General features: G+C 73.6%; 53 protein-coding genes and 3 pseudogenes (1 of these 56 only partly in view). 32 read left to right on the top strand and 24 right to left on the bottom strand.

Translation table 11 applies throughout. From position 1 onward, the window contains the following. Nucleotides 1-156: 156 nt before the first annotated feature. Nucleotides 157-621 carry a glycine-rich domain-containing protein gene (locus ACZ6IM_RS07980; RefSeq protein WP_469555270.1) on the top strand — a complete coding sequence of 155 codons (465 nt, stop codon included), beginning with the start codon at nt 157-159 and terminating at the stop codon, nt 619-621. 22 nt (nt 622-643) lie between these two features. Continuing rightward, nucleotides 644-772: a hypothetical protein gene (locus ACZ6IM_RS07975; RefSeq protein ID WP_362760139.1), complete on the top strand. Its 129-nt coding sequence runs from the start codon at nt 644-646 to the stop codon at nt 770-772. A 49-nt stretch (nt 773-821) separates the two neighbouring features. On the opposite strand, the gene ACZ6IM_RS07970 is transcribed toward ACZ6IM_RS07975, so the two are convergent. From ACZ6IM_RS07970 to ACZ6IM_RS07960, 3 genes are all read right to left on the bottom strand, one after another. Further along, nucleotides 822-1,055 (bottom strand): helix-turn-helix domain-containing protein, encoded by a 234-nt coding sequence (locus tag ACZ6IM_RS07970; protein WP_469554953.1) that lies wholly within the window; start codon nt 1,053-1,055, stop codon nt 822-824. A 613-nt stretch (nt 1,056-1,668) separates the two neighbouring features. Then, complete coding sequence (locus ACZ6IM_RS07965) at nt 1,669-2,544, bottom strand: undecaprenyl-diphosphate phosphatase (RefSeq protein WP_469554950.1); 876 nt, start codon at nt 2,542-2,544, stop codon at nt 1,669-1,671. A 230-nt stretch (nt 2,545-2,774) separates the two neighbouring features. Beyond that, nucleotides 2,775-3,551, bottom strand: a complete 777-nt coding sequence (locus ACZ6IM_RS07960) for a TVP38/TMEM64 family protein (protein ID WP_469554948.1) — start codon at nt 3,549-3,551, stop codon at nt 2,775-2,777. A gap of 49 nt (nt 3,552-3,600) precedes the next feature. Here ACZ6IM_RS07960 and ACZ6IM_RS07955 point away from each other — a divergent pair, with 49 nt between their 5' ends. From ACZ6IM_RS07955 to ACZ6IM_RS07945, 3 genes are all read left to right on the top strand, one after another. Then, nucleotides 3,601-4,323, top strand: coding sequence for a DNA alkylation repair protein (locus tag ACZ6IM_RS07955; RefSeq protein WP_469554945.1), 723 nt, complete (start codon nt 3,601-3,603; stop codon nt 4,321-4,323). Between the two features lie 274 nt (nt 4,324-4,597). Next, entirely contained in the window at nt 4,598-5,788 is a 1,191-nt protein-coding gene (gene tuf, locus ACZ6IM_RS07950; RefSeq protein WP_052838963.1) for an elongation factor Tu, read from the top strand. Between the two features lie 46 nt (nt 5,789-5,834). Beyond that, the gene (locus tag ACZ6IM_RS07945) at nt 5,835-6,680 is read left to right on the top strand and encodes a spermidine synthase (RefSeq protein ID WP_052838964.1); all 846 of its coding nucleotides are present in this window, start codon (nt 5,835-5,837) and stop codon (nt 6,678-6,680) included. Nucleotides 6,681-6,710: 30 nt separating this feature from the next. Here ACZ6IM_RS07945 and ACZ6IM_RS07940 read toward each other — a convergent pair whose 3' ends face one another. After that, nucleotides 6,711-7,736, bottom strand: a complete 1,026-nt coding sequence (locus ACZ6IM_RS07940; protein ID WP_052838965.1) for a DUF8017 domain-containing protein — start codon at nt 7,734-7,736, stop codon at nt 6,711-6,713. Nucleotides 7,737-7,812: 76 nt separating this feature from the next. Further along, nucleotides 7,813-8,757 (bottom strand): DUF8017 domain-containing protein, encoded by a 945-nt coding sequence (locus ACZ6IM_RS07935; RefSeq protein ID WP_052838966.1) that lies wholly within the window; start codon nt 8,755-8,757, stop codon nt 7,813-7,815. 84 nt (nt 8,758-8,841) lie between these two features. Between ACZ6IM_RS07935 and ACZ6IM_RS07930 the strand changes: the two genes are divergently transcribed. Both ACZ6IM_RS07930 and ACZ6IM_RS07925 read left to right on the top strand, forming a co-directional pair. Next, nucleotides 8,842-9,279 carry a DUF4442 domain-containing protein gene (locus ACZ6IM_RS07930; protein ID WP_052838967.1) on the top strand — a complete coding sequence of 146 codons (438 nt, stop codon included), beginning with the start codon at nt 8,842-8,844 and terminating at the stop codon, nt 9,277-9,279. A gap of 81 nt (nt 9,280-9,360) precedes the next feature. Continuing rightward, nucleotides 9,361-9,996 (top strand): DedA family protein, encoded by a 636-nt coding sequence (locus tag ACZ6IM_RS07925; protein WP_052838968.1) that lies wholly within the window; start codon nt 9,361-9,363, stop codon nt 9,994-9,996. Between the two features lie 97 nt (nt 9,997-10,093). Here ACZ6IM_RS07925 and ACZ6IM_RS07920 read toward each other — a convergent pair whose 3' ends face one another. After that, nucleotides 10,094-10,621: a gamma carbonic anhydrase family protein gene (locus ACZ6IM_RS07920; RefSeq protein ID WP_052838969.1), complete on the bottom strand. Its 528-nt coding sequence runs from the start codon at nt 10,619-10,621 to the stop codon at nt 10,094-10,096. A 107-nt stretch (nt 10,622-10,728) separates the two neighbouring features. On the opposite strand from ACZ6IM_RS07920, the gene ACZ6IM_RS07915 reads away from it, so the two are divergent. Further along, nucleotides 10,729-11,535, top strand: coding sequence for an acyltransferase (locus ACZ6IM_RS07915; RefSeq protein WP_052838970.1), 807 nt, complete (start codon nt 10,729-10,731; stop codon nt 11,533-11,535). A gap of 29 nt (nt 11,536-11,564) precedes the next feature. On the opposite strand, the gene ACZ6IM_RS07910 is transcribed toward ACZ6IM_RS07915, so the two are convergent. After that, nucleotides 11,565-12,422 carry an EamA family transporter gene (locus ACZ6IM_RS07910; RefSeq protein WP_052838971.1) on the bottom strand — a complete coding sequence of 286 codons (858 nt, stop codon included), beginning with the start codon at nt 12,420-12,422 and terminating at the stop codon, nt 11,565-11,567. Nucleotides 12,423-12,541: 119 nt separating this feature from the next. Here ACZ6IM_RS07910 and ACZ6IM_RS07905 point away from each other — a divergent pair, with 119 nt between their 5' ends. Both ACZ6IM_RS07905 and ACZ6IM_RS07900 read left to right on the top strand, forming a co-directional pair. After that, the gene (locus ACZ6IM_RS07905; RefSeq protein ID WP_052838972.1) at nt 12,542-13,114 is read left to right on the top strand and encodes a helix-turn-helix domain-containing protein; all 573 of its coding nucleotides are present in this window, start codon (nt 12,542-12,544) and stop codon (nt 13,112-13,114) included. Between the two features lie 43 nt (nt 13,115-13,157). Continuing rightward, entirely contained in the window at nt 13,158-13,715 is a 558-nt protein-coding gene (locus ACZ6IM_RS07900; RefSeq protein WP_052838973.1) for a YbaK/EbsC family protein, read from the top strand. Nucleotides 13,716-13,719: 4 nt separating this feature from the next. Here the strand turns inward: ACZ6IM_RS07900 and ACZ6IM_RS07895 are convergent. Continuing rightward, nucleotides 13,720-14,136: pseudogene (locus tag ACZ6IM_RS07895) on the bottom strand (cation diffusion facilitator family transporter); the annotation flags it as partial. A gap of 9 nt (nt 14,137-14,145) precedes the next feature. On the opposite strand from ACZ6IM_RS07895, the pseudogene ACZ6IM_RS07890 reads away from it, so the two are divergent. Together ACZ6IM_RS07890 and ACZ6IM_RS07885 are read left to right on the top strand one after the other, a co-directional pair. Beyond that, nucleotides 14,146-14,532: pseudogene (locus tag ACZ6IM_RS07890) on the top strand (AAA family ATPase); the annotation flags it as partial. 41 nt (nt 14,533-14,573) lie between these two features. Beyond that, nucleotides 14,574-15,872 (top strand): annotated as a pseudogene (locus tag ACZ6IM_RS07885) (vWA domain-containing protein); the annotation flags it as partial. Nucleotides 15,873-15,910: 38 nt separating this feature from the next. Here the strand turns inward: ACZ6IM_RS07885 and ACZ6IM_RS07880 are convergent. Next, a complete protein-coding gene (locus ACZ6IM_RS07880; RefSeq protein WP_469555268.1) occupies nt 15,911-16,318 on the bottom strand; it encodes a CoA-binding protein in 408 nt (135 codons plus the stop codon). A 157-nt stretch (nt 16,319-16,475) separates the two neighbouring features. Here ACZ6IM_RS07880 and ACZ6IM_RS07875 point away from each other — a divergent pair, with 157 nt between their 5' ends. The 4 genes from ACZ6IM_RS07875 (at nt 16,476) to ACZ6IM_RS07860 (ending at nt 22,163) form a co-directional block, all read left to right on the top strand. After that, nucleotides 16,476-17,210: a hypothetical protein gene (locus ACZ6IM_RS07875; RefSeq protein ID WP_469555265.1), complete on the top strand. Its 735-nt coding sequence runs from the start codon at nt 16,476-16,478 to the stop codon at nt 17,208-17,210. Between the two features lie 64 nt (nt 17,211-17,274). Next, the gene (locus tag ACZ6IM_RS07870; protein WP_469554937.1) at nt 17,275-17,901 is read left to right on the top strand and encodes a YigZ family protein; all 627 of its coding nucleotides are present in this window, start codon (nt 17,275-17,277) and stop codon (nt 17,899-17,901) included. A 105-nt stretch (nt 17,902-18,006) separates the two neighbouring features. After that, nucleotides 18,007-19,170: an exonuclease SbcCD subunit D gene (locus ACZ6IM_RS07865; RefSeq protein WP_052838975.1), complete on the top strand. Its 1,164-nt coding sequence runs from the start codon at nt 18,007-18,009 to the stop codon at nt 19,168-19,170. Beyond that, complete coding sequence (locus tag ACZ6IM_RS07860) at nt 19,167-22,163, top strand: AAA family ATPase (RefSeq protein ID WP_469554935.1); 2,997 nt, start codon at nt 19,167-19,169, stop codon at nt 22,161-22,163. Before ACZ6IM_RS07865 ends, ACZ6IM_RS07860 begins: the two co-directional genes overlap by 4 nt. A 30-nt stretch (nt 22,164-22,193) precedes the next feature. Here ACZ6IM_RS07860 and ACZ6IM_RS07855 read toward each other — a convergent pair whose 3' ends face one another. After that, the gene (locus ACZ6IM_RS07855; RefSeq protein WP_052838977.1) at nt 22,194-22,640 is read right to left on the bottom strand and encodes an Lrp/AsnC family transcriptional regulator; all 447 of its coding nucleotides are present in this window, start codon (nt 22,638-22,640) and stop codon (nt 22,194-22,196) included. 122 nt (nt 22,641-22,762) lie between these two features. Between ACZ6IM_RS07855 and ACZ6IM_RS07850 the strand changes: the two genes are divergently transcribed. Genes ACZ6IM_RS07850 through ACZ6IM_RS07840 form a run of 3 tightly spaced genes read left to right on the top strand, consistent with a single transcriptional unit; the run spans nt 22,763 to nt 24,693 of the window. Next, on the top strand, nt 22,763-23,254 hold the full coding sequence (locus ACZ6IM_RS07850) for a rhodanese-like domain-containing protein (protein ID WP_469554932.1): 492 nt from the start codon (nt 22,763-22,765) through the stop codon (nt 23,252-23,254). 21 nt (nt 23,255-23,275) lie between these two features. Beyond that, on the top strand, nt 23,276-23,794 hold the full coding sequence (locus ACZ6IM_RS07845) for an immunity 21 family protein (RefSeq protein ID WP_052838979.1): 519 nt from the start codon (nt 23,276-23,278) through the stop codon (nt 23,792-23,794). Between the two features lie 53 nt (nt 23,795-23,847). Then, nucleotides 23,848-24,693, top strand: a complete 846-nt coding sequence (locus ACZ6IM_RS07840) for an SDR family oxidoreductase (protein WP_469554929.1) — start codon at nt 23,848-23,850, stop codon at nt 24,691-24,693. A 22-nt stretch (nt 24,694-24,715) separates the two neighbouring features. On the opposite strand, the gene ACZ6IM_RS07835 is transcribed toward ACZ6IM_RS07840, so the two are convergent. Both ACZ6IM_RS07835 and ACZ6IM_RS07830 read right to left on the bottom strand, forming a co-directional pair. Continuing rightward, the gene (locus ACZ6IM_RS07835) at nt 24,716-26,404 is read right to left on the bottom strand and encodes a DUF885 domain-containing protein (protein WP_052838981.1); all 1,689 of its coding nucleotides are present in this window, start codon (nt 26,402-26,404) and stop codon (nt 24,716-24,718) included. A gap of 32 nt (nt 26,405-26,436) precedes the next feature. Then, nucleotides 26,437-26,991 (bottom strand): Lrp/AsnC family transcriptional regulator, encoded by a 555-nt coding sequence (locus ACZ6IM_RS07830; protein ID WP_469554926.1) that lies wholly within the window; start codon nt 26,989-26,991, stop codon nt 26,437-26,439. A gap of 59 nt (nt 26,992-27,050) precedes the next feature. Here ACZ6IM_RS07830 and ACZ6IM_RS07825 point away from each other — a divergent pair, with 59 nt between their 5' ends. Continuing rightward, on the top strand, nt 27,051-28,274 hold the full coding sequence (locus tag ACZ6IM_RS07825; protein ID WP_052838983.1) for a trans-sulfuration enzyme family protein: 1,224 nt from the start codon (nt 27,051-27,053) through the stop codon (nt 28,272-28,274). 24 nt (nt 28,275-28,298) lie between these two features. Here the strand turns inward: ACZ6IM_RS07825 and ACZ6IM_RS07820 are convergent, their stop codons facing one another. The 3 genes from ACZ6IM_RS07820 to pdxR all read right to left on the bottom strand — a co-directional run bounded on the left by ACZ6IM_RS07820 (nt 28,299) and on the right by pdxR (nt 33,170). Then, nucleotides 28,299-29,657 (bottom strand): GNAT family N-acetyltransferase, encoded by a 1,359-nt coding sequence (locus tag ACZ6IM_RS07820; protein ID WP_052838984.1) that lies wholly within the window; start codon nt 29,655-29,657, stop codon nt 28,299-28,301. 332 nt (nt 29,658-29,989) lie between these two features. Further along, complete coding sequence (locus ACZ6IM_RS07815; protein WP_052838985.1) at nt 29,990-31,576, bottom strand: alkaline phosphatase D family protein; 1,587 nt, start codon at nt 31,574-31,576, stop codon at nt 29,990-29,992. Between the two features lie 160 nt (nt 31,577-31,736). Next, nucleotides 31,737-33,170 carry a MocR-like pyridoxine biosynthesis transcription factor PdxR gene (gene pdxR / locus ACZ6IM_RS07810; protein ID WP_469554920.1) on the bottom strand — a complete coding sequence of 478 codons (1,434 nt, stop codon included), beginning with the start codon at nt 33,168-33,170 and terminating at the stop codon, nt 31,737-31,739. Between the two features lie 150 nt (nt 33,171-33,320). Between pdxR and ACZ6IM_RS07805 the strand changes: the two genes are divergently transcribed. The 9 genes from ACZ6IM_RS07805 to ACZ6IM_RS07765 all read left to right on the top strand — a co-directional run bounded on the left by ACZ6IM_RS07805 (nt 33,321) and on the right by ACZ6IM_RS07765 (nt 42,588). After that, complete coding sequence (locus tag ACZ6IM_RS07805; RefSeq protein ID WP_052838987.1) at nt 33,321-33,836, top strand: hypothetical protein; 516 nt, start codon at nt 33,321-33,323, stop codon at nt 33,834-33,836. Continuing rightward, the gene (locus ACZ6IM_RS07800; RefSeq protein ID WP_469554918.1) at nt 33,820-34,782 is read left to right on the top strand and encodes a bifunctional lysylphosphatidylglycerol flippase/synthetase MprF; all 963 of its coding nucleotides are present in this window, start codon (nt 33,820-33,822) and stop codon (nt 34,780-34,782) included. The genes ACZ6IM_RS07805 and ACZ6IM_RS07800 overlap by 17 nt, the downstream gene beginning before the upstream one ends. An 85-nt stretch (nt 34,783-34,867) precedes the next feature. Next, complete coding sequence (locus ACZ6IM_RS07795; RefSeq protein ID WP_052838989.1) at nt 34,868-36,001, top strand: acyl-CoA dehydrogenase family protein; 1,134 nt, start codon at nt 34,868-34,870, stop codon at nt 35,999-36,001. Nucleotides 36,002-36,418: 417 nt separating this feature from the next. Then, nucleotides 36,419-37,546 (top strand): SDR family oxidoreductase, encoded by a 1,128-nt coding sequence (locus tag ACZ6IM_RS07790; protein WP_052838990.1) that lies wholly within the window; start codon nt 36,419-36,421, stop codon nt 37,544-37,546. After that, on the top strand, nt 37,546-38,889 hold the full coding sequence (locus ACZ6IM_RS07785) for an aspartate aminotransferase family protein (protein ID WP_469554914.1): 1,344 nt from the start codon (nt 37,546-37,548) through the stop codon (nt 38,887-38,889). Before ACZ6IM_RS07790 ends, ACZ6IM_RS07785 begins: the two co-directional genes overlap by 1 nt. Before the next feature lie 52 nt (nt 38,890-38,941). After that, nucleotides 38,942-39,409, top strand: a complete 468-nt coding sequence (locus ACZ6IM_RS07780) for an aromatase/cyclase (RefSeq protein ID WP_469554912.1) — start codon at nt 38,942-38,944, stop codon at nt 39,407-39,409. After that, entirely contained in the window at nt 39,381-39,968 is a 588-nt protein-coding gene (locus ACZ6IM_RS07775; RefSeq protein WP_469554910.1) for a flavin reductase family protein, read from the top strand. Before ACZ6IM_RS07780 ends, ACZ6IM_RS07775 begins: the two co-directional genes overlap by 29 nt. Then, nucleotides 39,965-41,287: an NAD(P)/FAD-dependent oxidoreductase gene (locus tag ACZ6IM_RS07770; RefSeq protein WP_469554907.1), complete on the top strand. Its 1,323-nt coding sequence runs from the start codon at nt 39,965-39,967 to the stop codon at nt 41,285-41,287. Before ACZ6IM_RS07775 ends, ACZ6IM_RS07770 begins: the two co-directional genes overlap by 4 nt. A gap of 56 nt (nt 41,288-41,343) precedes the next feature. Next, nucleotides 41,344-42,588: a wax ester/triacylglycerol synthase domain-containing protein gene (locus tag ACZ6IM_RS07765; protein WP_469554903.1), complete on the top strand. Its 1,245-nt coding sequence runs from the start codon at nt 41,344-41,346 to the stop codon at nt 42,586-42,588. A 72-nt stretch (nt 42,589-42,660) separates the two neighbouring features. Here ACZ6IM_RS07765 and ACZ6IM_RS07760 read toward each other — a convergent pair whose 3' ends face one another. From ACZ6IM_RS07760 to ACZ6IM_RS07735, 6 genes are all read right to left on the bottom strand, one after another. After that, nucleotides 42,661-43,557 (bottom strand): SAM-dependent methyltransferase, encoded by an 897-nt coding sequence (locus ACZ6IM_RS07760; protein WP_469554901.1) that lies wholly within the window; start codon nt 43,555-43,557, stop codon nt 42,661-42,663. Nucleotides 43,558-43,616: 59 nt separating this feature from the next. Then, the gene (locus tag ACZ6IM_RS07755) at nt 43,617-45,170 is read right to left on the bottom strand and encodes an ABC1 kinase family protein (RefSeq protein ID WP_052838994.1); all 1,554 of its coding nucleotides are present in this window, start codon (nt 45,168-45,170) and stop codon (nt 43,617-43,619) included. 87 nt (nt 45,171-45,257) lie between these two features. Next, complete coding sequence (locus tag ACZ6IM_RS07750; RefSeq protein WP_469554900.1) at nt 45,258-45,917, bottom strand: hypothetical protein; 660 nt, start codon at nt 45,915-45,917, stop codon at nt 45,258-45,260. A 53-nt stretch (nt 45,918-45,970) separates the two neighbouring features. Next, a complete protein-coding gene (locus tag ACZ6IM_RS07745; RefSeq protein ID WP_469554897.1) occupies nt 45,971-46,495 on the bottom strand; it encodes an RNA polymerase sigma factor in 525 nt (174 codons plus the stop codon). A gap of 150 nt (nt 46,496-46,645) precedes the next feature. Beyond that, nucleotides 46,646-48,403 carry a tryptophan 7-halogenase gene (locus ACZ6IM_RS07740; protein WP_052838997.1) on the bottom strand — a complete coding sequence of 586 codons (1,758 nt, stop codon included), beginning with the start codon at nt 48,401-48,403 and terminating at the stop codon, nt 46,646-46,648. Between the two features lie 49 nt (nt 48,404-48,452). Further along, nucleotides 48,453-49,109, bottom strand: a complete 657-nt coding sequence (locus ACZ6IM_RS07735; RefSeq protein ID WP_469554893.1) for an HD domain-containing protein — start codon at nt 49,107-49,109, stop codon at nt 48,453-48,455. 252 nt (nt 49,110-49,361) lie between these two features. On the opposite strand from ACZ6IM_RS07735, the gene ACZ6IM_RS07730 reads away from it, so the two are divergent. Continuing rightward, the gene (locus ACZ6IM_RS07730; protein WP_052838999.1) at nt 49,362-50,231 is read left to right on the top strand and encodes an alpha/beta fold hydrolase; all 870 of its coding nucleotides are present in this window, start codon (nt 49,362-49,364) and stop codon (nt 50,229-50,231) included. Here the strand turns inward: ACZ6IM_RS07730 and ACZ6IM_RS07725 are convergent. Further along, nucleotides 50,183-51,061 (bottom strand): alpha/beta fold hydrolase, encoded by an 879-nt coding sequence (locus tag ACZ6IM_RS07725; RefSeq protein WP_052839000.1) that lies wholly within the window; start codon nt 51,059-51,061, stop codon nt 50,183-50,185. The genes ACZ6IM_RS07730 and ACZ6IM_RS07725 overlap by 49 nt on opposite strands. Nucleotides 51,062-51,214: 153 nt before the next feature. On the opposite strand from ACZ6IM_RS07725, the gene ACZ6IM_RS07720 reads away from it, so the two are divergent. Then, on the top strand, nt 51,215-52,102 hold the full coding sequence (locus ACZ6IM_RS07720) for an RNA polymerase sigma-70 factor (RefSeq protein ID WP_469554890.1): 888 nt from the start codon (nt 51,215-51,217) through the stop codon (nt 52,100-52,102). Nucleotides 52,103-52,241: 139 nt separating this feature from the next. Next, a complete protein-coding gene (locus ACZ6IM_RS07715; protein ID WP_052839002.1) occupies nt 52,242-53,003 on the top strand; it encodes a GntR family transcriptional regulator in 762 nt (253 codons plus the stop codon). A 70-nt stretch (nt 53,004-53,073) separates the two neighbouring features. Here the strand turns inward: ACZ6IM_RS07715 and ACZ6IM_RS07710 are convergent, their stop codons facing one another. After that, complete coding sequence (locus ACZ6IM_RS07710) at nt 53,074-54,228, bottom strand: ROK family transcriptional regulator (RefSeq protein ID WP_052839003.1); 1,155 nt, start codon at nt 54,226-54,228, stop codon at nt 53,074-53,076. A 101-nt stretch (nt 54,229-54,329) separates the two neighbouring features. Further along, a protein-coding gene (locus ACZ6IM_RS07705) for a response regulator transcription factor (RefSeq protein WP_052839004.1) crosses the window boundary here: on the bottom strand, nt 54,330-54,408 show its final stretch. Its footprint extends 584 nt past the window's final position; the window shows 79 of its 663 coding nt (coding positions 585-663); its start codon lies beyond the right edge, outside the window; the stop codon is at nt 54,330-54,332.

Genomic DNA, 54,408 nt, shown 5'->3' with positions numbered 1-54,408 from the left:
CCTCACTCAGACTCCCGCCCAGACCGGGTTGACCGGGCAAGGTGCTCCGGTCTGGGCGGGCCATCCCCATCCGGAACGACCGAAGGAGACATGACCGTGACCATACCTCCGGGCCCCACACCGCCGCCCGCCCTGGAGCTGCCCGCCCTGGTGCGGATGCTCATCACCGACCAGCAGTTCGCCAGCGTCCGCGGCACCGTCATGGACGCCAACCCGGACATGGACGAGACGATGGCCGGCCGGATCGTCGACGAGGGCCTGAAGTTCGTCGCGGCCTGCGCGACCCACCCGGGTCTCGGCCTGGCGCCGTCGCGGATCGTCGACGAGGGCTGGCACGCCCTGATCCTGCACACCCAGATGTACGCCAGCCTGTGCGAGCGGCTCGGCGGCGAGGGCACGTTCGTGCACCACTCCCCGGGCTACGACCCCACCAGCTACGACCCGCCGATCCTGGACCGGACCCGCGAGACGATTGCGACGCTCGGCTGGGAGGCGGACCCGGAGCTGTGGGGGCCGCCGTCCGACGAGACCCTCGTTTCCGTGGCGGCGAAGTGCCAGCACGCCCCGGAGTGCACCATCGTCGTCACGCCCAAGCCGAAGCCGAAGCCCGGGGCGGCGTAGCCTGCCCTCGAAGGGAGGCACCGTGTCCGAATGGATCGACCCGCGGTACGCGGAGCTGGTGGCGGCGTGGAAGCGCTCGCAGCAGCCCGCCTCGCGTGACCCGAAGGAGCAGCGGCCTGTCCGGGGATTCGTGATCCCGCCCAAGCCGTGACCGCCTAGTACCGCGGCCCGCCTCTGCCACCCCGTCGGAGGCGGGCCGCTCAGCGAACGAGGTCCGCCAGGGGCACGCCGAGGGCGTCAGCGATCCGGAACAGGTTGTCGAGGAGCGGACTGGCGTGGGCCTGCTCGATCCGGTTGATGGATTGCCGGTCGAGGCCGGCTAACTCGGCGAGCATCTCCTGGGTGAGTTTCTGGTCGCGCCGGGCGTTGCGGATGCGGTCTCCGACGAGGCGGCGCCGGGCGAGGACCCAGTCGGGCGGCGGAGCAGATGGCACCCGTGCAACGCTTCCGCCGAATCGATCTTGAGTCTGTATAGCCGACCGTACATTTTCTGATCTACGGTGGGCACACGAACAGCAGGTCAGGCGGGGAATCTCTCGCCACAGCTGAACAGAGCGTGAGCATCCCGCGCCCCGTGTGAAGCGTCAGCAGGCGCATGCCTACTGCACGCGGTTGCCTCGGGATCCGATCGTCGCGAGGGTGGGAGACCGCCCTCGCGCGCTCGACGCGGACCCGCTGAGATGGCCCGTGTCGACATGGCCGCCCACCCGCCTCGCACCCCCTTGGGGCGGGTGGGTGGTCCCCAGGTAAAGGGAAAGCAATCTCACTCGAACGAGTGAACGATTATGGCGTGACTATTGCATGATGCACGCGTTATACAGAGTGGCCAGGGCGGGGGATCAGGGACCCCCTGAGTGGACCCCCGTCCTGGTCTCGCAGCGAAGGCCCCCACGGACACCGTGGGGGCCTTCGTCTGTCCCGGCGGGAGAGTGGGAGACGACTGGGAGACGATCATGGCCGAACATCTCGAACCATCTACAACCACGCCTCAGATCCTCTAGAAAACTCTAGGGGAAACCAGCGGCAAATAGAGGCCAGACCGGCGCCTCAGTGCGCCGACTCAGCCGCATGAGGACTCAGCACACCCACGCTGACCAGCACAATAATCACGATGCCGAGCACGATGCGATACCAGACGAACGGCATGAAGCTCTTGGTGGAGATGAACTTCATGAACCACGCGATGACCGCGTAGCCGGTGCCGAAGGCGATGACCGTGGCGAAGAGCGTCGGTCCCCAGGAGACGTGGTCGCTCTCCATCGCGTCCTTCAGCTCGAACACGCCGGACGCCAGCACCGCCGGGATCGCGAGCAGGAACGAGTACCGCGCGGCGGCCTCGCGCCGGTAGCCCATGAAGAGTCCGCCGCTGATGGTGGCGCCGGAGCGGGAGACGCCGGGGATGAGGGCCGCCGCCTGGCACAGGCCGTAGATCAGGCCGTCCCGCACGCCCAGGTTCTCCAGCTCCTTGCGCTGCTGCGGCGCGCGGTGCCGGCCGCCCTTCTCGTCCCGGGCGGCCATCCGGTCGGCGACGCCGATGACGACGCCGACGACGATCAGCATCGTCGCGGTGATCCGCAGATCGCGGAACGGGCCCTCGATCTGGTCCTTCAGCGTCAGGCCGAGCACACCGATCGGGATCGAGCCCACGATGACCAGCCAGCCCATGCGCGCGTCGGGGTCGTGGCGCATCGACTTGTCGGTGAGCGAGCGCGTCCACGCCGCGATGATCCGCCCGATGTCCTTGCGGAAGTAGATGAGCACCGCGGCCTCGGTGCCGATCTGCGTGATCGCCGTGAAGGCCGCGCCCGGGTCGTGCCAGCCGGAGAACGCGGCGGTCAGCCGCAGGTGGGCGCTGGAGGACACGGGAAGGAACTCGGTCAGCCCCTGGACGAGTCCGAGGACAAGGGATTCAAACCAAGACATGGAGTTACGTCAGTCCAAGCGGCGATCGAGGAACGGCGAGAAACGGTCGGCGGACACGCCCAACCGTCGCGTGCGCTGATCGGGGCCTGGCGTGCCGAGGGGCAGCGTAGCGCCCCGAAATGAACCCCGGACGACGGGGGTGAGCAGGCCTGCGCGCCACCTCGGGTCCGCCACCGTCCAGCCGGGGACCCGCGGATGGGCGGCCCGGTCCCCGAGACGGGGACGCGCCGTCAGTGCCCGCGCAGCCGGTGCCGCTTGCGCCAGGCCACCACCGCACCCGCGAGTCCCGGCAGGGCGATGCAGGCCAGCGCGATCAGGAAGGCGGGAGAGGTCGGGGTCGAGGCGCGGGCGCCCGCGACGACGTACGCGGCGGTGTTGGGGATCGAACCGAGCGCCGTCGCCAGCAGGAAGGGCAGCAGGCGCATCCGGGACACGGCCGCGCAGTAGTTGGCGGCGGCGAACGGCACCCCGGGGAACAGCCGCGCCGCCAGCATCGAGCGGAAGCCGTGCCGGCTGAGCTGCCCGTCCGCGGCCTTGAGCCACTTGCCCCGCAGCAGCGGGCGCAGCGCCTCCTGGCCGAGGACCCGGCCGAGACAGAAGGCGATCCCGGCGCCGAGCACCGTCCCCGCCAGCGCGGAGGCCAGCCCCAGCTGCGAGCCGAACAGGGCGCCGGCCGCCAGGTTGAGCAGCGGGCGCGGTACGAAGGCGACCGTGCACAGCCCGTACGCCACCGCGTACGCCAGGGCCGCCGCCGCGCCCCCGAGCTGCGGCGGCCAGCCGTTCGTCAGCAACCGCTGCGGCTGGAACAGCACCACCGCCGTCGCGGCCGAGGCCAGCAGGGCGACGAGCAGGGAGAGCCGCGACCACGGTGACAGCAGCACTCTCGTCACACGCGCGGCGAGGCCGGTCGGCGCGGCCGGTCCGGTGGCGGTGACGACGGCGAGTTCGGCGGCGGTCCGGGGAGAGACCGTGGCGGTGCCCCCAGAGCGGGTGGTGGCATCGAGCATCCGGTGACACTAACCGACAAATGTGTGTGATCGCCGTATGGTGCGTCTCATGAGCGTCACAGCCCGGCCGGTTCCGGTCGCGCCGCGCAGCGCCCTCGCCGACACGGTACTGGAGCGGCTCACCGTCGAGTACCCCGCCGCGGCCGACCCCGAACGGGCCGCCGGGCAGCGGGCGTACATGAGGGACGTGGCCCCGTTCCTGGGCCTGACCTCGCCCGTTCGCCGCTCCCTGTCCCGCACGGTGCTGGCCGGCGTGCCCCGCCCGGACGAGGCGGACTGCACCGCGGTCGCGCTGCGCTGCTGGCGGCTGCCCGAGCGGGAGTACCACTACTTCGCCGTCGACTACCTGCGCCGGTATGTGACGCACTGCTCGTCGGATTTCCTGGCCGTGGCCCGGTATCTGCTCACCACGGCACCCTGGTGGGACACCGTCGACCTGCTCGCCGCGCACGTCGTCGGGGGCCTGGTCGCCGCCGACCGCGGCCTCATCGCCGACATGGACGCCTGGATCGAGGACGAGGACCTCTGGCTGGTCCGCGCGGCGCTCCTGCACCAGCTGCGCCACAAGGAACGCACCGACACCGACCGGCTCTTCGGCTACTGCCTGCGCCGGTCCGGCCACGGCGACTTCTTCGTCCGCAAGGCCGTCGGCTGGTGCCTGCGCGAGTACGCCAAGACCGATGCGGACGCCGTGCGCGCCTTCGTGGCCGAGCACCGGACCCGCCTCGCACCACTGTCCGCCCGGGAGGCGCTGCGGACCGTCGGGCCCTAGCGGGAGGCAGCACGCCACTCGAACTTCCGTTCCCTCAAAAACCATTCGACGTGGGACGAAGCGTCGGCAATGATCGGGGTCATGTTCCGGTACGCCTTCCACCTCGCAGCATCCGCGGTCGCGGATGCCCCGAAGGCTGCCGTCGCCCACCTCACCGCCGCAGTCGACGGCGCCCGAAGCTGACCCTCCCCGGATCGTCCGGCGGACCCCGCAGGGGGAGGGTCGGCCGGCCCCAGGGGTCCCCACCACCGCCACGAGGCTTCGAGGTAGCGCCATGTCCAAGACGGCGTACATCCGCACCAAACCGCATCTGAACATCGGCACGATGGGCCATGTCGACCACGGCAAGACCACCCTGACCGCCGCCATCACCAAGGTCCTCGCCGAGCGCGGGGCCGACGGCACCACCCGGTACGTCTCCTTCGACCGCATCGACCGCGCCCCGGAGGAGGCGGCGCGCGGCATCACCATCAACATCGCGCACGTCGAGTACGAGACCGACACCCGGCACTACGCGCACGTCGACATGCCCGGCCACGCCGACTACGTCAAGAACATGGTCACCGGCGCCGCGCAGCTCGACGGGGCGATCCTCGTCGTCTCCGCGCTGGACGGGATCATGCCGCAGACCGCCGAACACGTGCTGCTCGCCCGGCAGGTGGGCGTCGACCACATCGTGGTCGCGCTCAACAAGGCCGACGCCGTCGACGACGGCGAGGACGCGGTGCTCACCGACCTCGTCGAGCTGGAGGTCCGCGAACTGCTCAGCGCGCACGGCTACGGCGGCGACGCGGTGCCCGTCGTACGGGTCTCGGGGCTGAAGGCCCTGGAGGGCGACCCGAGGTGGACGGCGTCCGTCGAGGCGCTGCTCGACGCCGTGGACACCTATGTGCCCATGCCCGAGCGGTACCTGGACGCGCCCTTCCTGCTGCCGGTGGAGAACGTGCTCACCATCACCGGCCGCGGCACCGTCGTGACAGGCGCCGTGGAGCGCGGCACCGTGCGCGTCGGCGACCGGGTCGAAGTGCTCGGGGCGTCCGTCGAGACGGTCGTCACCGGCCTGGAGACCTTCGGCAGGCCGATGGAGGAGGCGCAGGCCGGGGACAACGTGGCGCTCCTGCTGCGCGGGGTCGCCCGGGACGCAGTGCGCCGCGGTCACGTGGTCGCCGCGACCGGCAGCGTCGTGCCCGCGCGGCGCTTCACGGCACGGGTGTACGTGCTGTCGACGCGCGAGGGCGGGCGCTCGACGCCGCTGACCACCGGCTACCGGCCGCAGTTCTACATCCGGACCGCCGACGTGGTCGGCGACGTGGACCTCGGCGAAGCCGCCGTCGCCCGGCCCGGGGACACCGTCACCATGACGGTCGAACTGGGGCGGGAGGTGCCGCTGGAGACGGGGCTCGGCTTCGCGATCCGCGAAGGGGGCCGCACCGTGGGGGCGGGGACCGTGACCGCCGTCGAGTGAGGCCGGTGCCCGGCGGGGTGCGGCCGGTGCCGGGCACAATGGGCAGGTGAACGAAGCCATACCCGTCAGCCGCGTCACCGACCACGGCACCGCCAAGCTCATGCCCGACGTCGACCGGGAACGGGCCTGGCTGCTCACCGTCGACGGGGCGCCGCAGTCGTACGTCGACCTGGACGAGCCGGCGCACCTGGAGTTCGAGTACACGCGCCGGCTCGGCCACGTCCTGGACACGGTCGCCGAGCCGGGGCGCGCGCTGGACGTCCTGCACCTGGGCGGCGGCGCGTTCACCCTGCCCCGGTACGTGGCCGCGACCCGGCCCGGCTCGCGGCAGGACGTGGTCGAGGCCGACCGGGGACTGCTCGACCTGGTCGCCGAGCACCTGCCGCTGCCACCGGGCGCGGGCGTCACCGCCCACGGCGCCGATGCCCGCGCCTGGCTCGCGGCCGCCCCCGCCCACTCGGCCGACGTGCTCGTCGCCGACGTCTTCGGCGGCTCACGGGTGCCCGCGCACCTGTCGTCCGTCGGCTACGTGCGCGAGACGGCCCGGGTCCTGCGCGCCGACGGCGTGTACGTGGCCAACCTGGCCGACGCGGCGCCGTTCGGCTTCCTGCGCGGCCAACTCGCCGGATTCGCCGCGTTCTTCACGGAGCTGGCGCTGATCGCCGAACCGGGCGTGCTGCGCGGGCGCCGCTTCGGCAACGCGGTGCTCGTCGCCGCGCACCGGCCGCTGGACACCGCGGCGCTGGCCCGGCGCACCGCCGCCGACGCCTTCCCGGCCAGGGTCGAGCACGGGCCCGCCCTGCGGGACTTCGTGGGCGACGCCCGTCCGGTGCGGGACGAGGACGCCGTACCGTCGCCCGAGCCGCCGGCCGGCGCGTTCGGCATCGGCTGAGCGGCGTACGGGCCCCGCGCCGCGGGCGCGCTACGACTCGGTCGGCGGTTCCTCGGTGAGGCGCACGGTGCTGAGGATCTTCTGGATCGTCGCCTCCGGCACCTCCTCCTTGACGCCCTTGGCGCCGTAGAGGTTCCAGGTGACGAAGTCGCCCGCGCTGTTCTTGAACGCGAAGGTGATCGCCTTGCCCTCGGTGTCGCACTTGCCCTTCTTGGGAGCGCCCTCCGAGTGCGCCGTGATGACACTCCCCTTGATGCCCGACGCGGTGGTGTACGCCTTCGGCTTGCCGTACTTCACGCTCTTCTTGTCCGGCTCGGTGAAACCGCCGTAGATCCACCACGGCACCCGCGTCTCGGCCGCCTGGTCGGTGGTCTTGGCGCCGCTCTCACCGCGGGTGCCCGTGGTGGCGAGGGCGGTGGTCTCCTTGCGGCCGTCCTTGTTCTCGTCGGTCGTGCACCACTCGGACTTCAGGTAGGCCGGAGCGGTGACCGTGGTGCGGTCGGTCTTCCCGTCCTCCTCCCACTCGAAGCCGACGCTGGTGTCGGTGCTGTCGATCTCCCAGTCCGCGGGCACGTCGAACATGGTGCCGAAGCGCGGGTTGGCGACGACCTTCCAGCCGTCGACGGTGGCCTTCGCGCCCTCGCCCCCGCGCGGGTTCTCGTCGGAGCCCGACGCGCTCGGGTCGGCGGTGGGGGACTCGGACTTCTCCACGGTCGGGCTCGCGGACGTCTTCTTGTCCTTGCCGTCGTCCGCCTGGTCGTCCTTGTCACCACCGAGCACCAGGAACCCGGTGACACCCGCGGCCACCACCACGGCGAGGGCCGCGACGACGGCGACCAGCTTCGTCCGGTTGCCGCCACCGCCGCCACCTCCGCCCGCCGCCGGCTGCGGAACGGTGGCCGGCTGCGGCGTGCTCCACTGCTGCTGCCCGTACGTGCCGGGCTGCTGCTGGTAGCCGGGCTGCTGATACGGATTCGGCTGCTGGTACCCCGGCTGCTGGTACGGATTGTTCTGCGGGTTCTGCTCGCCCCCGGGCGGCTGCTGTCCTGGCCACATGAGCAGTCACCCTAATGCCGCCCAGGACACGATTCGGTCACCGGGCCTTGTCAGGGACGTACCGAAACGGCGGAGTTCAGGACTCCGACGGGGTGTACTCCCTGACGGTGGCGAGGATTTCGCGGACGGTGGCGTCGGGCACCTCGTCGGCGACGTCCGCCGCGCCGAAGAACGACCACGAGACGAAGTCGCCGTCGGCGGACTCGAAGGCGAAGGTGGTCGCCTTGCCGTTCACGTCGCACTTGTCCTTCTTCGTCACCCCGGACGACCGGGAGGTGGCCACGCTGCCCTCGATGCCGGAGGCGGTGGTGAACGACGTCACCGGTTGGGTGGCGACCTTGTCCCGGTCCGGCTGGGTGAACGCCCCGTAGACCCAGGCCGCCGAGTCGGTCCGGGCGATCTCCTCGGTGCTCCGGGCGCCGTTGTTGCCGCGGGTACCCGCACTGGCCAGGGGCGTGTGGTCGACCGAGCCGTCCCGGTCGGCGTCCGACCCGCACCACTTCTCCTTCAGCACGGCGGGGGCCTTCATGGCGACCAGGGGCTTGTCTTCGGGGTCGTCGTCCTCGGCGACGTAGGTGACCCAGTCGCGCGACTGCGGCACCCAGGACGCCGGTACGTCGAAGGCGATGCCGTGGTCGGGGTCGGCCACCACGGTCCAGCCCTCGACGGTGGGCTTCGGGGAGCCGGCACCGCCGCGCGGGTCGTCGGCCGGGGAGGAGGCGGCAGAGGAGGAGGCGGGGCCGGGCCCGGCCTCGTCGTCCTCGCCGCCGCCCAGGAGGACGGCCCCGGTCACGGCGGCGGCGACCACCACGACCGCGGCGGCGACGACCGCCACCACCTTCGTACGGCCGCTGGCGGGCCCCCGGCCCGACGGGCCGCCGGACGTGACCGTGGGCGCGTTCCAGGGGGCGGGCTGCTGCTGTCCCGCGTACGGCGGCTGCTGCCGGTAGCCGGGCTGCCGGTACGGGTTGGGCTGCCGCGGATCCGGTCCGCCGCTGGACGACTGCTCTCCTGGCCACATGGGCGCCCAGCATACGGCGGTCTTACCGGGTGCCTGGCCCCGGTTACTACTCACGGGTAACCTGCCGCCATGAGCGCAGACCAGATGTCGATCGGCGAGTTGCTCGCCGCCACGGTGCCGATGGTCCGGACCCTGAACCTCGAGTACCTGGAGACCACCCCGGAGAAGGCCGTGCTGGCCCTCCCGGACCAGAGCGAGTACCGCAACCACGTCGGCGGACCGCACGCCGGAGCCATGTTCACGCTGGGCGAGTCGGCCAGCGGCGCGATCGTGCTGGCCGCCTTCGGGGACCAGCTCTCCCGGGCGGTGCCGCTGCCGGTCACCGCGGAGATCGCCTTCAAGAAGATCGCCCTCGGCCCGGTCACCGCCACCGCGACACTCGGCCGCCCCGCCGCGGAGGTCGTCGCCGAACTGGACGCCGGCAGCCGCCCCGAGTTCCCCGTGAGCGTCGCCATCCAGCGCGAGGACGGAGCCGTCACCGGTGAGATGACCGTCATATGGACCCTGCGGCCCAACGGCTGAGCCCCGCCGACCCGGTACGCTTCCCGGTGCGCCTCGACCGAGGCGCACCGGGAACAGGTATCCGAAGCGGAGGGTGGGGCGTTGCACGTCCAGGAATGGCTCGACACGGTGCCCGCGGCGGCCGTCTACGCCGTCGTCGCGCTGGTCATCGGTCTGGAGAGCCTGGGCATCCCGTTGCCCGGCGAGATCATCCTGGTGTCGGCGGCCCTGCTGTCGTCGCAGCACGGCGGGATCGACCCACTGGTCCTCGGCGCCTGCGCCAGCGCCGGCGCGGTGATCGGCGACTCCATCGGCTACGCCATCGGCCGCAAGGGCGGCCGGCCCCTGCTGGCCTGGCTGGGCGGGAAGTTCCCCAAGCACTTCAGCGAGGGGCACGTCGCCACCGCCGAGCGGTCCTTCCAGAAGTGGGGCATGTGGGCCGTGTTCTTCGGCCGCTTCGTCGCCCTGCTGCGGATCTTCGCGGGCCCGCTGGCCGGTGTGCTGCGGATGCCGTACTGGAAGTTCCTGATCGCCAACGTCCTCGGCGGCATCGTCTGGGCGGGCGGCACCACCGCCGTCATCTACTACGTCGGCGTCGTCGCGGAGGACTGGCTCAAGCGCTTCTCGTGGCTCGGCCTGGTGGTGGCGGTCCTGATCGGCGTCGCCTCGATGCTGATCGTCAAGCGCAGGGCGGGCAAGGCCCAGCCGGAGCCCGCGCCTGCCACCGCTGGTGAGTGAAGGCGCCCCGACGGGGGGGCGGGGCCGTGCCGATGTGCGGCTCCGCCGCGTGGGCGCGAGCAACCACGAACAACCCGCGGCCGGCCTCCCGCAGGAGCTAACCCACCGCTTCCCCATGCTGCCGGGCCAGCGCCGCGTACATCGTGCCGTTCAACGTGATCCCCTGACGCTCCTCCTCCGTCAGCTCCCGCTTCACCTTCGCCGGTACCCCCGCGACCAGCGACCCCGGCGGCACCCGCATCCCCTGCGGGACCAGCGCCTGCGCCGCGACCAGTGAACCGGCGCCGATCACCGCGCCGTTGAGGACCGTGGCACCCATGCCGACCAGGCAGTCGTCCTCGACGGTGGCGCCGTGCACCACGGCGTTGTGCCCGATGGAGACACGCTCGCCGACGGTGACCGGGAAACCGGGGTCGGCGTGGAGCGTGCAGTTGTCCTGGACGTTGCTGCTCGCGCCGACGGAGATCCGCTCGACGTCGCCGCGCAGCACCGCGCCGTACCAGACGCTCGCCCCGGCGTGCAGCGTCACGTCCCCGACGACCGAGGCCGTCGGCGCCACGAAGGCCTCCGCGTCCACCTTCGGGTCCTTGCCGCCGATGCCCGTGATCAGCGCCTTCTGCGTCATCTTCGCCTCCTGCTCCGGTGTTGTACGGCACCGTACGCCACCCGGTGGGGTGAAGATCACAGCACGGTGCGGACCTGTGCACGGCGCGCGCGGACTACCTTGAGCGGGTGCCCCACCGCAAGAACACGTTCTCGTCCTGGCGGAGCCGCCTCGCGCAGCGGGCCGTCCACGCGGGCTGGGCCTGGGTGCAGCGCACCGGTTCCGTCACCGCCGCTCACCCCGGGCGGTTCCGCTTCGGCGCGCTGGGCACGGGCACCCGGCTCGCCTTCCCGCTCGGCACGGTCTTCGGCGAGCCCTGGATCCACGTCGGCGCCCACTGCATCATCGGCGAGCAGGTCACGCTGACCGCCGGGCTCATGCCCGACCTCGACCTCGGGCCCGAGCCGATCCTGCGCATCGGCGACGGGGTCGTCATCGGCCGCGGCAGCCACGTCATCGCGGACACCGCCGTCACCATCGGCAGCGACTGCTACTTCGGCCCGTACGTCTACGTCACCTCCACCAACCACTCCTACGACGACCCGCACCAGCCCATCGGCAAGCAGTGGCCGCGGATGGACCCGGTGGAGATCGGCCCCGGCTGCTGGATCGGCACCGGCGCGGTGATCCTGCCCGGCGCGCGGATCGGGCGGAACGTGGTCGTGGCCGCCGGCGCGGTGGTCCGGGGCACGGTCCCCGACCACGCCGTGGTGGCGGGCGCCCCCGCCCGGGTCGTACGGCGCTGGACGCCCGCCGAGGGCTGGCAGCCGCCGCTGCGTACCCCGGCCCCGGTGCCGATTCCCGACGGGATCACGCCGGGGCAGCTGCGGGAGCTGTCGAAGCTGGACGACGAGGCGGTGGCCCGTCTCGCCGCGTTGGACGAGGACCCGCAGCGAGCGCCGGGCAGGCTCGCGGAACCGGCCGCGGAGGGCTGACCGGCCAGGGTCGGCGGGCGGATACGGCCTCAGCCCGTCGCCAGCAGCAGTGTGCCCACCAGCGCCAGGCCCGCGCCCGCCGCCTGCACGGCACGCAGCCGTTCGCTCAGGAACCCCCGCGCGGCCAGCGCGGTCACCACCGGGTACAGGGAGGCCAGCACGGCGGCGACCGTGACCGGTCCGTGCTGGGCGGCGATCGAGTACGTGCCGTTGGCCGCGACGTCGGCGAGGCCGACGAAGGCCAGCGCGGGCAGCGCGCCCAGGGGCAGGCCCGGCTCGGCCAGCGCGGGGGCGCCGCGCCGCACGGACACCCACAGCGCCAGCCCGCCCGCGGCCACGTTGGTGACACGCTGCACGAACAGGGCGAGGAAGAGACCGGTGAGCGTGGTCGACGCCTCGGCGATGAGGGCCATCACCGCGCCGAAGCCGAACGCGGCGACGAGCGTGAGGGCGACGGCCCGCCGCTGCACGGGCGCACCCCGCAACTGGGGACCCCCGGCGAGCACGACCCCGGCGACGGCGACCAGGATGCCCGCGAACTGGGGCACTCCGGGCCGCTCGCCCAGGACGAGGCCCACGGTCACCGGGACGGCCACGCCGAGCGAGCCCAGCGGTGAGACGACGCCCATCGGGCCCAGGGCCAGGGCCTGGTAGAAGGCGAGCATGGCCACCGGGCCCAACAGGCCCGCCGCGACCGCGAACCACAGGTGCGGCGAGGCCTCGCTCCAGGCGCCGGTCGCCGCCACGATCGTGCCGAGGACGACGACCGCGATCGACTGGGAGACGACGACCACCGTGAGCGCGGGGGTGCGCCGGGTCAACACCCCGCCGCCGAAGTCGGCCATACCCCACAGGAGGCTGGTGGCCAGGGCGAACAGCGCTGTCATGATCCGGTCGCCTCGCAGTACAGTTCGGTGGACCTTCGGGTGCAGCAGACCATAGTTCAGTCTGCTGCACCGTGTCATCTAAAATAATGTACGAACCTGTACGAGTCCCTGGACGGAACGTGGCGGACCTCGACCTGCTGACCCAGTCCCTGGCGCGCAACGTCAAGCGCTGGCGCACCGAGCGCGGCTTCACCCTGGAGGCGCTCGCGGCGCGCGCCGGGGTCAGCCGCGGCATGCTCATCCAGATCGAGCAGGCGCGCACCAACCCCAGCCTCGGCACCGTCGTGAAGATCGGCGACGCCCTCGGTGTCAGCATCACCACCCTGCTCGACTGGGAGCAGGGCCCCACGGTCCGCGTCGTCCCCGCCGAACAGGCCGTACGCCTCTGGCACACCGACGCCGGCAGCTTCAGCCGGCTCCTCGCCGGAGTGGAGGCGCCCGGCCCGCTGGAGATGTGGGAGTGGCGGCTGATGCCGGGCGAGCACAGCCTCTCCGACCCGCACCCCACCGGCACGGTCGAGCTGGTGCATGTCACGTCCGGGGAACTCGCCCTCACCGTCGACGGGGTGACCCACCGTGTGCCGACGGGCGCGAGCGCCTCCTTCGAGTCCGACACCCCGCACACCTACGGCAACGAGGGCGACGCGCCGATGGAGATGATCATGGCGGTCTCGGTGCCGCCCGTTCGCTGAGACGGACGCCCTCCCGGGGCCCGGCAGTTGTTAGCGTGCCGCCATGCACGCACCCATCGGGAACTTCGACAGCGCCACGCCCGCCCCGGACCTCCTCGACGAACTGACCCGCCCGGTCGCCGACGCCGTACGCCACTGGAGCGGCACCGTGCCCGCCGACCAGATCCTCTACGTCGACACCGAGCCGGAGTGGGCCGACACCGCCACCTTCGTCGAGCACTACGGCCGTGAGCTGCTCGAACAGTCCGCCAACTGCGTGGTGGTCACCGGCAAGCGGGGCGGTGGCACGACACTGGCCGCCTGTGTGGTGCTCTCCACCACCCGGGTCGACGTCAACGGCGTCGTGCGCCGTCACCTCGGGGCGCGCAAGGCGTCCTTCGCGCCCATGGACACGGCCACCGGGGAGACCGGCATGGAGTACGGCGGCATCACCCCGGTCGGCCTGCCCGGTGACTGGCCGGTGCTGGTGGACTCGGCCGTCGTCGACCTGCCCTACGTCCTCGTCGGCAGCGGACGCCGGCGCGGCAAACTGCTCGTGCCGGGCAAGGCCTTCACGGAGCTGCCCGGCGCCGAGGTCCTGGAAGGGCTGGGCGTCGCCTGACCCGTCACGCGGGGGCGTGGTGGGCGAGCGTCAGATGCGGGTCCGCCTCGCCCGGGGACGCGGGGTCCGCGTGGACCAGGGCGGCGGTGAGCCGCGGCACCGCGTGCAGCAGGGCGTGCTCGGCCGCCACGGCGATGCGGTGGGCCTCGCGGACCGTCGCCTCGCCGTCCACCACCAGGGCGACCTCGGCGCGCAGCCGGTGCCCGATCCAGCGCAGCCGCAGCTCGCCCACCCCGCGCACCCCGGGGACCCCGTCCAGCACCCGCTCCGCCCGGTCCACCAGCGCCGGGTCGACCGCGTCCATCAGCCGCCGGAACACCTCGCGCGCCGCGTCCCGCAGGACCAGGACGATCGCCGCCGTGATCGCCAACCCCACGACCGGGTCCGCGAGCCGCCAGCCCAGCGCCGCACCCCGGCGCCCAGCAGCAGTCCCGGCCTGGAACTGATGGCGAGTCTGGACCGGATGGACATCCCGGACCCCGAGACACTGCTCGCCGACCCGGAGGTCGCCGTGCTGCCCGAACGGGGAGACCTCCGCCAGGCGGTGCTGGACGGGGTGGTGGCCGCGGTACGCAAGCGGCCGGAGAAGTCCCGGTGGGACGCGGCGTGGACGCTGCTGGCCCGGGCGATGGAGACCGGCGCGCCGGACGTCGTGGTCGTCCCGGCGACGACGCTCGCCGCGCTGCGGCAGCAGGACTGGGACGTCCCGGCCTCGATCGACCGGCTGGCCGGGGTCGTGTCCCTCTCCCGGCGCGCGGACCGCGCCGGCGACCGAGCGGCCGCCCGGAGGGCGGGCACCGCGAAGGCGGGCCGATGACCTCAGCGAAGTCGACGACCCCCATGCCGCCCACGAAGCGGATGAAGCCGACGATCCCGGGGCGGCCGCCCGGAGCGGCGTCGCGTACGCCGAGGCCGAGCACGCTGCCGGTGACGGCCGAGCCGGAACCGGTGCGGATCGATCTCGACAAGCTCTACGCCGCCCGGCTGCACGCCGCCCGGGCCCGGCCCTACCTGGCCACGGCGCTGTTCGCCCTGCACGTCGTCCCGTCGCGCGGGGTGCCGACGATGGCCGTCGACCGGTACTGGCGGTGCTACGCCTCACCGGTCTTCGTGGACCGCACGCCCGTGGAGGAACTGGCCGGGGTATGGGTGCACGAGGTCTCGCACCTGCTCCGCGACCACCACGGGCGCAGCGACCGGGTGGCACGCGAGCACGGGCTGACCGGACCGGCGGAACGGCTGCGGATGAACATCGCCGCCGACTGCGAGATCAACGACGACGTGTTCGGCGACGGACTGGTCCGCCCCGAGGGCGCGGTCGACCCGGGATTACTGCGACTGCCCGAGGGGCAGCTCATGGAGGACTACCTGCGCCGGTTCCGGCTCGGGCGGCTCACCGAGAGTCTGGCCTGGCTGGACTGCGGCAGCGGCGCCGACGGCCTCGACCGGGACTGGGACCTCGGCCCGGACGGCGCGGACGGACTCAGCGAGCAGGAACGGGACGCGGTGCGCTTCCGGGTGGCCCGGGGCATCAGGGCCGCCCCGGGAAGCGCGCCGAAGGGCTGGCGGCGATGGACGGAGAAGGCGTTCCATCCGCCACAGCCCTGGCGCGAGTTGCTGGGGGCGGCGGTCCGCTCGGCGACCTCCTCGGGCGGCGCGGGAGAGGACTACATGTACGGCCGGCCGTCGCGCCGCTCGGCCGGGACACCCGGTGTGGTGCTGCCCAGCCTGCGGCGCAGACCGCCACGGGTCGCCGTGGTCATCGACACCTCGGGATCGGTCAGCGACGCCGAACTGGGCAGCGCGCTCCTGGAGGTCGCCGCGATCGCCCGCGCCGTCGGTGGCCGGCGCGACCTGGTCAGCGTGGTGCCGTGCGACGCGGCGGCCCGGCTCGCGCACTCGCTGTGCCGGACCGAGGGGATCGAGCTGGTGGGCGGCGGCGGCACCGACCTGCGCGCCGGCTTCGCGAAGGCGCTCGCGGCGCGGCCGGCGCCGGACGTCGTCGTGGTGCTGACCGACGGGCAGACGCCCTGGCCGGACCGGCGGCCGGCCTGACGCACGGTGGTGGGGCTCTTTCCCCGGGGCGGCGGGTGGGACGAGGACGACCCGGAGTACGTCCCCCGCACACCGCCCGACTGGGCCCGCGTGGTGGTCATCGAGTCCGGTCCGGGCGGGACGGGTGAGCCCCGGCGCGATCAGCCCAGCCGCGGGATCTCGATGGCCGGGCAGCGGTCCATCACCATCTCCAGGCCCGCGTCCCGGGTCCGCCCGTACGCCGCCTCGTCGACCACCCCGAGCTGGAACCAGACCGCCCGGGCGCCCTTGGCGACGGCCTCGTCGGCGACCGGTCCGGCCAGGTCGCTGTTGACGAAGACGTCGACCACGTCCACGTCGAAGGGGACGTCCGCGAGCGAGGCGTACCCCTGCTCTCCGTGCACCGTCTCCGCCTTGGGGTGCACGGGCACGACACGCTTGCCGAAGCGCTGCAGCACCTCGGCGACGCCGTACGCCGCGCGCTGCCGGTTGTTCGACAGGCCCACCACGGCCCAGGTGTCGCCCAGCTCGGTGAGGATCTTGCGGACGGTTGCCTCGTCGCCGTACACCGGCGGCCTCCTCGTACTCGTACTCCCGGGCGGCCCGCGGATCGGGCCACCCGGTCGGGACAACGGGCGGCGGCGTGCCGGGATTCCCCGTGCACCCACCGGGGCGCGGCGAGCGCGCCCCGGTGCGCCGCCGCGCCGCCGGGCCTACGCTCGCCTCGTGCTGCGCATCATGGACGCCCGTACCGGAGAACCCGCCCCCGCTGCCCCCGCCCGCCGGGCCCCGACCCGTGTCGAGGCGCACGTGCCGGAGCGCGACGCCACCGCCCTGCGCGTGCTGCTGGTCGCGGACCTCCTGGCGCGGGCCCTCGAACTCGACGGCACACCCGTGTGGGCGGTGCTGACCGGCGCGGCGGAGCGGGACCGGCTGCGCGAGGACGCCGCCGCCCTCGGTGTCCGGCCCTTCGAGGACGGCGCCGCCGCGGGACACGGACCGGGCACGGGGCAGAGTCTGCGCGTCGTGGCTGAGGGGGCGGGCGAGAGCGGGGCCCGGGGCGCCCCCGACGTGACGACGGTCGCCGTGGCCCCCGTGCACCCGGCCGAACCCGACCTCGCCGACCCCGACGCCGTACGCCTCGCCCTGCTGGAGCGGCCCCACCACGCGCGCGTGGAGCTCGACGCGGCCGCGCTGGACGAGTCCCGGGACAGCCTCGCCCGCCTGCGCCGCGCGGTCGCCGACTGGGCCCGGCACCCCTCGCGCCCCGTCCCGGGCGAGGTGCGCGACCGGCTGCGGGCCGCCTGGGAGGACGACCTGGACGCCCCCCGAGTACTGCGGGTCCTGCGCCAGGTGGAGACCGACCAGACCCTGCCGGACGGGGCCCGGTTCGAGATCTGCGCGTACGCCGACCGGTTCCTGGGCCTCCACCTCACCCGGGACGTCGGCACCTCGTACTGACCGCGGCCCCGGCCGCGAGGACCGGCCCGCAGGGCGCCGCGCGGCGAGCGCATAGGCTGGCCGGATGCAGGACGAGTACCGCACGGTCGCCCGCGCCGGTGTGCACGAAACCGAGATCAACCGCTCGCGCTTCCTGTGCGCCCTCGCCCCGGCCGCCACCGAACAGGACGCCCAGGCGTTCATCGCGGGCGTGCGCAAGGAGCACGCGGACGCCACCCACAACTGCTGGGCGTACGTCATCGGCGCCGACGCCGCCGTGCAGAAGGCGAGCGACGACGGCGAGCCGGGCGGCACCGCGGGCGTCCCGATGCTCCAGATGCTGCTGCGCCGCGACATGCGGTACGTCGTCGCCGTCGTCACCCGCTACTACGGCGGCGTCAAGCTCGGCGCGGGCGGTCTCATCCGCGCCTACGGCGGTGCCGTCGGCGAAGCGCTGGACGACCTCGGCACCCTCACCCGGCGCCGGTTCCGCATGGCCACGGTGACCGTCGACCACCAGCGGGCCGGCAAGCTCCAGAACGACCTGCGCACCGCCGGCCGCGCGGTGCGCGACGTGCGCTACGGCGAGGCCGTCACCATCGAGGTCGGTCTGCCGGAGGCCGACGTGGACACCTTCCGCTCCTGGCTCGCCGACGCCACCGCGGGCTCGGCCGGGTTCGAACTGGGCGGAGAGGCCTACGGTGACGCATGACAAGACGGACAACCGGGGCGTAACGGGCCTCGGTGGAGCGCGGACGCGGGGCGAAACGGGAGTTACCACCCGGGCTGTCGGACCCTCCCGTTAGTCTCGGGGATCATGCGACTGCTGCACACTTCCGACTGGCATCTCGGCCGGGCGTTCCACCGGGTGAACATGCTCGGCGCCCAGGCGGGGTTCATCGGCCACCTCGTCGACACCGTGCGCGAGCACGCCGTCGACGCCGTGGTCGTGTCGGGGGACGTGTACGACCGCGCGGTGCCGCCGCTCGCCGCCGTCGAGCTGTTCGACGAGGCACTGCACCGCCTCGCCGGCCTCGGCGTGCCCACGGTGATGATCTCCGGCAACCACGACTCCGCCCGCCGGCTCGGGGTCGGCGCCGGGCTCATCGACCGGGCCGGCATCCACCTGCGCACCGATCCGGCGGGCTGCGGCACCCCCGTGGTGCTGACCGACGCCCACGGCGACGTCGCCTTCTACGGGCTGCCGTATCTCGAACCGGCGCTGGTCAAGAGCGAGTTCGGTGTCGAGAAGGCGGGTCACGAGGCCGTGCTCGCCGCCGCCATGGACCGGGTGCGCGCCGACCTCGCCACGCGCGGGCCGGGCACCCGTTCCGTCGTCCTCGCGCACGCCTTCGTCACCGGCGGAGAGCAGAGCGACAGCGAGCGGGACATCACCGTCGGCGGGGTCGCCGCCGTGCCCTGCGGCGTCTTCGACGGCGTGGACTACGTGGCGCTGGGGCACCTGCACGGCTGCCAGACCCTCACCGAGCGCGTCCGCTACTCCGGCTCCCCGCTGCCGTACTCCTTCTCCGAGTACCGGCACCGCAAGAGCATGTGGCTCGTCGACCTGGACGCGGCGGGTGCGGTCACCGCGGAGCGCGTCGACTGCCCGGTGCCGCGCGCGCTGGCCCGGCTGCGCGGCACGCTGGCGGACCTGCTCGCCGACCCGGAGCTGACCGGGCACGAGGAGGCGTGGGTCGAGGCGACCCTCACCGACCCGGTCCGGCCGGACGAGCCCATGGCCCGGCTCACGGAGCGGTTCCCGCACACGCTCAGCCTCGTCTTCGACCCCGAGCGGGCCCCCGACGAGCCCGGTGTGTCCTACGCCCGGCGCCTCGCCGACCGCAGTGACCAGCAGATCGCGGAGGACTTCGTGACCCACGTGCGCGGCGCCGGGCCCGACGACCACGAACAGGGCGTGCTGCGGGACGCCTTCGACGCCGTGCGCGCCGACGAGAGCGTGCGGGAGGTGGCCCGGTGAGGCTGCACCGGCTGGACATCACCGCCTTCGGGCCCTTCGGCGCCTCGCAGAGCGTCGACTTCGACGAGCTGTCGGCCGCCGGGCTGTTCCTGCTGCACGGCCCCACCGGCGCCGGCAAGACCTCCGTCCTGGACGCCGTCTGCTACGCCCTGTACGGCTCGGTGCCGGGCGCCCGGCAGGGCGGCGGCCAGGGCATGACGCTGCGCAGCGACCACGCGGCCGTCGGCACCCGCACCGAGGTGCGGCTGGAGCTGACCGTCGCGGGGCGCCGGCTGGAGATCACCCGGCAGCCGCCCTGGGAGCGCCCGAAGCTCCGCGGCAAGGGCACGACCGTCGACAAGGCGCAGACCTGGCTGCGCGAGTACGACGCGACGACCCGCGCCTGGAAGGACCTCAGCCGCTCCCACCAGGAGATCGGCGAGGAGATCACGCAGCTGCTCGGCATGAGCCGGGAGCAGTTCTGCCAGGTCGTGCTGCTGCCCCAGGGCGACTTCGCCCGCTTCCTGCGAGCCGACGCGGAGGCGCGCGGCAAGCTCCTGGGACGGCTCTTCGACACCCGCAGGTTCGCCGAGGTGGAGAAGCGCCTCGCCGAACGGCGCCGCACCACCGAGGCCCGGGTCCGCGAGGGCGACGCCACCCTGCTGGCCGACGCGCACCGGATGCAGCAGGCCGCCGGTGACGCCATGGAGCTGCCGGAACTGGCGCCGGGCGAGCCGGGACTGGCCGAGGCGGTCCTCGGCGCCGCCGCCGTCGCCCGCTGCACCGCCCGCGAGCTGCTCACGATCGCCGACGGCCGGCTCGACGCCGCCGAGTCCGCCCAGGCCGCCGCCGGACGCCACCTGACCGAGGCCCGCGAACTCGACCGGCTGCAACGCCGGTTCGCCGAGGCACGGGAGCGGGCCGCACGGCTGGCGGAGCGGGCCGACGGCCACCGTGCCGCGCAGGAGCGCATGGAACGGGCCCGCAAGGCCGAGGCGGTGGCCCCCGCCCTGGAGCTGCGGGAGGCCGCCGACGGCGAGCACCGCAGGGCCGCGGACGCGGAGGCACGCGCGCGTGCCCTGCTGCCGCAGGCCCTCGCCGAAGCGGGTGCGGCCGGGCTCGCGGCCGCCGCCCGCCGGGCCGCCGAGGAACTGGGCGGCCTCGAGTCGGCCAGGCGCGCCGAACGACGCCTCACCGAACTGGTCGAGGAGCGGGCCGGCCTCGACCGCCAGGAACGCGCCGACGAGGAGGTCCGGCAGGAGGCGGAGACCTGGCTCGCCGACTGGGAGACCACCCGCCCCGGACTCCTGAGCCGCGTCGACTCCGCGCAGGAGGCCACCACCCGCGCCGAACAGCTCGCCGTGCAGCGCGATCCGGCGCGGCGCAGGCTGGCGGCCGCCCGGCAGCGGGACCGGCTCACCGACGACACCGAAGAGGCGCGGCGGCGGGCGCTCGCCTCGGCGGAAGACGCCGTCGCGGCCCGCGCCCACTGGCTCGACCTCAAGGAACAGCGGCTGCACGGCATCGCCGCCGAGCTCGCCGCGAACCTCACCGAAGGCACACCGTGCGCGGTGTGCGGCGCCACCGAACACCCCGCCCCCGCCCGCAAGGCCGCCGGACACGTCGACCGTGCCGCGGAGGAGCGCGCCCTCGCCGACTACCAGGCCGCCGACGAACGGCGCGCGCAGGCCGAACGGCACCTGGGCACCGTACGGGAGGCGCTGGCCGCCGCCACGGCGGAGGCCGGGGACGCGCCCACCGCCCACCTGGCCGAGGAGGCCGAGGAACTGGAGGGGGCGTACGCGCGGGCGCGGGCGGCCGCCTCCGGCCTGCACGCCGCGCAGGAGGAGCTGCGGCGGGCGGAGGGCGAACGCGAACAGCGCGTCGCCGCCCAGCAGCAGGCCGCCGTCCGGTCCGCCTCCCGGGTCGCGGGCCGGGAGCGGCTGGAGCGCGAACAGGCCACACTGGAAGAGGAGTTGGCGCGGGCCCGGGGTGCCGCCGAGAGCGTGGCCGCGCGGGCGGCACAGCTGGAACGCCGGGCCGCGCTGCTCACGGAGGCGGCCGACACCGCCCGCGTCGCCGAGGACACCGCCCAGCGGCTCAAGGACGCCGACGCCCGGCTCGCCGACGCCGCCTTCCGGGCCGGTTTCGACACCCCCGCGGACGCGGCCGCCGCCCTGCTCGACGACACCGCCCACCGCGAGCTGCAACGAAGGCTCGACGCCTGGCAGTCGGAGGAGGCCGCCGTCCGCGCGGTCCTCGCCGAGGCCGACACCGCCGACGCCGCCCGGCGACCGCCCGCCGACCTCGCCGCGGCGGAGCGTGCCGCCGCCGACGCGGGCCGGCGCCTGCGCGAGGCGTCCTCGGCCCGCGACGCCGCCGCCCGGTGCTGCGCCGAGCTGGACCGGCTGTCCGCGCACGCCACCACCTCCGTGCGCCGGCTCGCCCCGCTGCGCGAGGAGCACACCCGGGTCGCCCGCCTCGCCTCCCTCACCGCGGGCACCTCGGCGGACAACGAACGCCGGATGCGCCTGGAGTCGTACGTACTGGCCGCCCGCCTCGAACAGGTCGCCGCCGCGGCCACTGCCCGCCTGCTGCGCATGTCCTCCGGCCGCTACACGCTCGTCCACTCCGACGACCGCACCGGCCGCGGCCGCAGCGGGCTCGGACTGCACGTCGTCGACGCGTGGACCGGCCGCGAGCGCGACACGGCCACGCTGTCCGGCGGCGAGACGTTCTTCGCGTCGCTCGCCCTCGCGCTCGGCCTCGCCGACGTCGTCACCGACGAGGCGGGCGGCGTCCGCCTGGACACCCTCTTCATCGACGAGGGCTTCGGCAGCCTCGACGACCAGACCCTCGACGAGGTCCTCGACGTCCTGGACGCCCTGCGCGAGCGGGACCGCAGCGTCGGCATCGTCAGCCACGTCGCCGACCTGCGCCGCCGTATCCACGCCCAACTGGAGGTAGTGAAGGGCCGGTCGGGATCGGTGCTGCGGCAGCGGGGTGCCGGCTGAGCGTCGTCCCGGCGCCTCCCGGTGCCGACCTCAGCGGCCCAGCGGGCGGCGGGGGAGCGGTGAGGAGTAGACGACGCTCGTGGTGACCGAGCCCAGGGCGCTGATCCGGCCGGACACCTCCTCAAGGTGCCGCATCGAACGAGCCGCGACCTTGATGACGAAGCAGTCGTCGCCCGTGACGTGGTGCGCCTCCAGGATCTCCGGCGTGACCGCGACCAGGTCGTGGAACGGCTTGTAGTTGGCGACCGGGTAGCGCAGCCGCACGAACGCCAGGATCGGCAGGCCCAGCCGTTCGGGGTCCACCACCGCCGCGTACCCCTGGATGATCCCGGCCTCCTCCAGGCGCCGCACGCGCTCCGTCACCGCGCTCGCGGACATCGAGACGGCACGCGCCAGTTCGGCGAAGCTGGCCCGCCCGTCCCGCTGGAGGACGTCGAGAATCCGCCAGTCCGTGGCGTCCGGGGAATACTCGGTCATCCATGATGGATAGCAGGGATCCCCCGGCGGAACAAGGTGCAGACCGGGAAATCGCCCTTCAGGCAGGGCGGTGTGGGCCATAGATTTCCGGCTGGAAGATCCTTCGAGGAGAGGCCGGACCATTGACCGTCACCACCACCCCCGTCGGGCACGTCAACGCCGTCCTGCGGGTAGCCCCCGCACCGCCCGCCGAAGCCGCCGCCCACTTCCGGGCGAGCCTCGCCTTCCACACCGACGTCTCCGACGTCGCCGACGCGCTCGCGGCCGGCGGCGACCCGGGATTCGTGCTGGTCGACTGCCGGTCGACCGAGTCCTGGGACCAGGGCCACGTCCCCGGCGCCGTCCACCTCCCCACCGCGCGGGTCCGCGAGCAGGCCGGGCAACTCCTCGACCCCGCCGTGCCCGTGGTGACGTACTGCTGGGGACCCGGCTGCAACGGGGCGACGCGCGCGGCCCTCGCCCTCGCCGAACTCGGCTACCGGGTCAAGGAGATGCTCGGCGGCTTCGAGTACTGGGTGCGCGAGGGCTTCGCGTTCGAGACCTGGCAGGGCACCGAGCGCCCCGCCGCCGACCCCCTGACCGTTCCGGTCGACGCGGCCGACTGCGGCTGCTGAGCGGCGTGTAGGTTCTGCCGCATGGTGCGATACGCGGAGCCGGGCGGGGTGGAATGGGTCGAGTCGGGCGGAGGGCCGCTGATCGCGGTACCGGAGACGGTCCTGCCGTTCTGGACCGGAGCCGACGGCGAGGAGACGGACTCCGACTACGACCGGGCCTGCGAGGTCGACGGCCACGTCGGTCTGCTCCCGGTCGGCGACGCCACCGCCCTCGTGCTCGGCGACGAGCCCGCCTCCACCGCCTACCTCCCCGACCACGGCGCCTTCGTCCGCTGGTGCGCCGCGGACTCCGAGGACGAGGTGCTGGCCGGGGTCACCGCCGCCCTCGACGCCGCCGAATGGCAGCCCGAGGTGTCCTGGCACGTGCCGGGACCGGTGCTCCTCTTCGACGCCGCCTGGCCCGGCGCCGCGTCGGACCGCGCCGACCGGGTGCGGGTCGCGCTGGACCCCGGCCGGTACGCGGTGCGCGCGGCCGAGGTGCGCCCCGGGCCGGAGACCTGGCTGAGCCTCGTACACCTGCGGCGGCTCGCCGACCGGTAGCCGCGGCGATATCCACGTGCGGGACCGCCGCGGTCGGCCCATCATGGGTGCCCATGCCACGACTTGCGCACCCCGCCCCCGAAGACCTGCGCCGCGACCCGCTGCCCCTGCGCGGCCGCACCGCCCTCGTCACCGGAGCCAGCCGGCGCGGCGGCATCGGCCACGCCGTGGCCCGGCGCCTCGCCGCGTACGGAGCGAGCGTCTACCTGCACCACCACGTCCCGCACGACGCCGCCATGCCCTGGGGCGCCGACCGCGTGGACGACGTGGTCGACTCGGTACGCGCGGCGCTCGGCGACCCGGACGCCGCCGTGCTCGCGGGCCCCGGCGACCTCACCCGCCCCGACGCCCCCGGCGAACTCGTCGCCACCGCCGCCGAAGCGCTCGGCGGACGGCTGGACATCCTCGTCGCCAACCACGCGCTCAGCGGGTCCGACGGCACCCTCGACACCGTCGACGCCGCCATGCTCGACGCCCACTGGCAGGCCGACACCCGTTCGGTGCTGCTGCTGATCCAGGCCCACGCCCGCCGCCGCGCCGCACTGCCGCCGCGCACGCCCGGCGGACGGGTCGTGATGATGACCTCCGGCCAGGACATCGCGGGCGGCATGCCCGGCGAGATCGCCTACGCGCTCCAGAAGGGCGCGCTCGCCTCCGTCACGCGCTCCCTGGCGACGACCCTCGCCGAGCACGCCGTCACCGTCAACGCGGTCAACCCCGGCCCGGTGGACACCGGTTACCTGACCGGCGACGCCTACGAGGCCGTCGCCGCGTGCTTCCCCGGCGGGCGGTGGGGCATGCCCGACGACTCCGCCCGCCTCATCGCGTGGCTTGCCACGGACGAGGCGGAGTGGATCACCGGTCAGGTGATCGACTCGGAGGGCGGCTTCCGGCGGTGAGGTGAACGGCCCGGCGAGGGCGTCACAGCCGGGACAGCTCGTCCACCAGGTCGTCCAGACCGAGCGAGCCCTGGGAGAGGGCCGCCATGTGCCACGCCTTGAGGTCGAAGGAGTCGCCGTGCCGCTCGCGGGCCTTCTCCCGGCCCAGCAGCCACGCCCGCTCGCCGAGCTTGTAGCCGATCGCCTGGCCCGGGATCGTCAGGTAACGGGTCAGCTCGCTCTCCACGAAGTCCGCCGGGCGGCTGCTGTGCGCGCCGAAGAACTCCTGCGCCAGCTTCGGCGTCCAGCGCTCGCCCGGGTGGAAGGGGGAGTCCGCCGGGATCTCCAGCTCCAGGTGCATGCCGATGTCCACGATGACCCGGGCGGCCCGCATCATCTGCGCGTCCAGGTAGCCCAGGCGCTGCTCGGCGTCCGTGAGGAAGCCCAGCTCGTCCATCAGCCGCTCCGCGTACAGCGCCCAGCCCTCGGCGTTGGCACTGACCATGCCCACCGAAGCCTGGTAGCGGGAGAGGTCCTCGGCCACGTGCGTCCACTGGGCGAGCTGGAGGTGGTGGCCCGGGACGCCCTCGTGGTACCAGGTCGAGACCAGGTCGTACACCGGGAACCTGGTCTGCCCCATCGTCGGCAGCCAGGTGCGGCCGGGACGCGAGAAGTCCTCCGACGGCGAGGTGTAGTAGGGCGCCGCCGCGCTGCCCGGCGGGGCGATGCGCGACTCCACCCTGCGCACCCGCTCGGCCAGTTCGAAGTGCGTGCCGTCCAGCTGCTCGATCGCCTGGTCCATCAGGCCCTGCAGCCAGTCGCGGACCTCGTCGACGCCCTCGATGTGCCTGCCGTGCTCGTCCAGGTGCGCCAGCGCCACCCACGGCGTCCCCGCGCCCGGCAGGATCTTCTCCGCCTCCGCCTTCATCTCGGCCAGCAGGCGGTGGTACTCGGACCAGCCGTAGGCGTACGCCTCGTCCAGGTCCAGGTCGGTGCCGTTGTAGTAGCGCGACCAGCGGGCGTAGCGCTCCCGGCCCACCGTGTTCGGGGCGCCCTCGATGGCCGGGGCGTACACGTCGCGCATCCAGTCCCGCAGTTGCGCCACGGCGGCGGTCGCACGCCGGGCGGCCTCGTCCAGCTCCGCGCGCAGCGTCTCGGGGCCGTCGGCGGCGAAGTCCTCGAACCAGCCCCGCCCCTCGCCGGTGTCCGCCCACTCGCCGAGCTGCTCGACGAACGTCGCGGTCGGCCGCGGCGCCGCGTACAGCTCGCGCTCCAGGCCCAGCGACAGGGACTCGCGGTAGCCCGCGAACGCCGCCGGCACCGCCCGCAGCCGCTCGGCGATCCGGGCCCAGTCCTCGTCGGTCCCGGTCGGGGTGAGGGTGAAGACCTCGCGCACCGAATGCGCGGCGGTACCCATGTTGCCGACCGAACGCAGGCCCTCGTCGGCCTCGTGCACCGCGAGTTCCGCGGTGAGGCGCTCACGCAGCAGCCGCGCGCAGCGCCGCTCCACGTCGCTGTCCCCGCCCGGCCGGCGCTCCGCCTCGTCCAGCCGGGCCAGGGTGGTGCGGGCCAGCTCCGCCAGGGCCTCCTGCCCGGCGGGTGAGAAGTCGGGCAGACGGCTGGAACTCTCCGCGACACCGAGGTAGGTACCGGTGACGGGGTCGAGGGCGATGAGCTCGTCGACGTAGGCGTCGGCGACCTCGCGGGGCAGCGGGCTCTTGGTCTCTGACATGCGGACATCCTCATACGGATACCGGTGTCGCGTCAGCCCGGTGGACCGGGCCCGACGGCGCGGGCGGCCGGATTTCGCTCAGGGCGTGGCCGGGGGAGGAGCGGTCGCCGGCGCGGGTGCGGAGGGAGCAGAGGGCCGCACTCCCACTGCTGGAAGATCAGCCGGGTCTCGACGCGGGCCACCTCCCGCCGGGACGTGAACTCGTCCAGGACCAGCCGCTGCAGATCCGTCATGTCCGCGACCGCGACATGCACGAGGTAGTCGTCCGGGCCGGTGAGGTGGAAGACGGTGCGCGACTCCGGCAGCGCCCGGATCCGCTCCACGAACGGTCCGACCAGCTCGCGCCGGTGCGGACGCACCTGCACCGACAGCAGTGCCTGGAGACCGCGCCCCAGCTTCGCCGGGTCCAGCTCCAGCCGGTGGCCGAGGATCACCCCGGCCCGCCGCAGCCGCGCCACCCGGTCCAGACAGGTCGACGGCGCGACGCCGACCTGGGCGGCGAGATCACGGTAGGTGGTCCGGGCGTCGTTCTGCAGCAGCCGCAGCAGATGGAGATCCACCGGATCCAGTACGACGGAATCGGCCATGGCCCGAACGTAACACGGAGGACGAGCCCGTCGGCCCGGCCGGTGTTCACCCTTCGGCCATGGACTCAGCGCGCACGCACACGTCACCACCCGACGACGTACGCTCCACCGCACCCACGGGCAGGGCACTGGCCACCGAAGCCGTGCACGCCGGCCGCGACGACCTCGCCGCCCGGGGACTGCACGCCCCGCCCATCGACCTGTCCACGACCTACCCGTCGTACGACAGCCGTGGCGAGGCCGCCCGCATCGACGCGTTCGCCGCCACCGGCGCCGAGCCGGACGGCCCGCCGGTCTACGGCCGCCTGGGCAACCCCACCGTCGCCCGCTTCGAGACGGCGCTGGCCCGGCTGGAGGGGACCGAGACCGCCGTCGCCTTCGCCAGCGGCATGGCCGCGCTGAGCGCGGTCCTGCTGGTCCGCGGCTCGATGGGGCTGCGGCACGTCGTCGCCGTACGGCCCCTGTACGGCTGCAGCGACCACCTGCTGACCGCCGGGCTGCTCGGGTCCGAGGTCACCTGGACCGACCCGGCGGGCGTCGCGGACGCGCTGCGCCCGGACACCGGCCTGGTGCTGGTGGAGTCGCCGGCCAACCCGACGCTGGCCGAGGTCGACCTGCGGGCCGTCGCGCACGCCTGCGGATCGGTGCCGCTGCTCGTGGACAACACCTTCGCCACACCCGTGCTCCAGCGCCCCGCCGAGCACGGCGCCCGGCTGGTGCTGCACAGCGCCACCAAGTACCTCGGCGGACACGGGGACGTGCTGGCCGGCGTGGTCGCCTGCGACGAGGAGTTCGCCGGGCGGCTGCGGCAGGTCCGCTTCGCCACGGGCGGAGTGCTGCACCCGCTGGCCGGCTACCTCCTGCTGCGGGGACTGTCCACCCTGCCCGTCCGGGTACGGGCCGCCTCCGCGGGCGCCGCCGAGCTGGCCGGACGGCTGGCCGCCGACCCGCGGGTGGCCCGGGTCCACTATCCGCGCATCGGCGGCGCGATGGTCTCCTTCGAGGTCCACGGCGACCCGCACGAGGTCATCGGCCGCGTCCGGCTGATCACCCCGGCCGTGAGCCTCGGCAGCGTCGACACGCTCATCCAGCACCCGGCGTCCATCAGTCACCGCATCGTGGACCCGGACGACAGGCGGGGGGCCGGGGTCGGCGACCGGCTGCTGCGGCTGTCGGTCGGCCTGGAGGACGTCGACGACCTGTGGGCCGATCTGGACCGGGCCCTGGGGGAGCGGGCGGCCGAGGCCGTCCCGCCGCGTCAGGCGCTGTCGCGGACCGAGTGACCCGCCACCGCGCCTGCCGCTGTCTCACTCCCGGCCGATCCGCTCCCCGTGCGGCAGCGGCGCCGCGGAGCGGGCCGACGGGTCCAGGCGGGCCGTGACGACCAGGGTCCCCTCCTCGATCTGGTAGTCGAGGGGGAGGCCCAGGCCGCGCATCGCGGCGACCATGCCGGTGTTGGACGCCTGCGTGACCGCGTACACGCTCCCGCACCCCGCCTCCGCCGCCATCGCCACGAGCCGGGCGAGGAGTTCACCGCCGATGCCCCGGCGCTGCCACCCGTCCTCGACGAGCAGGGCGACCTCCGTCTCGTCCCCGTCCCACAGCAGATGACCGAGCCCGACGATCCGCCCCGAGGCGGTCTGTACGGCCAGGGTGCGGCCGAAGCGGGGACTGAGCAGGTGGTTGAGGTACCGGTCGGCGTCCCCGACCGGACCGTGGTACCGCATCCCGAGCGTCCGCGCCGAGCAGCGTTCGTGCATCGCCTTGGCGGCCGGAACGTCACGCGTGTCGACCCGGCGGACCGTGATGTCGCTCCCCTCGGGCAGCGTCAGCACGTCCCGGCCGCGCGGGACCCGCGGGCCGAGCCGGGCGTCCAGCTCGACCAGGGCCCGCGCCCGGGCGAACTCGGCCGGGGTGAACGGCAGATGGGGGCGCTCCACGCTGATCACGCCGCCCTCCGGGGTGCGCAGCCGCAGCACCGTGTCCTCGAACGTGCCCTCCGGCGGTACCGCCTGCTCCGCTCGCTCCGCCGACCGGGCGCCGGCGGCCGCGGGCAGCGACCTGATGGTGCACCTGCCCAGCAACTGCCGTAGCGCCAGCGGCAGTTCCGCCGCGTCCAGGGCCGTACGGGCGGCCAGGCCCAGCACCCGGGTCGGCGCGTCCACCAGGTCGTGGGCGTCCGCCCGCTCGGTCCAGGTCCGGGCACCGCCCGCGGCCGTCACCACCTCGGCCAGCTCCGTCCCGCTCAGCTCGCCCGGGGCGCGGAGCAGGAACTCGTCCACCGTGCCCTCGGTCAGCGGGTGCGTCTGCAGGCTCAGGATGTCGATCCTCCGTTCGGCGAGGGCCGTGCAGAGCACCGCCAGCGATCCCGGCGCGTCCCGCACCGTCGTCCGCATCCGCCACAGCGCGCTCTCACCGCCCGGCTGAGAACCGCCCGGTCCGGCCCCGGGCCGCTCGGTCCCGGCCGACCCGACCCCGGCCGGACGGTCTGCGGTCGGTGGCCGGGCGCCGGTATCGTCCGCCGGCGGCGCCTGCCCGTGGCGTCGTGACCACCGGGTGCGGAAACCCGCCGTGGCGATCAGCGCCGCCAGCGAGGCCAGGACCAGGGCGGGCACCGAGGTGCCGTGCTCGACGAGGCGCGCCACGGCATCCGTCACATCAGACATGTCTCGACTCATGCACTCACTGTGAAGGAACGGTGTTGCGTGATCACGAACGCTCTGTGACCGATGGGTAAAGAAGGCTTCTGGGGCGTTCTTCCCCTTCGCGGCGGTCTGAGATCACAGGGCCGAGGGGGTCCTCACCAGCGCCTCGCGCAGCCGTGGTGCCGCCTCACCAGCGGTGACGTGCCGTGCCGGTCCGCCGCCGCCGACAGGGGCGCAAACGGTCGCGGCAAGCGGGCAGTTGGAGCGCGTGGCGCACGGGGACGCGGGGCCGCGCACCGGGGGATGACGCCGGCGCGCGGCACTCCCGACAGGCTACGGGACCGGCTGTGGGACTACTGGCCCACCCGGCCCGGCCGCAGCACCTTCGTGAACAGCACCGTGCCGTCCTGCTCGCGCAGCCGCACCGTCATCTCGGCGCTGTCACCGTCGATGTCGACCTCGCCGAAGAACTGGTAGCCGTCCGCGGGCGAGACGTTGGAGGCGGTCGGCGCCTTCACGAACACCCGTTCGGGACCGAAGGTGCCGTCCAGCTCGCTGGCCGGGAACGCACCCGCGTTGAGCGGCCCGGACACGAACTCCCAGAACGGCTCGAAGTCGCTGAACGCGGCGCGTGAGGGCTGGTAGTGCTGGGCCGAGGTGTGGTGCACGTCGGCCGTCAGCCACACCGTGCCGGTGATCCTGCGGTGCTTGACGAAGCGCAGCAGCTCGGCGATCTGCAGCTCGCGCCCCAGGGGTGCGCCGGGGTCGCCCTGCGCGACCGCCTCGATGTTGGGTGCGCCCTCGGTGGCGTCCGGCACGACAAGGCCGATCGGCATGTCCGCCGCGATGACCTTCCACACCGCACGCGACCGTGCCAGCTCCCGCTTGAGCCACTCGAGCTGCTCGCGGCCCAGGATGCCTTGGGGGTCCACGGTCTGTTCGCCGGGGGAGTTGGCGTTGCGGTACGTCCGCATGTCCAGCACGAACACGTCGAGCAACGGGCCCTGCCGCAGCACCCGGTGCACCCGCCCCTCGCGCGCGCCGGGGCGCAGGGTGGAGACCGGGAAGTACTCGCTGAACGCGCGCCGGGCGCGGGCGGCGAGTACGTCGACGCTCTTCTCCGTGTACCGGTCGTCCGTGTCCGCGATCACCTGGCCCGGGTACCAGTTGTTGCGCACCTCGTGGTCGTCCCACTGGATGACCGACGGAACCCGGGCGTTGAAGCGCCGCAGGTTCTCGTCGAGCAGGTTGTAGCGGAAGTTGCCGCGGAACTCGGCGAGGGTCTCGGCGACCTTGGACTTCTCCTCGGTCGTGATGTTCCGCCAGGTGCCGCCGTCGGGCAGGGCGGCCGTCTGCGCGATGGGGCCGTCGGCGTAGATGTTGTCGCCGCTGCACAGGAAGAAGTCCGGGTCCAGGGCGCCCATGGCGTCGTAGATGCGGTAGCCGCCGAGGTCCGGGTTGATGCCCCAGCCCTGGCCCGCGAGGTCGCCGGACCACACGAAACGCACGCCCTGGCGACGGCGGACCGGCACGGTGCGGAAGGTGCCGGTGACCGGCTCGCCGGTGCGGCGCGGGTCGTCCGGGTCGGCGAGGAGCACGCGGTAGTGGATCTGCTCGCCCGGCGGCAGACCGCGCAGCCGGGTGGTGCCGGTGAAGTCCGTGTCGCGTCCGAGCAGCGGACCGTGCCACCGGTGCGGGTGGCGGAACGACTCGGTCGCCGACGTCTCGACGATCATCCGGGCCGGCCGGTCGGACCGCACCCACACCAGGCCGGAGTGGGAGGTCACGTCTCCCGTCTGCACGCCCCAGCCCGCCCCCGGGCGCCCGGAGCGGGCGAACGCCGGGGCCGCCCCGAGGGCGGTGGGCAGGGTCAGGGCAGCCGACGCGGCGAGCGAGCCGCGCAGCACGCTGCGGCGGCCGGGCAACGGACGATGGGACATGGATGCGCCTCCAGGGACGGGATCCGGCCGGTGTCCGGGACGGTTTCGGGCCGGTGTGCAGAGCCAGACCTACTGGCACGGCGCGGCGCCCACGGAAATTGCGGGTGAACAACCCGGACCACCCTGAGCGATCCGCCGCTCGCGCGCGGGTGCCGCCGGGTCACACGGCCCGTGCCATCCTCTCCACCCCCGCCCGGATCCGTCCCGGCGTCAGGTGCGCGTACCCCAGCACCAGCCGCACCCCCTTCGCCGCCGCCGGAGCCTCGCCCGCCGGGCCCCCGTCCCCCGCGCCGTCCCCCGCACCGCCGTGCCCGTACGCCGCCAGCGAGCGCACAGCGACGCCCGCCCCCGTCACGCGCGCGAGGAAGCCCTCCTCGGGTCCGTACCGCTCGGGAAGCGTGGCGATGGCGTGCAGGCCGGCGGCGATGCCGGTGACCCGTGAGCCGGGGAAGTGCTCGGCCAGCGCGGCCACCAGGGCGTCCCGGCGCTCCCGGTAGGCGCGCTGGCACACGCGGAGCCGGCGGTCGTAGTCGCCGCGCTCGACGAAGCGGGCGAAGACCGCCTGGTCGAGGGTCGGGTGGCCGAGGTCGGTGGTGCGCTTGCGCTCGACGACTTCGTCCGCCAGCCAGTCCGGCACCAGCAGCCAGCCCAGCCGCAGCCCCGGGGCGAGGGACTTGCTGACCGAGCCCGTGTAGGCGACCCGTTCCGGATCGAGTCCCTGGAGCGCGCCCACGGGGGCACGGTCGTAGCGGAAGTCGCCGTCGTAGTCGTCCTCCAGGACGAGGCCGTCCACGGACCGGGCCCAGTCGAGCAGTTCGGCGCGGCGCCGCGCCGAGTAGGCGATCCCGGTGGGGAACTGGTGGGCCGGCGTCGTCACCACGACCCGCACGCCCGACGCGTACAGCGCCCCCGGGGCGAGCCCCTCGTCGTCCAGGGGGAGGGGCACGGTGCCCAGGCCCGCCGAGGCGTACAGGGCGTGGTGCTGAGGGCTGCCGGGGTCCTCGACACCGGCGGTGCGCATCCCGCGCGCGTGGAGCACGCTCGCCAGCAGCGCGGTCGCCTGCGCCACCCCGGAGACCACCAGGATCCGCTCCGGGTCCGCCACCACACCCCGGCGGCGGCCGAGCAGCTCGGCCAGTGCGGCCCGCAGCCCGGGCAGCCCCCGCGGGTCGGGATAGCCGAGGCTCTCGTGCGGCAGCTCCGCCAGCACGCCCCGCTGGGCCGCGGCCCACGCCGAACGGGGGAAGAGCGACAGGTCGGGCGTCCCCGGTACGAAGTCCACCAGGTCACCGGAGGAGCGTGGGGAGAGATCACGCGCGCGTGGCCGGGCGGCCCGCGTGGCATCGCCCACCCAGGTGCCCGCTCCCCGTCCACTGCGCAGGTACCCCTCGGCCGTCAACTGCTCGTAGGCCTCGGTGACCAGCCCCCGCGACACGCCGAGATCGGCCGCGAGGTCCCGGCTCGACGGCAGCCGGGTGCCCGCGGCGAGCCGGCCCGAGCGGACCGCGTCCCGCAGCGCCTCCCGCAGCGCCCGGCCGCGCGCGCGTGCCGGTGCCGAGGCGGCGGGCAGCAGCAACTCCCACGCTGATGTCATGAAAACAGTCCCCCGAGGATCACGTCGTCCCAATCGCCCCCACTTTACGAGGGGTTGGACCCGTTGGCGCGTAAACAGGAGTGACAGACCACAGCGAGGGGGCAGGCTGATGTCGGGCCCCGGAATCGTACGCGCAATTCAGGAGCGCCCGTGGACGCCAAGAACCGTTTCGAGACGAAGGTCACCTTCGCTCTCTCCCGACTCGAATGGCTGGGCTTTCTCGCCGTATCGCTCGTGCTCGCGGTCCAGCATCGTACGGAAATCCGCTGGGGCGTTTTCGTGCTGCTGTTCACCGTGATCGACCTCATCGGATACATCCCCGGTGCGATCGCCTTCCGGCGCCGTCCGGACCGACGGGTCCCGCGCGGCTACTACGTGGCCTACAACACGATGCACAGCCTGGTCACCGCCGGTCTCCTGGCCGGGGCGTGGGCGCTGTTCGTCCGGCCGGAATGGGCACTGCTGGCCCTTCCGATCCATCTCATGGGCGATCGGGCGCTGTTCGGGAACTCCCTCAAACCCTTCGGTGTCGCGTTCGAACCGGAAACCTGTCCGGCTTTTCGGGCGTTCGAGCAGGAGTACCGTCCGGCGGGGGATTCCCGCGAACCCGGCGTGCGCGCTGCGGCGCGGAATTCCGTGGAGGGCACCGATGCCGTCCGTACTTGACACGCTGGCCGCGCACAGCGACAACCCCAGTTCCTTTCTCGCCCTCAACAGCGGGAACTCCTACTTCCACGACGACCGGTTCGACGGCGCCTGCGCGTACCGCACCTCCGGCCGCTACGTCCTGCAATTCGGCGGCCCCTTCACGGCACCCGAGCACCGCGCGCGACTGCTGGAGGCCTTCGCCGCCCACACCGGACGCCGCCTGGTCGCCGTACAGCTGCAAAGGGCCGACGCCGAGCTGTACGCGGAGCACGGGTTCACCGTCAACCAGATCGGGGCCTCGTACGCCGTCGACCTCAGCCGCTTCACCCTGCGCGGCTCACGGTTCGTGCGCCTGCGGAACAAGATCTCGCGCGCCCGGCGGGCCGGACTCGAGGTCACCGAGGTCCAGGACGGCGACGACTGCGCCGAGCTGGACCGCATCGACCAGCGCTGGCTGCGGGAGAAGGGGCGGCACGTCAAGGAACTGCGGTTCCTGGTCGGCCAGCGGACCGGCAGCCTCCAGCGGCACCGGCGCCTGTTCGTCGGCCGCATCGACGGCGAGGTGGTCGGCTACGTCAACTACTCGCCGGTCTACGGCAGCCGCCCCGGCATGCTGCACGACCTCAGCCGGCGCCGGCCCGACGCCCCGCCCGGCGTGATGGAGGCGCTCAACGCCACCGTCATGGAACGGCTGACCGCCGACGGAGCCGGCTGGCTGCACTTCGGGTTCACCCCCTTCACCGGGCTCGACCCGAGCCATGAACTGCCGGGCGCCAGCAAGCTGTTCAGTCGTTTCGCCCGTCTGCTGGCCGAGCACGGCGACGCGGTCTACCCGGCGGCCTCCCAGCTCGAGTACAAGCAGAAGTGGGCCCCGCACGCCGTGCTCCCGGAGTACATCGCCTTCCGCGGCAGGCCCCGCCCCGGCGCCGTCTGGCAGCTGCTGCGCGCCACCAACGCCGTGTGAGGACAGCGGCCCCGACCGGCGCCCCGCGCACCGCTCACGTCCGCACCGCAGCCCCGCCCCATCCACCCAGGAGGACCGCACGCCCATGAGATTCCTCGAGCGTGAACGCACCACCCTCACCAAGCTGCTGCCCGACCTGGACCCCGCCCTGCGCGAGATCCCCCTGATGGAGCTGGAGCGGCCGGGCAGTCCGGGCATCCGGCACTTCCGGGACAGCGGCGGCCCCGGACTCCTCGTCCCCGAGTCCCACCAGGGACGCGGAGCCACCGCGCTGGACGCGCTACGGGTGCAGCGGGCCATCGGCAGCCGCTCACCTTCGCTGGCCGTCGCCACCACCATGCACCATTTCTCGATGGCCACCCTGGTCGGTCTCGGCGGCCTCGGCGACGGCCTGGAGTGGATGCTGATCGAGGGCGTGGCGTCGAGCAACCGCGTCATCGCCTCCGGCTTCGCGGAGGGCCGCAGCGGCGCCGGCATCCTGGACCCGTCGATGACCGCCACCGTGACCCCCGACGGCATCCGGATCAACGGCGTCAAACGGCCGTGCAGCCTGGCGCACTCGATGGACGTGCTCACCGCGGGCGTGGTGATCCCGCGCGAGGACGGGCAGGGCGACGAACTCGCCGTCGCCCTCGTCCCCGCCGACAGCGAGGGCCTGAGCGTCAGCGGATTCTGGTCCAGCACCTTCCTGGCCGGGGCCGAGAGCGAACAGGTCACGCTCACCGACGTCCTCGTCCCGCCGGAACTGGTCCTGCGTACCGCGACCACGTCCGGTGACCGCCTCGACGAGCTCCAGACCGCCGGACTGGTCTGGTTCCAGGTGCTGATGACGGGCAGCTACCTCGGTGCCGCGTCCGCCCTGGTGGAGCGGGTCCTGTTGAACGAGCGGATCCCCGAGCACGAACGCGTGCGCCTCTTCGTCGAGACCGAGGCCGCGATGGCCACCGCCGAGAGCGTCGCCCGCCGCGTCGACGCCGGGGAACTGGACGAGTCGGCCCTCGCCCAGTCGCTGTGCGTGCGCTACGGCGTCCAGGACGCCCTCGCCCGTATCGTCCCGCGCGCGGTCGAACTGCTCGGCGGGCTGAACTTCATGACCTCCGACGAGGTGGGCCACCTGGCCGCCTGCGCCAACGGGCTGTCCCTGCACCCGCCGTCGCGCTCCCGCATGACGAGCCCGCTCTCGGCGTACCTGGCCGACGGCCCCCTCGCCATCGCCTGACCGCACCGGAGCCGCGGCCATGTCCGCCCGTCCGGCTCCGGCCCGTCCGGTTGCGACCCGTCCGGGCCCGCCGAGCCGGACGCGAGCCGCCGTGGTCAGGGCGACCGTGGCCCGACCCCGCCGGATGTCCGGCCGGTGCCCGGTCCGGCGCTGCCCCGGCCGCCTCCGGCCCGCCCGACCGTTGTCGGCCCTGCCCCCACACCTCCTGCCGTCCCGCCCGGTCCGCGTCGGCCGTTGTCCGGCCCGCCCGGCCCGCTCTCGCCGTTGTCCCCGATCCGCCGCCGATCCGTCAGGCCCCGAGCCGGCTGTCCTTCCGTCCACCTCCACCCCGCCGCCGTCCCGACCAGCCCGATACCGGCCGCCGTCCCGCCGTCCCCACGTCCCACGGCAGCCGAAACCCGTCGAGGGGAGCCCACCATGCCGCGCAACGCCTCACGTCCCACCGTCCTGTCCGCACCACCCCGCGCCACCGTGCGCGAACGTCCCACCCTGCTGCTGACCGGCGGCTCGGGAGTGCTCGGACGAGCGCTGATCGACGAACTGGCGCCCGACTACGACCTGCTCTGCCTACGCCGCAACACACCCCTGCACGATCCGCGGGTGCGGGAGGTCGAGGGCGACCTCCTCGCCCCGCGGCTCGGCCTCGGCGCCGGTGCCTGGTACGAACTGGCCCTGCGCGTCGACGTGGTCCTGCACTCCGCCGCCCAGACCAACTGGCGCACCCCGCCCGAGGAGATCGTGCGGACCAACACGCTCGGCGCGGAGACGATGCTCGACCTCGCCGCCCGTGCGGACGCCCCCTTCTACCTGGTCAGCACCGCCTTCGTGGCCAACACACCCAGTGAGGAGGACCGGGAGCGCTTCCCGGGCGCCGCCGCCTACCTCGACTCCAAGAGCCGGGCCGAACAGCTGACGCGCGAGGCCGGCCTGCCCGGTGCCATCGTGCGCCCCTCCGTCGTCATGGGCCACTCCGCCACCGGGCACATCGCCGGACAGCAGGGCCTCACCAAGACGATCGGCGCCATGGTCCTCGGCCAGGTGCCGGTGCTGCCGGGCGCTCCCGAGGCGCGGGTCGACATGATCCCGCAGGACTACGTCACCCGGGCCATCGGCGCCCTGATCCGCGGCGGCGTCGGCAGCGGCGAGTACTGGCTCACCGCGGGCAGTCAGGCCCCGGCCCTGAGCGAGATCGCCGACACCTGCGCGGAGTTCGCCGTCCGCCACGGCCTGCCCCGTCCGCTGCGGCCGCGGCTCATCCCCGTCGAGGCGGTCCACCGGCTGCTGCTGCCCATGCTGGAGGGCACCTCGCTGCCCGCCTCGGTGCGGCAGCGGTTCCGGCACTACGCCGAACTGCTCCTGGTCTTCCAGCGCGAGCTGCCGTTCGACACCTCCCTAGGCACGCCCCACTGCGGCACCCGCGTCACCCACGCGGACATCCGCGCGGCGCTCGTACGCAACCTGGAGAGCTGGGCGGCGGACCGGTCCGACCTGCGCGGCCGGCACCGCGAGCCCGCTGCCGCCGCGGCCCGTACGGAGGTGGCGTGATGACCATGTCACCCCCCTCGACCGAAGCCGCCGAGCGCACCGGACCCACCGAGGCCGCCGCGCCCGCCGCCTCCGCCGAGGCCGCCGCGCCCGCCGACCGGACCGACGTGGTCGACCTGTACCTCAAGCACATCGGCTCCGGCCGCGCCGTCATGGGCCGGGTCATGGGCGGCATGGCCGAGGTCCGCTCCGAGGGCGTCTGGATCGACGCCGACGACGGCCGCCGCTTCCTGGACTTCGGCGGCTACGGCGTCTTCATCCTCGGCCACCGCCACCCGGCCGTCGTCGAGGCGGTGCACCGCCAGATCGACACCCACCCGCTGGCCAGCCGGGTCTTCCTGGAACCCGTCGCGGCCCGCGCCGCCCAGGCCCTCGCCGCCCACACCCCGCCCGGCCTGGACTACGTCCACTTCGTCAACTCCGGCGCCGAGGCCACCGAAGCCGCCCTGAAGCTCGCTCGCGCCCACGGCCGCACCTCGGTGATCACCACCCGACGCGGCTTCCACGGCAAGACGCTCGGCGCCCTCAGCGTCACCGTCAACGCCACCTACCAGACACCCTTCCAGCCCCTGCTCCCCGACGTCACCCAGGTCGCCTACGACGACCCGGCCGACCTCGAACAGGCGCTGGCCGCCCGGCGCGACCGTGCCTGCGTCATCGTCGAACCCGTCCAGGGCGAAGGCGGCGTCCGCATCCCCCGCCCCGGCTACCTGAGCCAGGTGCGCGCGCTGTGCAGTGCCTACGGCGCCCTGCTGGTCGTCGACGAGATCCAGACCGGCATGGGACGCCTCGGCACCTGGTGGGGCGTCGACGCCGAGGACGTGCGCCCGGACGTGCTGCTGGCCGGCAAGGGACTGAGCGGCGGCGTCGTACCGATCGCCGCCATGGCCGCCACCGCGGAGGCCTACGGGCCCTTCAGCCGCGACCCCTACCTGCACACCTCCACCTTCGGCGCCTCCCCGATCGCCTGCGCCGCCGCGCTCGCCACCGTACGGGCGATGGAGGAGGAGAACACCGTGGCCCGGGCGGCGGCGCTCGGCCTGCGCGTCCTGGCCGCCGTACGGGAGGTGTGCGCCCCGTACGAGGGCGGCCTGGTCCGCGAGGTGCGCGGGCGGGGCCTGCTGATCGGCATCGAGTTCGCCGAGGAACAGGCGGTCGGCGAACTGCTGCTGGAGCTGATCGCCCGCGGCGTCCTCGTCAACCACTCCCTCAACTCCACCCGGGTGCTGCGGCTCACCCCGCCGGCCGTGGTCGAGGACGCCGAGCTGGACCTGTTCCTCACCACCCTCACCGAAGCCCTGCACAGCACGGCCGGCCGCATGTCCGGACGGCCGTCGCGCTGACCGTCCGGCCGACACCCGCGTCCGCGAACCACCCGGAAGGAACGAACGCCCCATGCGCCACGTGGTCCTGCACGCCCTCGCCGAGGGTCTGACACCCGCCGAGGTCTACCTCCGCATCAGCGACTTCGGCCGCTATCCCGAGTACAGCGACGTCTTCCGCGAGGTGCGCGTCGAACCGCCGCTGCCCGACGGCTCCACCGTCTCGGACTGGACCGTCGAGTTCCGGGGCGGCCTGATGCGCTGGCGGGAGCGCGACACCTACTCGCCCGAGACGTACTCCCTCGCCTTCGAGCAGCTCAGCGGCGACTTTCAGACCTTCGAGGGCAGCTGGCGGTGCGAGCCGCGGGGCGGCGGCACCCTCGTCGTCTTCACCGCCGCCTTCGACCTCGGCATCCCCTCGCTGGCCGAGATCCTCGACCCGGTGGCCGAGTCGACGGTGCGCACCAACATCGCCCGGGTGCTGCGGGGCCTGGCGGACGCGGAGGTGATCGATGAACGCGCGGCTGCGGCTCGTGGCTGACCGGGCGGCGGCGACCGCCGGGCACCCGCCCGCGGCCGCCGAGCCCCTGTACGAGGAACCCGGGCCGGGCGCCGCCCGCTGCCTCGGCCTGTACGCCAAGCTGGCCGCCGGGGTGACCGTCGTGACGGCCCGCGGCGAGGACGGTCCGCTCGGCATGACCGTCTCCGCCGTCACCTCCCTCTCCGCCCGCCCGCCGATGCTCCTGGCCTGCCTGCGGGACGGCTCCCGCACCCTCGCCGCCGTCCGTCACCGCCGGACCTTCGCCGTGCACCTGCTGCGCGAGGAACAGCAGGAGCTGGCCGGCCGGTTCGCGTCCCCCACGACGAGTGCCGCCGAGCGGTTCGCCGGGACGGACACCCGGCAGGTGCTGGGCGTGCCCGTGCTGGCCGGGGCGCTCGCCTGGTCGGTCTGCCTCACCGAGGACGTACGCCGCTACGGTGACCACCACCTCGTCGTCGGCCGGGTCGCCGCCGTGCACGTGGGCCCCGGCCGCCCGCTGCTGTGGCACGACCGCAGGTTCGGCGCGCTGACCGAACCGGTGCCGGACGCCGCCGGATGAGTGGGCAGCCGGCCGGAACGCCGTACTGGGACCCGGCGGAACTCCCGTCCCAGCCCCAGCTGCACGGCGTGGTCACCGCGGACGTGGCCGTTGTCGGGGCCGGTCTGGCCGGGCTGTCCTGCGCCTACCACCTCGCCGAACGCGCCCCCGGGCTCGACATCGCCGTGGTGGACGCGCAGCACCCGGCCGCCGGGGCCAGCGGCCGGGGCACCGGCCTGCTGGGCCCCCGGGCCGGCCCCGCCCTCGACCGCGCGGTGCGCCGCTTCGGCGCCCGGACGGCGCACCGGATGCACCGGGCCAGTCAGCAGGCGGTGCGAGACGTGCTCGACCTGTGCACCCGGCTCGACGTGCCCTGCGGGCTGCGGCCCGGCGAGCAGCTCATGGCCACCCGCTCGCCCGCGGGCCTGGTGGCGCTCGCCCGCCAGGCCCGCGCCTGCCGCGAACTGGGCCTGGACGTCCCCGTCCTCTCCCCGGCCGGCATCCGCGAGCGCGTCGCGCTGCCCTACCGCGCGGCCCTCCTGCACCGCCCGGCCGCCACCCTCGACCCGGCCGCCCTGACCTGCGCCCTCGCCCGCGCCTGTGCCGACAAGGGGGTGCGGTTCTACGGCCGCAGCCCGCTGCTGGGCCTGCGCCCCGGCGACCTGGTGGGCCCCGAACTGGTCCTCCCGCACGGCCGCCTGTACGCCGGGCAGGCGGTGCTGGCCGTCAACTCCGCCGCCGAGGCGCTGGACCTGCCGGTCGGCACGGTCCTGCCGCTGGAGGTGTACGCCGTCGCCACCGAGCCGCTGAGCACCGCCGCCTACGAGGCGCTGGGCGGGCGTGCCGGACACGCCGTCGTCGACGCGGTGCCGCTGGCACCGTACTTCCGGCTGCTCCCGGACCGGGGCCTGGTCGCGGGCGGCGGCACCGCCTCGGTCCCGGCCGGGCTCGCCGCGCCCCGCCTCCAGGCCCTGCGTGAGCACGCCTGGACCCGGCTGGAGCGCTGGCTGCGGGCCCTGCACCCCGACCTCGCCCGGGTGCGGGTCACCCACCGCTGGTCCGGCCGGATCGGCATGACCGCCGACGACCTGCCGGTGGTCGGGCCGGTGCCGGGGCACTCCGACGTCTGGTACATCGGCGGCTGCGGCGGCCACGGCCTCGCGCTGTCCGTGGCGCACGGCGCATACGTGGCGGGCGCCCTGCTCGGTGAGCCGGACCCCGGCGACCCGCTGCCCTGGCACCGCTCGCGCGCCCCCCGTCTGCCCCTCGGTGGCCCCGTGCGCCCCCTGCTGCGCGCCTGTGTGGACGCACACGGGTGGGCCGTGCGGCGTGTCTGCTGACGGCCGGCGCGCGGTGGTGTCCCATTCCAGTTCCTGAGATCGACCGGGAGGTTCTCATGATGCGACTCAGCCTCGGCAGGGACGGCCGCCTGCCGCCGTCCGTGACCATGGGTACCGTCGACGTCGCCTTTCACCTGGCAGCGCGGGGGCGACCGCTCCCCGTCGTGTTCGCCTTCGCGTTCGACGGCGGGGCCCCGACCCTGGACTCCGTACGGGCGCGGGTCGCCGAACGCGCCCACCGCATCCCGGCGTTGCGCTACCGCATCGCGCGCGAGGCCCGGAGGTTCCGGCGGGTGGACCGGATCGCGGCGGACCGGCACGTGCACGAGGCGTGGCTGCCCGAGGACACCGACGGCTCGGCGACCGGCCGGCTGATGCTCTCCCGTCCCATGAACGCCGACGACCGGCCGCCCTGGGACGTGTGGCTGGTGCACGGTCCGCAGGGCCGCCACACACTCTGCTACCGCACCGACCACGCTTTCCAGGACGGGGTGGGCGCCGCCTACACCGCCCGCGCCCTGCTGGGCGACGACCCCGAGGGCGGACCGGCCCCGCAGCCCCGCCGTCTGCCCACCGCCGCGGGTCTCGCGGGCACCCTCGGGGACCTGGCGGGCGCCTTCGGGGCGGCGACGGTGAAACCGGCCTTCGACGGCGTGTGCACCGGGCGGGTCGACGTGTGCCATGCCGATACCTCGCTCGCCCGGCTCCGCGCCGTCGGCCGCGCGTACGGGGCCACGGTGACGGACGTCTACCTCGCCGCCCTGTCCCACGCCGTGCGCACCTGGCACCTGAAGGAGACCGGCACGGTCCACCCGCCGTTGCCCGTGGCCATCCCGATGTCGGTGCGCGCCCCGGGCGAGGAACGGGCCCCGGGCAACCGCATGATCACCGCCCGGGTACTCCTGCCGTGCGACGAGGAGTCGCCGCGGCGGGCGCTGGCCCGGGTGGTGGCCGCGATGAACGTGCTGCGGGCCGGGCGGCGGCGCGACTCCATGCGGGTGCTGCTGGCGGCCACCCCGCGGTCGGTCGGCGCCCGGGTCGGCGTCCGCCTGGTGCACGGCCGGCTGGTCGCGGGGCCGGTGAGCAGCGTGAACTTCGGGACGGCGCTGGTCCACCAGGGACTCGCGGCCAGGCGCGCGGCCGTCTTCACGAGCGTCGCATCCGGGATCCGCAGCGTGATCACGCTGACCAGCCAGCATGACACCGCGTGCCTGACCGTGGTGCACGACGAGGCGCTCCGCACCGCCGACGAACTCCCCGACCTGTGGCTCGCGGCGCTGCTGGAGCTGGAACGAGGCTGACCCGGGCCCGGTTTCCGCGCGGTCCGCGACGAGGCCCCGGGCAGCCGCCCGGAGCCTCGTCGTACCGGAGGTTCAGCGCGGGCCGCGCAGCGTTCCCGTCGTGAGGAAGGCGCACTTGGCGGCGGCCTCACCGACCAGCGGCAGGTACAGGGACAGCCGTTCCATCGCGTACGGCAGGGTGAACAGATCGGCGACCCGCGCGTCCCAGCCGTGCTCCGCCCACCACTCCTCCGGGTCGGCCAGCTGCCAGTTCCAGGCCGCGCCGATCGTGGCGAGGGCATCGAGGAACGGGGCCACCAGCGGGGAGTCGACCGCCCGGGAGTTCACGCACTCGGCGCCGAAGGTGCTGCCCTCGGCGGACAGTTCGGTCATCGTGGTGACGACGGCGGCCACCTGGTCGGGGCCGAGGAAGTACAGCGGGGCCTCGCAGAGCCAGGCGGTGGGCCTGGAGGGATCGAAACCCGCCTCGACGAGCCGCGCGCCCCACGACCCGGTGACGTCGGCTCCGGCGGTGCTGCGGCGTCCGCAGGTGAGCGGGCTGCAGTCCAGCACGCGGTCCTTGAAGGCGAGGACGGAGGGGGCCTCGACCTCGAAGACGTGCACACCGGTCGGCCAGTCCAGCCGGAAGGCGCGGGTGTCCAGGCCGGCCCCGAGGACGACCACCTGACGGCAGCCCGAACGGGCCGCGGTGAGCAGGTAGTCGTCGAAGAAGCGGGAGCGCACCACCTGCCAGTCGGGCAGCAGGCGCTGCATCGCTCCGTCTCCCGGCGGACCGCCCTGGAAGCGGGCCGCGTGCAGGAAGTCGGCGGCCCACGGGTCGAGGACGTACGGCGCGGGCCGCAGGGCCTCCGCCGCGTGCGCGGCACTCGTCCAGAGCGCCGCGTGCGAGAGGCCCTCCGGGGCTCGGGCGGCGGGCACGGACGGTGACCGCGGTGCGGTGACCGTCTGCGGTCGGGTGGATTCCGGCATGGGACCTCCTGGAAAGGGGCGGAGTGTGCGGGAGCGGGGCAGCCGTGCGCGGGCCGGAGTCAGCCCGCGCGGCGGCGGCCGAGAAGGAAGGCCGCGGCACCCAGCGCGATCATGCCCTTGGAGGGGCGGGTGGGCCGCTGGCCGCCCCTGGCGGCGGGGGTGCGCGGCTCGTGGATGTTCAGCGCGAACTGGCGGTTGGCCACGTCGGACAGGACACCGCGGACCTGGTCGGGGCTGGTGACGGCGGCCAGGAGCAGTTCCATCGAATTCCGGGCGAACTGGTTGCGGCCCAGGAACTCGCGGCCCAGGGCGAACAGGATCTTCGGCACCTCCCCCTGGAACACCTCCGGCAGGGTGATCTCGGGAGCCAGACAGCGCACCGAGCCGTCCAGGTTCGCGAACGACTTGCCGAGCAGCGAGACCGCCGGAGGCGAACCGATGCCCCGCTTGGTCGCCTTGGCCAGCACCGTGGTGAGCGAGACGCCGAAGTTCATGTCCTCCAGGGCCAGATGGGAGACCTTGGGCACGAAGGCCGCCATGTCCGCGGCGAAGGCGGGCATGTTGGCCCACGGCGTCAGCCGGCCCATCTCGGCCCAGTGCTGCGCCAGTCCGGCCCCGTCGTTCTGTGCCAGCGTCATGAACAGCGGCAGCAGTTGCAGGCTGGTCCGGCGGTCCAGCCGGCCGACCATGCCCCAGTCGATGAGGGTCGCCGGTCCGCCCGGGGCGGCGAAGACGTTGCCGGCGTGCGGGTCGGCGTGGAAGAAGCGGTGGACGAAGTACCCGTGATACATGAAGCGCAGCAGGTCCTTGCCGATCTCCACCCGTTCGCTGTCCGAGAAGTGGGCGCGGTCGACGTGCCGCACCGACTGCCCGTCCGCCAGCGACTGCACGAGAACCCGGGGGCTGGCGTGCAGGACCCGGGGCACCTCCAGCGAGCGGAACGACCGGACGTGCTCGCGGGCCTCGTCCATGTTGCGGGCCTCGCCGGTGAAGTCCAGCTCGGGTTCCATGGCGTCGAAGACCGAGCCGAGCATCGCCTCGATGTCGATCACCTCGTTGAACCGGGGAGCGACCCGGGCCACGATCCGCGACGCCCGGCGCATCAGGGCCATGTCCGCGAGCACACCCTCGCGGATGCCGGGCCGTTGGATCTTCACCACGGCGGCCCGACCGCCCGGCAGTGTCACGCGGTAGACCTGGGCGAGGGACGCCGCCCCGAGCGGGGCGGCGGTCTCGACGTCGTCGAAGCGCAGTTTCCAGTCCGGCCCCAGGTCCCGGGCCAGCACCGGTTCGAACTCCGAGAACGGCTGGACGTCGACCTCGTCGTGCAGGTTCTGGAGTTCGTCCCGGATGGACTCGGGGACCATGTCGGGTCTGGTGGACAGGATCTGTCCGAGCTTCACGTAGAAGGGACCGAGGCTCTCCAGGGCCTGCCGCACCGCCTTGGCGCGGCGCTGCTCGGACCCGGCGGAGGATTCGGTGTCCTCCGCCGGGGACCGCGCGTCCCGCTTGGAACGCCCACGCAGCCGGGCCGTCAGACCCACCTCGTCGACCACGAGGCTGCCAAGGACCTTGACCACGAGACGCAGCCGGTCGCCGACTACAGACGCCATCGTGTGTGCTCCTCAGGTGGATTGCGCGGGGGGAACGTCGGCCGGCGTACCGCGTGGCGCCGGCCGGCGGGACGGTGGCGGGACCGGTCAGCCGGAGGTCGAGGACGGACCGCCCTTGGGCCTGTCGCCCCCGTGCTGCCCGGTCAGACCCTGCAGCGCGGCCAGGCCCTGCTGTCCGGCCTGGGCAGGCAGGTTGGTCAGGTTCTGCAGGCCCTGGACCGCCTCCAGGAGCCTGGGGAGCACCTGGGTGAGCTGGGCGAGCTGGGTCGGCAGCGCCATCAGGTCGCCCGCCCCGCTCGCCGCGTGCCCGAGGCCGCCGGCCAGCTGACCGAGCCCGCCGAGCGCACCGGCCGCGCCGCCGACCGCGGCCAGCGGATTGGCCGCCCCGCCGAGCGCGGCCAGGGGGTTGCCCGCCCCGCCGAGCGCGGCCGCGAGCGGGTTGCCGCCGCCGACGGCACCGGTGAGCGCTGCCAGGGGGTTCGCCGCGCCCGCCATGTTGCCGGCCGCGCCGAGAGCGGCCATCGGGTTGGCGACACCCGCGAGCGCGGTCGCCGGGTTGACGGCGCCGGCCAGCGCGGCGAGGGCGTTCGGGGGCAGCCCGGCCAGGGCGTTGACGGCGTTGCCGGAGCGGCTCGACGAGTCCGAGTCGTCGCGGTTCAGGAGGTCGTCGAAGGCTTCCTTCCAGCTGTCGGTCATATCGCCGATCAAATCTTTGATGATGTCCTGGATGTTCTTGCTGTTGCCCATGAGTGTGGTCCCTTTCCGTTTCTCTGTGATGGGAGAGAAGTGGCTGCCGGCTGTTATCCGGAGCAGCCTTCCAAGGATCTCGCGCACGCATTCTTCAAGCGGGCGCGGCCCCTGGTGAAAGCGGCCTCGGCCGCCTTGACGGAAATGTTGTGCATGCGGGCGAATTCCGCAGTGGAAATCCCCTTTGCGCGGGCGAGTATGACCTCCTGTTCCCGTCCCCGCAGGTGTTGCACCTGGCTCAGCAGCCATCGGCCGAAGTCCTGGTCGCAGACATCGTCCTCGGTGGTGCCGAAAGTGTCCACGAGCGCTGCACGCTGCAGAAGTCTGCTTCGGCGCTCCATGTCGCGGTAGAAGTCGATGCAGAGGCGAAGCGCCACGGACGTCAGAAAGGAACCGAGCCGATTCCTGTCCAACGCGGCGTGAGCGGCTGCGCGCGCCATGGTTTCCTGGACGCAGTCCTCGGCGTCCTGAAAACTCGGCAGTCTTCGTCGAACCAATCGCATGAGGCGGTCCTGATGCTGGAAGATGTCTTCCCAGGAGCATTCAGCGGGCGATTGGCAGGTGGAATGTCGCACCATGGTGGATTGCAGCCCGTTGTCTCTCGGATTGGGCAGGGAGAACCGCGGCCGACTTTCTATTTGTCGGCCATGTGGTTTTCCTACCCGAGGCCCTGGAGCGGCAAACCGGAATGTGCGCCTCCGCGGATCGGCGGAAATGTTTTTTCGCGCTCATTTCCGAGGAGCGGGCCGACGTGCCCAGTCGCGGTTCCAGTTGAGCCACATGTCCCGCACGGTCTGGTGCACCAGGGAGCTGCCGGCCCGCAGCTCGCTGGTGTACGCCTGGACCGCCTCCTTGCCGACCAGGCGGGCGCCGCCGGTGAAGTAGGAGCCCCTCACGTGCCGGGGCGAGCGGTACTTGCCCCACAGCAGGATCTTCATCAGCGGCCAGAGCGTGAACACTCCGGAGGGGCAGCGGTTGTCGGGGTCCAGGGTCCCCCAGACCGACGGGACCAGCCCGCTCTCGCCCAGCACCTCGTAGATGCGGGCGATGGTCTGCTCCTTCGTCAACTCGCCTTCCCGGTAGGCGAGTACGGCATCCCGCGACTGGTCGAACATCCGCTCCACCCAGGGGTTGTCCATTCCCTGAAGTCCTCGGTACGGCGGCATCTCCAGGACGTCGAAGCAGGCCGGATCGTGCGTCTTCTCGTACGTCACGGCCACCTGGTTCTGTGCGTTCGTGCCGTAGAGCGTGGTGAGGGTCCACACCCGGTTCCACGCGTTCCACAGGTCGAAGTCGTCGAACGCGATGTAGCTGCAGGACACCAGGTCGTCGTAGAACCGGAACATGCGCTTGGTCCAGTGGTCCAGGTACGCGAACCGGGCGGTGTCGAAATCGTTCTGGCGCACGGCGTCGATGAGCCGGTGGCTCAGCGCGTTGAGCGCCATCACGGTGACGGCGAGTCCGCTGGAGAAGAGCGGGTCGATGAAGTCGCTGGCGTGCGGCAGCAGGCACCAGCGGTCACCGACCACCTTCTGCGAGGCGAACTGGGTGCGGTCGGTGGACACGTACGGCCGCACCGCCCGCGCCCGCTCGAACTGCCGGGCCACGCTGGGGAACCGGCGCACATGGTGCCAGAACTCGTCCTCCGCGGAGATGTCGTCCGGGCGCGGGTACTGGTCGAGGTCGAGGTTGATGCCGACGCTGCACAACTCGCTCGTGCTGGTCGACTGGTTGTCGAACGGGATCACCCAGAGCCAGCCGCCCTGGAACATGTGGTGGAGCGTGCCCTGGCTGAACGGGCTGGGCATGCCGTGCTGTTCGCGCGGCGGTGACACGGCGTCGAAGGGGCGCACGTCCACCATGTGCGTGAAGATCGTGCGCGAGCGGGTGCGGTACGGCGGCTCCTGCCGCAGCCCGAGCCGCTCGGGCAGCATCGCCCGCATCCCGCCGGCGTCGACCACGTACGAGGCCCGGAAGCTGCCGCGGTTGCGGGTGACGAGCGTGGCGCCGTCCTCCTCGAACTTCACGTCGTCGACCATGGTGTGGGTGTACGCGGTGACGCCGTAGGACACGGCGACGTGGAACATGTACGCGTCCACGTCCTGCCGGAAGTAGTGCGAGTCGGGGCCGAGCGGCGGTCCCCAGGTGGGGTACTGCGTGCACTCCTCGGGCCGGGTCGGCTCGTCCTCCCGGTGGTAGACGAAACTGAAGTTCCGCTTCACCCCGCAGTTCGACGACACATGGCGGCGCAGTGCCGCGTTGGTCGCCAGGTGCTCGAGTTCCGGGACGTCGTAGCGGCGGGCCAGGACCCGCAGACCGAAGGTGGTCTCGGGAACGGTGGACTCTCCGATGGCGAACCGGGGGTGACCGCTGCCCTCCAGCAGCAGCACCCGCACGCCGTGGCGGGCGAGGACGGTCCCCAGCATCGTCCCGCCGATGCCGCCTCCGACGATGGCGACATCGAAAACACGCTCTTCTTCTTGCATGTCTGCGGTTCCTTTCGCGAAGGGAAGGGCGAGTTGCCGGTCCACCCGGTCACCGGGAGGCGACGGGGGAACCCGGCAGCACCCGGCGCAGCCCGCAGGCCGCCACCCGGGCGGAGAAGGACACGGCGAACCAGGGAGTGGGCGCCAGGGCGGCCAACCGCCCGCGGTCACCGGGAATTCGGCGTTCACCGCGCCCGGTGACGTCCAGCCACGCACCGAAGTGCAGCAGCCGGGCCTCGGGCCCGGCGTCCCGCGCGGGGAACGGCCGCATGTGTTCGCGCACCGCGCGCATGAGGGCCGTGCGCCGTCCCGTTCCCACTTCGTGCCCGGCCAGGAAGGCGTCGAGCAACTGGGCCGAACGGCCCGGGAATCCACCCCGGCCGAGCGGTGAGCGCCCCACGAGCCCGGCGTCGTGGAACGCCGCGGCGGCCAGCAGCCCCACCCGGTCGTAGGCCGTGCCGTGACTGCGCGCGCAGGCGTCGGCCAGCAGGAACGTCCGCAGGGAGTGCACGGCGACGTGCGGCGGCAGCAGCCGGCGCATCTCCGTCAGCGCGGCGCTCGCGAGGGGATGGCCGAGCAGCTCCGCCAGGGCCGGCCGGCCGAGGAGGGGCTGCCATGTCTCGGGCAACGCCTCCGGCGGAACGGGCGAACCCGCCCCGCCCGCACCGGAATCCGGTACCTCCGGAATATCGGGCCCTGTGGCCATGACCCAACCCCCTTGCCCCGCTGCCCCATTGGCAGTGTCCGTCTCATCTGTCTTTACGCTCGGGCAGTGCCTCGACCCCCGGTTCACAACGCGGTCCGAACCCTCTTTTCGAGTGATTCGAAAAAATGAGCCCTATTTACCCCATGGAGTGAATTCTTTCCCCCGGACGAGGGATCGTTGCGGAAATTGATGGACGCAAGACTGAGAAGTCCGATCCGCCACGGCTCCATTCCCGACGAAAGGGAGAACACCATGAGCTTCCTCAACCCCCGCCTCCCCGGCGTCAATTCGGACGACGTCGTCACGGACATCACCGAGTCGCCGCACCGCGTGGGCGCGGTCGCCCAGGCCGGCGGTGCGCAGGTCATCGCCACCGTCGACATCCAGGCGGGGGAGGACGACTGGAACACGCCGCCGAGCGAGGAACATCCGCGGCCGGTGGTGCTCGTGCACGGCACCTTCGGCAACCGCGGCTACACGTGGAACACGGCGACGCCCCTGCTGCGACAGCACGGCCACCGGGTCTTCCGGCTCGACTACGGCCAGCACGGCAACCCCGTGATCTTCGGCCTCGGCGACATCAAGCACTCGGCCCGGCAGCTCGCCGACTTCGTCGACGAGGTGCTGCGCCGCACCGGCGCCCAGCAGGTCGACCTCGTCGGCTTCTCGCAGGGCGGCATGATGCCGCGCTACTACCTCAACGCGCTGGGCGGCGGGCCCAAGGTGCACAACTTCGTCGGCATCTCACCGAGCAACCACGGGGTCACGGCGCAGGGGCTGATGAACCTCGCCCGGCAGATTCCCGGCGCGGTGGAAGTACTCGAACAGGGCGCGGTCGGGGAGGTCGTGCCGGCCTGGCCGCAACTGCAGCACGACCACCCCTTCCAGCGTGAGCTGGCCGAACTCGGCGAGACGACGGAGGGCGTCCGCCACACGGTCATCGCCACCCGGTACGACGACGTGGTCACCCCGTACACCTCGTGCGCCCTGGAGCCCACGGAGGGGCGCTACGTCAACAACATCGTCCTTCAGGACATCGACCCGGACGACCACACCCCGCATGTGAGCATGCCCTACAACGCGACCGTGCTGAAGGAGGTCCTCGCGGCGCTCGCCTCCTGAGCGCGGCTGCCGTCCAGGACGACCCGGGCCACCAGCGCCGGGTCGTCGTTCATGGGGACGTGGCCGCAGCCGGGCAGCCGTACCAGCCGGGCGCGCGGGATGGCGCGCTTGGCGCGTATCCCCTGCCGGGGCAGGAGCAGCCGGTCCCGGCTGCCCCACGCCACGGTGACGGGGATGCCGGGCACGTCGTCGGTGAACAGCACGCTCCGGCCGGCCCGCAGCGTCTCGGCGAACCCCTCGGCGCGCGCGAGCGCCAGCGTCTCGGCGACCACGGCCTCGGGGGAGCGCCGGCCGGGACGGGCGTAGATCGTGCTGGTCAGCGCGGTGCGTCCGACGGCCGTGCGGGACAGCCGCTCGACGAGCGGGAGCGGCAGGCTCCGCGCCGTACGGCGCATGCCCGTCAGTAGGCCGAAGGCGTAGCGCCGTTCGGCCTGCGTCCAGAAACCGGCCGGTGACAGGGCCGTCACCGACCGCACCAGGTTCTCGCGGCCGAGCTCCAGGGCCAGCAGGCCGCCCAGCGAGTTGCCCGCCACGTGGGGGCGGTCCAGGCCCAGTGCCACGCAGAAGGCGCCGAGTACCGCGCTCGTGGTCGGCAGGTCGTGCGGCAGTCCGGACGGCAGCGCGGACGACTCCCCGAAGCCCGGCAGGTCCACGGCTATCACGTCGCGTTCGGTGGCGAGGATGTCGACCACCGGGTCCCAGGCCTGCCGGTGGTGACCGATGCCGTGCAGCAGGACCAGCGGCTCGCCGGTGCCCACGCGCGCGTAGGCGAGGGTGACGTCCCGCGGGCCGTGGGCGGTGGGGGCCGTGAAGGAGAGCGTTGCGGACATGGGGCTCCTTGTCGGGAACAGGTGTTCCGGGAACGGGTGCACGATGGCGTCGCGTAGACAGCTTGTCAGCAATAGCTACCGGCGGGTAGCCCCGATACCGGGTACGGGCGATTCCGTCTGGACACCACCGGACGCGTCCGCTGGGATGAAGGGGTGACCACCGACACCGCGACCGACGTCTTCGAAGAGCACCGGCCCGTCCTCCTGGGCGTCGCCTACCGCATGCTGGGCCGCCTGGCGGACGCGGAGGACGTGGTCCAGGAGGCGTGGCTGCGCTGGTCCGGCGCCGACCGCTCCGCCGTGCGCGAGCCGAGGGGCTACCTGGTGCGCGTCACCACCCGCCTCGCCATCGACCGGCTGCGCCAGGTCAAGTCGCGCGGCGAGACGTACGTCGGCCCGTGGCTGCCCGAGCCCTACGTCACCGACTTCGGGGACGCCGTGCCGGACACCGCGGAGCGGGCCGTCCTCGCCGACTCCGTGTCCCTCGCGGTCCTCGTCGTCCTGGAGTCGCTGTCCCCGCTGGAGCGGGCGGTGTTCGTCCTGAGGGAGGCGTTCGGCTACCCGTACGCGGAGATCGCCGCCATGCTGGAGCGCGGCGAGGCCGCGGTGCGCCAGCTCGCCGGCCGTGCCCGCAAGCACGTCGACGAGCGGCGGCCCCGTTACGACGTCGACCCGGCGCAGCGCCGCGACCTCACCGAGCGCTTCCTCGCCGCCGCGGCCGACGGCGACCTGGCCGGCCTGCTGGCCACGCTCGCGCCGGACGTCCGGCTGGTGGGCGACAGCGGCGGCAGGTCCAAGGCGCCGCTGCGCGTGCTGGAGAGCTCGGACAAGGTGGGCCGCTTCCTGCTCGCCGTCGCCCAGCAGGGCATTCCCGACGCCGGCTTCCACTTCCTGGAGCTCAACGGCGGCCCCGCCCTGCTGGTCAGCTCCAGCGGGAAGCCCGACTCCGTCATCCAGGTGGACGTCGCCGACGGCCGCATCCAGGCCGTGTACATCATCCGCAATCCGGACAAACTGGTCTCCCTGGCCGGCCATTCCTGACCCGCCCCGCCCCTTCCCGTCCGCGGGATTGGTCTTGACCAAGGGGGTGGGGCGTTTTATGGTCGCAGAGAACTGCAACAACCTTTAATAAACAAGGGCGTCAAAACGCCGCCGGATCACGGCGATTGCGGAGGACAGGGTGGGGACCACGCAGTTGGAACCGGTGTCGGAGCCGAAGTACTGGCACCTCAGGACCGTACTCAGCGAGGCCCTGGACTCGGAGTTCGAGGTGGGTGAGATCCTGCCCAACGAACGGGACCTCGCCGCCCGCTTCGGCGTCGCCCGCGCGACGCTCCGCCAGGCCCTGGAGCAGCTCGAACTGGAGGGCAGGCTCCAGCGCCGCCGCGGCGTCGGGACGACCGTGGCCCCGCCGCGCGTCGGCGTGGCCGTCGGCACCGGGCAGCACGCCTGGCCGGGCACGGACGACGACGCCTGGCAGCCGGCCGACTGCCACCTCGCGGCACCTCCCGCGGCCGTGGCCGACGCGCTGGGGACGGACCGCGACGAACCCGTCCACACCGTCCGCCGGTCCCGCGTGAGCCACGGACAGCCCGTCGCCGCGGAACTGCTGTACATCCCGCCGTCCTCGGTCCCGGACCTCACCGCCATCGACGCGCCCTCCGGCCCCGCACGCGCGCGTGCCGTGCTGCGCGAGCTGCAGCGCGGGGACCTGGAGCGGCAGGAGCGCGCCGTGGAGCTGGGCTCGGCCGGCACGGACGACGCGAAGGAACTGGACCGCCTCCCGGGCGCGCCCGTCCTCGTGGTCACCACCCGCTACCTCGCCGCGGGCCGCACAGCCGCCCTCTCCGTCGCCACCTACCGCGCGGACACCTGCCGGCTGACGTTCGGAGACTCGGGGGACGTGGAGATCCACCACGGCCCCCAGACCCAGGCCTCCTGACCGACCCGCCGTACGCCACCGGCGGCCCGCCGGGCCCCGGCATCCCGCCGGTGGCGGGGCATCGACCCGGTCAGCGGCGTGCCGTCGCGCCCTCGACCGCGAACAGCTGCTCCTCCACATGGTCGAGGGCGAGCCGCAGCGCGCCCGTCGCCACGGCCGCCTCGCCGAGCAGCGACAGGGCCACGCGCGGCGGGCGCAGGCAGTAGCGGGCCAGCTCCCGGCGCAACGGCTCCAGCACACCGTCGAGCCCGGCCGCCCAGCCGCCGATGACGACCATCTCGGGATCGAGCGCCAGCGCCAGCGCCGCCACGTCGTGCACCAGCCGCTGGATGAAGCGCTCGACGGCCGCGCGGGCCCGCTCGTCGCCCTCACGGGCCTCGGCGAAGACCTTGGCGACCGCCTGCTCGTCCAGCGGGTGCAGCGGCTCGTCCGTGGTGGACAGCAGCGTCTCCGGCGTCACCTCCCGGCCCAGCAGATGCAGCGCGCCGATCTCCCCGGCCGCCCCGCCGTACCCCCGGTGCAGCCGACCGCCGATCAGCGCACCCGCCCCGGGGCTGAGACCGGCCAGCACGAACACGATGTCGTCGCACTCGGTGGCGGTCCCCTTCCAGTGCTCGGCCACCGCCGCCGCGTTCGCGTCGTTCTCCACCAGCACCGGGCACTTGAAGGACCGGCTCAGCCGCTCACCCAGGCCGAGCCCCGTCCACCCGGGCAGCGCCGTGCCCAGGCGGACCGTGCCGTCCGCCTCCACGATGCCGGGCGTGGCCGCGCCGACCGCCCGCAGCGAGCCGCGCGCCACACCGGCCCGGCGCAGCAGCTCGGCGACGGCCGTGCGCAGCCGCTCCAGCCGCTCGTCGGCCGGCGCGTTCTCGTCCACGTCCTTGGCCTGGGCGCCGATCACCCGGCCGTCCAGGTCGGACAGGAGCGCGGCGACGCGGTGCGGACCGATCTCCAGGCCCAGCAGATGGCCCGCCTCCGCCCGGAACCGGAACCGCCGCGCGGGCCGGCCCTGCCGCCGGGCCGTACCCTCGTCGGCGGCCGCCTCGACGACCAGACCGGCCTCGATCAGCCCCTCGACGACGCCCTCGACGGTCGGCCGGGACAGCCCCGTCACCCGGGTGATCTCGGTCAGCGTCGCGGAGTCCGTCGCCCGCAAGGCGTGCAGCACCACGGCGGAGTTGATCCTCCGCAACAGCGACGGGTCCCCGCCGGTCAGGCCTGTCAAGGTCCGTCCTCCCAGCTCGTGCGCGTGTTGTGGCCGGATGGTACTCGGCCTGCCGGACCCCGGCGAGTTCCGGTCTCCGTTCCCGGCCCGTGCGGCCCTCCTCACCCGGGCGCCACGAACCCCGACTCGTACGCCGTGATCACCGCCTGGGTGCGGTCCCGCGCCCCCAGCTTCGCCAGT

It is taken from the genome of Streptomyces sp. NPDC042336 (assembly GCF_055581985.1).
The sequence above is the reverse complement of the archived record's forward strand: the minus strand, read 5'-3'. Positions and strand labels throughout refer to the sequence as shown.

Bases quoted from the DNA above. Each gene is read 5' to 3' on its own strand.
- ACZ6IM_RS07745 (WP_469554897.1), bottom strand. From the start codon at position 46,495: ATGGTGCGACATTCCACCTGCCAATCGCCCGCTGAATGCTCCTGGGAA.
- ACZ6IM_RS07740 (WP_052838997.1), bottom strand. From the start codon at position 48,403: ATGCAAGAAGAAGAGCGTGTTTTCGATGTCGCCATCGTCGGAGGCGGC.
- ACZ6IM_RS07755 (WP_052838994.1), bottom strand. From the start codon at position 45,170: ATGGCGTCTGTAGTCGGCGACCGGCTGCGTCTCGTGGTCAAGGTCCTT.
- ACZ6IM_RS07845 (WP_052838979.1), top strand. From the start codon at position 23,276: ATGGTGCGATACGCGGAGCCGGGCGGGGTGGAATGGGTCGAGTCGGGC.
- ACZ6IM_RS07770 (WP_469554907.1), top strand. From the start codon at position 39,965: ATGAGTGGGCAGCCGGCCGGAACGCCGTACTGGGACCCGGCGGAACTC.
- ACZ6IM_RS07900 (WP_052838973.1), top strand. From the start codon at position 13,158: ATGCACGCACCCATCGGGAACTTCGACAGCGCCACGCCCGCCCCGGAC.
- ACZ6IM_RS07910 (WP_052838971.1), bottom strand. From the start codon at position 12,422: ATGACAGCGCTGTTCGCCCTGGCCACCAGCCTCCTGTGGGGTATGGCC.
- ACZ6IM_RS07865 (WP_052838975.1), top strand. From the start codon at position 18,007: ATGCGACTGCTGCACACTTCCGACTGGCATCTCGGCCGGGCGTTCCAC.
- ACZ6IM_RS07960 (WP_469554948.1), bottom strand. From the start codon at position 3,551: ATGCTCGATGCCACCACCCGCTCTGGGGGCACCGCCACGGTCTCTCCC.
- ACZ6IM_RS07870 (WP_469554937.1), top strand. From the start codon at position 17,275: ATGCAGGACGAGTACCGCACGGTCGCCCGCGCCGGTGTGCACGAAACC.
- ACZ6IM_RS07780 (WP_469554912.1), top strand. From the start codon at position 38,942: ATGCGCCACGTGGTCCTGCACGCCCTCGCCGAGGGTCTGACACCCGCC.
- ACZ6IM_RS07820 (WP_052838984.1), bottom strand. From the start codon at position 29,657: ATGTCTGATGTGACGGATGCCGTGGCGCGCCTCGTCGAGCACGGCACC.
- ACZ6IM_RS07965 (WP_469554950.1), bottom strand. From the start codon at position 2,544: ATGTCTTGGTTTGAATCCCTTGTCCTCGGACTCGTCCAGGGGCTGACC.
- ACZ6IM_RS07955 (WP_469554945.1), top strand. From the start codon at position 3,601: ATGAGCGTCACAGCCCGGCCGGTTCCGGTCGCGCCGCGCAGCGCCCTC.
- ACZ6IM_RS07940 (WP_052838965.1), bottom strand. From the start codon at position 7,736: ATGTGGCCAGGACAGCAGCCGCCCGGGGGCGAGCAGAACCCGCAGAAC.
- ACZ6IM_RS07725 (WP_052839000.1), bottom strand. From the start codon at position 51,061: ATGTCCGCAACGCTCTCCTTCACGGCCCCCACCGCCCACGGCCCGCGG.
- ACZ6IM_RS07930 (WP_052838967.1), top strand. From the start codon at position 8,842: ATGTCGATCGGCGAGTTGCTCGCCGCCACGGTGCCGATGGTCCGGACC.
- ACZ6IM_RS07855 (WP_052838977.1), bottom strand. From the start codon at position 22,640: ATGACCGAGTATTCCCCGGACGCCACGGACTGGCGGATTCTCGACGTC.
- ACZ6IM_RS07815 (WP_052838985.1), bottom strand. From the start codon at position 31,576: ATGTCCCATCGTCCGTTGCCCGGCCGCCGCAGCGTGCTGCGCGGCTCG.
- pdxR (WP_469554920.1), bottom strand. From the start codon at position 33,170: ATGACATCAGCGTGGGAGTTGCTGCTGCCCGCCGCCTCGGCACCGGCA.
- ACZ6IM_RS07835 (WP_052838981.1), bottom strand. From the start codon at position 26,404: ATGTCAGAGACCAAGAGCCCGCTGCCCCGCGAGGTCGCCGACGCCTAC.
- ACZ6IM_RS07760 (WP_469554901.1), bottom strand. From the start codon at position 43,557: ATGCCGGAATCCACCCGACCGCAGACGGTCACCGCACCGCGGTCACCG.
- ACZ6IM_RS07980 (WP_469555270.1), top strand. From the start codon at position 157: ATGCTCATCACCGACCAGCAGTTCGCCAGCGTCCGCGGCACCGTCATG.
- ACZ6IM_RS07730 (WP_052838999.1), top strand. From the start codon at position 49,362: ATGAGCTTCCTCAACCCCCGCCTCCCCGGCGTCAATTCGGACGACGTC.
- ACZ6IM_RS07750 (WP_469554900.1), bottom strand. From the start codon at position 45,917: ATGGGCAACAGCAAGAACATCCAGGACATCATCAAAGATTTGATCGGC.
- ACZ6IM_RS07800 (WP_469554918.1), top strand. From the start codon at position 33,820: ATGCCGTCCGTACTTGACACGCTGGCCGCGCACAGCGACAACCCCAGT.
- ACZ6IM_RS07935 (WP_052838966.1), bottom strand. From the start codon at position 8,757: ATGTGGCCAGGAGAGCAGTCGTCCAGCGGCGGACCGGATCCGCGGCAG.
- ACZ6IM_RS07735 (WP_469554893.1), bottom strand. From the start codon at position 49,109: ATGGCCACAGGGCCCGATATTCCGGAGGTACCGGATTCCGGTGCGGGC.
- ACZ6IM_RS07790 (WP_052838990.1), top strand. From the start codon at position 36,419: ATGCCGCGCAACGCCTCACGTCCCACCGTCCTGTCCGCACCACCCCGC.
- ACZ6IM_RS07920 (WP_052838969.1), bottom strand. From the start codon at position 10,621: ATGACGCAGAAGGCGCTGATCACGGGCATCGGCGGCAAGGACCCGAAG.
- tuf (WP_052838963.1), top strand. From the start codon at position 4,598: ATGTCCAAGACGGCGTACATCCGCACCAAACCGCATCTGAACATCGGC.
- ACZ6IM_RS07785 (WP_469554914.1), top strand. From the start codon at position 37,546: ATGACCATGTCACCCCCCTCGACCGAAGCCGCCGAGCGCACCGGACCC.
- ACZ6IM_RS07765 (WP_469554903.1), top strand. From the start codon at position 41,344: ATGATGCGACTCAGCCTCGGCAGGGACGGCCGCCTGCCGCCGTCCGTG.
- ACZ6IM_RS07795 (WP_052838989.1), top strand. From the start codon at position 34,868: ATGAGATTCCTCGAGCGTGAACGCACCACCCTCACCAAGCTGCTGCCC.
- ACZ6IM_RS07825 (WP_052838983.1), top strand. From the start codon at position 27,051: ATGGACTCAGCGCGCACGCACACGTCACCACCCGACGACGTACGCTCC.
- ACZ6IM_RS07775 (WP_469554910.1), top strand. From the start codon at position 39,381: ATGAACGCGCGGCTGCGGCTCGTGGCTGACCGGGCGGCGGCGACCGCC.
- ACZ6IM_RS07840 (WP_469554929.1), top strand. From the start codon at position 23,848: ATGCCACGACTTGCGCACCCCGCCCCCGAAGACCTGCGCCGCGACCCG.
- ACZ6IM_RS07830 (WP_469554926.1), bottom strand. From the start codon at position 26,991: ATGGCCGATTCCGTCGTACTGGATCCGGTGGATCTCCATCTGCTGCGG.